54 protein-coding genes and 1 tRNA gene (1 of these 55 only partly in view) are annotated in these 55,144 nt (G+C 69.3%); 38 read left to right on the top strand and 17 right to left on the bottom strand.

What is annotated here, in order from left to right:
- The first annotated feature begins 230 nt into the window (after positions 1 to 230).
- The 12 genes from IAI58_RS08600 (at position 231) to IAI58_RS23275 (ending at position 15,228) form a co-directional block, all read left to right on the top strand.
- The gene (locus IAI58_RS08600; protein WP_207446478.1) at positions 231 to 1,610 is read left to right on the top strand and encodes an LLM class flavin-dependent oxidoreductase; all 1,380 of its coding nucleotides are present in this window, start codon (positions 231 to 233) and stop codon (positions 1,608 to 1,610) included.
- 128 nt (positions 1,611 to 1,738) lie between these two features.
- Positions 1,739 to 2,749, top strand: a complete 1,011-nt coding sequence (locus IAI58_RS08595) for a Bug family tripartite tricarboxylate transporter substrate binding protein (protein WP_207446479.1) — start codon at positions 1,739 to 1,741, stop codon at positions 2,747 to 2,749.
- A 26-nt stretch (positions 2,750 to 2,775) separates the two neighbouring features.
- The gene (locus IAI58_RS08590) at positions 2,776 to 4,122 is read left to right on the top strand and encodes an acyclic terpene utilization AtuA family protein (protein WP_207446769.1); all 1,347 of its coding nucleotides are present in this window, start codon (positions 2,776 to 2,778) and stop codon (positions 4,120 to 4,122) included.
- Between the two features lie 11 nt (positions 4,123 to 4,133).
- Positions 4,134 to 4,454 carry a DUF4387 domain-containing protein gene (locus tag IAI58_RS08585; RefSeq protein ID WP_207446480.1) on the top strand — a complete coding sequence of 107 codons (321 nt, stop codon included), beginning with the start codon at positions 4,134 to 4,136 and terminating at the stop codon, positions 4,452 to 4,454.
- 71 nt (positions 4,455 to 4,525) lie between these two features.
- Entirely contained in the window at positions 4,526 to 5,443 is a 918-nt protein-coding gene (locus IAI58_RS08580) for a dihydrodipicolinate synthase family protein (protein ID WP_207446482.1), read from the top strand.
- A gap of 116 nt (positions 5,444 to 5,559) precedes the next feature.
- Positions 5,560 to 6,360, top strand: a complete 801-nt coding sequence (locus tag IAI58_RS08575) for an OBAP family protein (protein ID WP_237182350.1) — start codon at positions 5,560 to 5,562, stop codon at positions 6,358 to 6,360.
- A 150-nt stretch (positions 6,361 to 6,510) separates the two neighbouring features.
- Positions 6,511 to 10,188, top strand: a complete 3,678-nt coding sequence (locus tag IAI58_RS08570) for a PAS domain S-box protein (protein WP_207446484.1) — start codon at positions 6,511 to 6,513, stop codon at positions 10,186 to 10,188.
- A gap of 124 nt (positions 10,189 to 10,312) precedes the next feature.
- On the top strand, positions 10,313 to 10,879 hold the full coding sequence (gene efp, locus IAI58_RS08565) for an elongation factor P (RefSeq protein ID WP_207446486.1): 567 nt from the start codon (positions 10,313 to 10,315) through the stop codon (positions 10,877 to 10,879).
- A gap of 98 nt (positions 10,880 to 10,977) precedes the next feature.
- Positions 10,978 to 11,835 (top strand): inositol monophosphatase family protein, encoded by an 858-nt coding sequence (locus IAI58_RS08560; RefSeq protein WP_207446488.1) that lies wholly within the window; start codon positions 10,978 to 10,980, stop codon positions 11,833 to 11,835.
- Positions 11,836 to 11,920: 85 nt separating this feature from the next.
- Complete coding sequence (locus IAI58_RS08555; protein ID WP_207446490.1) at positions 11,921 to 12,520, top strand: hypothetical protein; 600 nt, start codon at positions 11,921 to 11,923, stop codon at positions 12,518 to 12,520.
- Positions 12,521 to 12,534: 14 nt separating this feature from the next.
- Positions 12,535 to 13,686 carry a DNA repair protein RecN gene (locus IAI58_RS08550; protein ID WP_207446500.1) on the top strand — a complete coding sequence of 384 codons (1,152 nt, stop codon included), beginning with the start codon at positions 12,535 to 12,537 and terminating at the stop codon, positions 13,684 to 13,686.
- Between the two features lie 3 nt (positions 13,687 to 13,689).
- Positions 13,690 to 15,228 carry a peptidoglycan -binding protein gene (locus IAI58_RS23275; protein ID WP_272877173.1) on the top strand — a complete coding sequence of 513 codons (1,539 nt, stop codon included), beginning with the start codon at positions 13,690 to 13,692 and terminating at the stop codon, positions 15,226 to 15,228.
- Here IAI58_RS23275 and IAI58_RS08540 read toward each other — a convergent pair.
- Complete coding sequence (locus IAI58_RS08540) at positions 15,215 to 16,303, bottom strand: fatty acid desaturase family protein (RefSeq protein ID WP_207446502.1); 1,089 nt, start codon at positions 16,301 to 16,303, stop codon at positions 15,215 to 15,217. The two genes, IAI58_RS23275 and IAI58_RS08540, sit on opposite strands and share 14 nt — an antisense overlap.
- Positions 16,304 to 16,463: 160 nt before the next feature.
- Here IAI58_RS08540 and IAI58_RS08535 point away from each other — a divergent pair, with 160 nt between their 5' ends.
- Positions 16,464 to 17,432 (top strand): 2-hydroxyacid dehydrogenase, encoded by a 969-nt coding sequence (locus IAI58_RS08535; RefSeq protein WP_207446504.1) that lies wholly within the window; start codon positions 16,464 to 16,466, stop codon positions 17,430 to 17,432.
- Between the two features lie 12 nt (positions 17,433 to 17,444).
- Here IAI58_RS08535 and IAI58_RS08530 read toward each other — a convergent pair whose 3' ends face one another.
- Positions 17,445 to 17,780, bottom strand: coding sequence for a DUF1491 family protein (locus tag IAI58_RS08530; RefSeq protein ID WP_207446506.1), 336 nt, complete (start codon positions 17,778 to 17,780; stop codon positions 17,445 to 17,447).
- Positions 17,781 to 17,891: 111 nt separating this feature from the next.
- Here IAI58_RS08530 and IAI58_RS08525 point away from each other — a divergent pair, with 111 nt between their 5' ends.
- Positions 17,892 to 18,116 (top strand): hypothetical protein, encoded by a 225-nt coding sequence (locus IAI58_RS08525; RefSeq protein ID WP_207446508.1) that lies wholly within the window; start codon positions 17,892 to 17,894, stop codon positions 18,114 to 18,116.
- An 11-nt stretch (positions 18,117 to 18,127) separates the two neighbouring features.
- On the opposite strand, the gene IAI58_RS08520 is transcribed toward IAI58_RS08525, so the two are convergent.
- Positions 18,128 to 18,652 carry a cytochrome b gene (locus tag IAI58_RS08520; RefSeq protein WP_207446509.1) on the bottom strand — a complete coding sequence of 175 codons (525 nt, stop codon included), beginning with the start codon at positions 18,650 to 18,652 and terminating at the stop codon, positions 18,128 to 18,130.
- Between IAI58_RS08520 and IAI58_RS08515 the strand changes: the two genes are divergently transcribed.
- Complete coding sequence (locus IAI58_RS08515; protein ID WP_237182351.1) at positions 18,651 to 19,628, top strand: hypothetical protein; 978 nt, start codon at positions 18,651 to 18,653, stop codon at positions 19,626 to 19,628. The genes IAI58_RS08520 and IAI58_RS08515 overlap by 2 nt on opposite strands.
- Here IAI58_RS08515 and IAI58_RS08510 read toward each other — a convergent pair.
- Both IAI58_RS08510 and IAI58_RS08505 read right to left on the bottom strand, forming a co-directional pair.
- Positions 19,610 to 20,593 (bottom strand): ketopantoate reductase family protein, encoded by a 984-nt coding sequence (locus IAI58_RS08510; RefSeq protein ID WP_207446511.1) that lies wholly within the window; start codon positions 20,591 to 20,593, stop codon positions 19,610 to 19,612. The two genes, IAI58_RS08515 and IAI58_RS08510, sit on opposite strands and share 19 nt — an antisense overlap.
- 18 nt (positions 20,594 to 20,611) lie before the next feature.
- Complete coding sequence (locus IAI58_RS08505) at positions 20,612 to 21,802, bottom strand: M20 metallopeptidase family protein (RefSeq protein ID WP_207446512.1); 1,191 nt, start codon at positions 21,800 to 21,802, stop codon at positions 20,612 to 20,614.
- A gap of 364 nt (positions 21,803 to 22,166) precedes the next feature.
- On the opposite strand from IAI58_RS08505, the gene IAI58_RS08500 reads away from it, so the two are divergent.
- The 3 genes from IAI58_RS08500 (at position 22,167) to IAI58_RS08490 (ending at position 25,853) form a co-directional block, all read left to right on the top strand.
- Positions 22,167 to 22,760, top strand: coding sequence for a hypothetical protein (locus tag IAI58_RS08500; RefSeq protein ID WP_207446513.1), 594 nt, complete (start codon positions 22,167 to 22,169; stop codon positions 22,758 to 22,760).
- Between the two features lie 20 nt (positions 22,761 to 22,780).
- Positions 22,781 to 24,283 carry a tripartite tricarboxylate transporter permease gene (locus IAI58_RS08495; protein WP_207446514.1) on the top strand — a complete coding sequence of 501 codons (1,503 nt, stop codon included), beginning with the start codon at positions 22,781 to 22,783 and terminating at the stop codon, positions 24,281 to 24,283.
- Between the two features lie 133 nt (positions 24,284 to 24,416).
- On the top strand, positions 24,417 to 25,853 hold the full coding sequence (locus IAI58_RS08490; protein WP_207446515.1) for a mannose-1-phosphate guanylyltransferase/mannose-6-phosphate isomerase: 1,437 nt from the start codon (positions 24,417 to 24,419) through the stop codon (positions 25,851 to 25,853).
- Between the two features lie 84 nt (positions 25,854 to 25,937).
- Here the strand turns inward: IAI58_RS08490 and gluQRS are convergent, their stop codons facing one another.
- Positions 25,938 to 26,828: a tRNA glutamyl-Q(34) synthetase GluQRS gene (gene gluQRS / locus IAI58_RS08485; RefSeq protein WP_207446516.1), complete on the bottom strand. Its 891-nt coding sequence runs from the start codon at positions 26,826 to 26,828 to the stop codon at positions 25,938 to 25,940.
- Between the two features lie 54 nt (positions 26,829 to 26,882).
- Here gluQRS and IAI58_RS08480 point away from each other — a divergent pair, with 54 nt between their 5' ends.
- Positions 26,883 to 27,551 carry an alpha/beta hydrolase gene (locus tag IAI58_RS08480; protein ID WP_207446518.1) on the top strand — a complete coding sequence of 223 codons (669 nt, stop codon included), beginning with the start codon at positions 26,883 to 26,885 and terminating at the stop codon, positions 27,549 to 27,551.
- A 158-nt stretch (positions 27,552 to 27,709) separates the two neighbouring features.
- Complete coding sequence (locus tag IAI58_RS08475) at positions 27,710 to 28,285, top strand: HNH endonuclease (protein ID WP_408906196.1); 576 nt, start codon at positions 27,710 to 27,712, stop codon at positions 28,283 to 28,285.
- Here IAI58_RS08475 and IAI58_RS08470 read toward each other — a convergent pair.
- The 3 genes from IAI58_RS08470 to cysE form a co-directional block, all read right to left on the bottom strand.
- Positions 28,282 to 28,959: a hypothetical protein gene (locus IAI58_RS08470; RefSeq protein WP_208775909.1), complete on the bottom strand. Its 678-nt coding sequence runs from the start codon at positions 28,957 to 28,959 to the stop codon at positions 28,282 to 28,284. The two genes, IAI58_RS08475 and IAI58_RS08470, sit on opposite strands and share 4 nt — an antisense overlap.
- A gap of 32 nt (positions 28,960 to 28,991) precedes the next feature.
- Positions 28,992 to 29,477, bottom strand: coding sequence for a disulfide bond formation protein B (locus tag IAI58_RS08465; RefSeq protein ID WP_207446520.1), 486 nt, complete (start codon positions 29,475 to 29,477; stop codon positions 28,992 to 28,994).
- A gap of 62 nt (positions 29,478 to 29,539) precedes the next feature.
- Positions 29,540 to 30,376 carry a serine O-acetyltransferase gene (gene cysE, locus IAI58_RS08460; protein WP_207446521.1) on the bottom strand — a complete coding sequence of 279 codons (837 nt, stop codon included), beginning with the start codon at positions 30,374 to 30,376 and terminating at the stop codon, positions 29,540 to 29,542.
- A 243-nt stretch (positions 30,377 to 30,619) separates the two neighbouring features.
- Between cysE and IAI58_RS08455 the strand changes: the two genes are divergently transcribed.
- Both IAI58_RS08455 and IAI58_RS08450 read left to right on the top strand, forming a co-directional pair.
- Positions 30,620 to 30,705 (top strand) — tRNA-Leu (locus IAI58_RS08455).
- A 21-nt stretch (positions 30,706 to 30,726) separates the two neighbouring features.
- Complete coding sequence (locus IAI58_RS08450) at positions 30,727 to 31,062, top strand: DMT family transporter (RefSeq protein WP_207446522.1); 336 nt, start codon at positions 30,727 to 30,729, stop codon at positions 31,060 to 31,062.
- 30 nt (positions 31,063 to 31,092) lie between these two features.
- Here the strand turns inward: IAI58_RS08450 and IAI58_RS08445 are convergent, their stop codons facing one another.
- A complete protein-coding gene (locus tag IAI58_RS08445) occupies positions 31,093 to 32,514 on the bottom strand; it encodes a M20 family metallopeptidase (RefSeq protein WP_207446523.1) in 1,422 nt (473 codons plus the stop codon).
- Between the two features lie 178 nt (positions 32,515 to 32,692).
- Between IAI58_RS08445 and IAI58_RS08440 the strand changes: the two genes are divergently transcribed.
- Positions 32,693 to 33,178: an HAD family hydrolase gene (locus IAI58_RS08440; protein ID WP_207446524.1), complete on the top strand. Its 486-nt coding sequence runs from the start codon at positions 32,693 to 32,695 to the stop codon at positions 33,176 to 33,178.
- 7 nt (positions 33,179 to 33,185) lie between these two features.
- On the opposite strand, the gene IAI58_RS08435 is transcribed toward IAI58_RS08440, so the two are convergent.
- The 5 genes from IAI58_RS08435 to IAI58_RS08415 all read right to left on the bottom strand — a co-directional run bounded on the left by IAI58_RS08435 (position 33,186) and on the right by IAI58_RS08415 (position 39,086).
- On the bottom strand, positions 33,186 to 33,557 hold the full coding sequence (locus IAI58_RS08435) for a hypothetical protein (RefSeq protein ID WP_207446525.1): 372 nt from the start codon (positions 33,555 to 33,557) through the stop codon (positions 33,186 to 33,188).
- 4 nt (positions 33,558 to 33,561) lie between these two features.
- A complete protein-coding gene (gene mdoH / locus IAI58_RS08430; protein WP_207446526.1) occupies positions 33,562 to 35,718 on the bottom strand; it encodes a glucans biosynthesis glucosyltransferase MdoH in 2,157 nt (718 codons plus the stop codon).
- Complete coding sequence (locus IAI58_RS08425) at positions 35,706 to 37,196, bottom strand: OpgD/OpgG family glucan biosynthesis protein (RefSeq protein WP_207446779.1); 1,491 nt, start codon at positions 37,194 to 37,196, stop codon at positions 35,706 to 35,708. The genes mdoH and IAI58_RS08425 overlap by 13 nt, the downstream gene beginning before the upstream one ends.
- A gap of 144 nt (positions 37,197 to 37,340) precedes the next feature.
- Positions 37,341 to 37,967: a carbonic anhydrase gene (locus IAI58_RS08420; RefSeq protein WP_207446528.1), complete on the bottom strand. Its 627-nt coding sequence runs from the start codon at positions 37,965 to 37,967 to the stop codon at positions 37,341 to 37,343.
- A gap of 45 nt (positions 37,968 to 38,012) precedes the next feature.
- Positions 38,013 to 39,086, bottom strand: a complete 1,074-nt coding sequence (locus IAI58_RS08415) for an imelysin family protein (RefSeq protein ID WP_207446529.1) — start codon at positions 39,084 to 39,086, stop codon at positions 38,013 to 38,015.
- A gap of 262 nt (positions 39,087 to 39,348) precedes the next feature.
- On the opposite strand from IAI58_RS08415, the gene IAI58_RS08410 reads away from it, so the two are divergent.
- The 3 genes from IAI58_RS08410 to IAI58_RS08400 all read left to right on the top strand — a co-directional run bounded on the left by IAI58_RS08410 (position 39,349) and on the right by IAI58_RS08400 (position 43,955).
- Positions 39,349 to 41,556 (top strand): TonB-dependent receptor, encoded by a 2,208-nt coding sequence (locus tag IAI58_RS08410; RefSeq protein ID WP_207446530.1) that lies wholly within the window; start codon positions 39,349 to 39,351, stop codon positions 41,554 to 41,556.
- 101 nt (positions 41,557 to 41,657) lie between these two features.
- Entirely contained in the window at positions 41,658 to 42,338 is a 681-nt protein-coding gene (locus IAI58_RS08405; protein WP_207446531.1) for a Fe2+-dependent dioxygenase, read from the top strand.
- A 141-nt stretch (positions 42,339 to 42,479) separates the two neighbouring features.
- A complete protein-coding gene (locus tag IAI58_RS08400; RefSeq protein WP_237182938.1) occupies positions 42,480 to 43,955 on the top strand; it encodes an argininosuccinate lyase in 1,476 nt (491 codons plus the stop codon).
- 45 nt (positions 43,956 to 44,000) lie between these two features.
- On the opposite strand, the gene IAI58_RS08395 is transcribed toward IAI58_RS08400, so the two are convergent.
- Positions 44,001 to 45,206 carry a Zn-dependent hydrolase gene (locus IAI58_RS08395; protein ID WP_207446533.1) on the bottom strand — a complete coding sequence of 402 codons (1,206 nt, stop codon included), beginning with the start codon at positions 45,204 to 45,206 and terminating at the stop codon, positions 44,001 to 44,003.
- Between the two features lie 119 nt (positions 45,207 to 45,325).
- Here IAI58_RS08395 and IAI58_RS08390 point away from each other — a divergent pair, with 119 nt between their 5' ends.
- Entirely contained in the window at positions 45,326 to 45,706 is a 381-nt protein-coding gene (locus IAI58_RS08390; RefSeq protein ID WP_207446534.1) for a RidA family protein, read from the top strand.
- 4 nt (positions 45,707 to 45,710) lie between these two features.
- On the opposite strand, the gene IAI58_RS08385 is transcribed toward IAI58_RS08390, so the two are convergent.
- Complete coding sequence (locus IAI58_RS08385) at positions 45,711 to 46,481, bottom strand: SDR family NAD(P)-dependent oxidoreductase (protein WP_207446536.1); 771 nt, start codon at positions 46,479 to 46,481, stop codon at positions 45,711 to 45,713.
- A 138-nt stretch (positions 46,482 to 46,619) separates the two neighbouring features.
- Between IAI58_RS08385 and queA the strand changes: the two genes are divergently transcribed.
- The 11 genes from queA to IAI58_RS08330 all read left to right on the top strand — a co-directional run.
- A complete protein-coding gene (gene queA / locus IAI58_RS08380; RefSeq protein WP_207446538.1) occupies positions 46,620 to 47,702 on the top strand; it encodes a tRNA preQ1(34) S-adenosylmethionine ribosyltransferase-isomerase QueA in 1,083 nt (360 codons plus the stop codon).
- The gene (tgt, locus tag IAI58_RS08375) at positions 47,699 to 48,823 is read left to right on the top strand and encodes a tRNA guanosine(34) transglycosylase Tgt (protein ID WP_207446540.1); all 1,125 of its coding nucleotides are present in this window, start codon (positions 47,699 to 47,701) and stop codon (positions 48,821 to 48,823) included. The genes queA and tgt overlap by 4 nt, the downstream gene beginning before the upstream one ends.
- Complete coding sequence (gene queF / locus IAI58_RS08370; RefSeq protein ID WP_207446541.1) at positions 48,820 to 49,284, top strand: preQ(1) synthase; 465 nt, start codon at positions 48,820 to 48,822, stop codon at positions 49,282 to 49,284. The genes tgt and queF overlap by 4 nt, the downstream gene beginning before the upstream one ends.
- The gene (gene queG, locus IAI58_RS08365; protein ID WP_237182937.1) at positions 49,271 to 50,317 is read left to right on the top strand and encodes a tRNA epoxyqueuosine(34) reductase QueG; all 1,047 of its coding nucleotides are present in this window, start codon (positions 49,271 to 49,273) and stop codon (positions 50,315 to 50,317) included. The genes queF and queG overlap by 14 nt, the downstream gene beginning before the upstream one ends.
- The gene (gene queC, locus IAI58_RS08360; RefSeq protein WP_207446545.1) at positions 50,314 to 51,012 is read left to right on the top strand and encodes a 7-cyano-7-deazaguanine synthase QueC; all 699 of its coding nucleotides are present in this window, start codon (positions 50,314 to 50,316) and stop codon (positions 51,010 to 51,012) included. Before queG ends, queC begins: the two co-directional genes overlap by 4 nt.
- Positions 51,013 to 51,076: 64 nt before the next feature.
- Positions 51,077 to 51,634 (top strand): VUT family protein, encoded by a 558-nt coding sequence (locus IAI58_RS08355; protein WP_207446546.1) that lies wholly within the window; start codon positions 51,077 to 51,079, stop codon positions 51,632 to 51,634.
- 37 nt (positions 51,635 to 51,671) lie between these two features.
- On the top strand, positions 51,672 to 52,469 hold the full coding sequence (locus tag IAI58_RS08350; protein ID WP_207446547.1) for a RibD family protein: 798 nt from the start codon (positions 51,672 to 51,674) through the stop codon (positions 52,467 to 52,469).
- On the top strand, positions 52,469 to 53,428 hold the full coding sequence (locus IAI58_RS08345; RefSeq protein ID WP_207446548.1) for a zinc-dependent alcohol dehydrogenase: 960 nt from the start codon (positions 52,469 to 52,471) through the stop codon (positions 53,426 to 53,428). Before IAI58_RS08350 ends, IAI58_RS08345 begins: the two co-directional genes overlap by 1 nt.
- Positions 53,429 to 53,453: 25 nt before the next feature.
- Positions 53,454 to 53,852 (top strand): 6-pyruvoyl trahydropterin synthase family protein, encoded by a 399-nt coding sequence (locus IAI58_RS08340; RefSeq protein WP_207446549.1) that lies wholly within the window; start codon positions 53,454 to 53,456, stop codon positions 53,850 to 53,852.
- The gene (locus tag IAI58_RS08335; protein ID WP_207446550.1) at positions 53,852 to 54,895 is read left to right on the top strand and encodes a glycosyltransferase family 4 protein; all 1,044 of its coding nucleotides are present in this window, start codon (positions 53,852 to 53,854) and stop codon (positions 54,893 to 54,895) included. The genes IAI58_RS08340 and IAI58_RS08335 overlap by 1 nt, the downstream gene beginning before the upstream one ends.
- Positions 54,892 to 55,144, top strand: partial view of a class I SAM-dependent methyltransferase gene (locus tag IAI58_RS08330; RefSeq protein WP_207446552.1) — the 5' end (the start) only. The gene runs 641 nt beyond the window's last position; the window shows 253 of its 894 coding nt (coding positions 1-253); its start codon is at positions 54,892 to 54,894; the stop codon falls past the right edge of the window. The genes IAI58_RS08335 and IAI58_RS08330 overlap by 4 nt, the downstream gene beginning before the upstream one ends.

Raw genomic sequence — 55,144 nt, 5'->3', positions numbered from 1 at the left:
ATCCGTTTCAGCAAAGTCACTAGGTCATGAGGTGCCTCCTGTTCAGGAAAGTACGCGGAGTCATGATCATCCTTCCCGAAATTTCTGTTGACGCGCGGCTCTGCAACCTTCTTACTGCGGCACGAAAGCGCAAACGTTCGCGCACATCGGCTGACAAAGGCTGGTGTTCCAGAGGAAATTTCCCGGCCGGGCCCGACAATGCCTGCCGGCAGGAAGGAGAGGCTGAGCCGATGAGCACCCCGGAACGGCAAATGAAGATGGTGGGCTTCCTGCAGGCACAGAACTGCTCCATCGCCCCCGGCTCCTGGCGCCATCCCGCCAATCCCATGGATTTTCTGAGCGCGAAGTACTTCCAGCGCATCGGCCGCGCGCTGGAGGACGGCAAGTTCCATCTCGCCTTCTTCGACGACCGCCTGGCGATGCCGGACATCTACAACAACGACCATCGCGACGCCGTCGAGAATGGCGTGCGCGTGGTGAAGATGGACCCCGCCACCATCATCACCGCTATCGGCATGGCGACGGAGAAGCTCGGCCTCGGCGTCACCTATTCCACCACCTATTACGAGCCCTTCCACGTCGCACGCCTCTTCGCGACGCTGGACCTGATGACGGGCGGTCGCGCCGCCTGGAACGTCGTCACCTCCCTGAACAACTCGGAAGCCGCCAATTTCGGCCGCGACGGCCATCTGGCGCATGACGCCCGCTACGAGCGCGCCGACGAGTTCATGGAAGTCGTCATGGGGCTGTGGGACAGCTGGGAGGATGACGCCATCATCGGCGACAAGATCTCCGGCCGCTTCGCCGACGGCAGCAAGGTCCATAAGCTCAACCACCAGGGCCAGTATTTCAAGTCGGCCGGGCCGCTGCCGGTGCCGCGCTCGGCCCAAGGCCACCCGGTGCTGATCCAGGCGGGGCAGAGCGGCCGTGGCCGCCAGTTCGCCGGCCGCTGGGGCGAGTTGATCTTCGTGGTCTACCCGAATATCGCCATGGGCCAGAAGCAGTATGGCGAGCTGAAGGCTTCCGTCGCCGCCGCCGGCCGCGACCCGGACAGCGTGGCGGTCTGCCCGGCCTGCTATGTCTGCGTCGCCGAGACCCAGGCGATGGCCGAGGAAAAGCGCGAATACATCCGCGCCCTGGCCAAGCCGATCGACGCGCTGGTGCTGCTGTCGGAAGCGCTGAACTTCGACTTCGGCTCCAAGGATCTCGATTCCGAGTTCACGGACGAGGAACTGAAGAAGCTGTCCTGGACCGGCTTCAAGGACCGTATCGTCGCCCTGTCCGGCAAGCCGAACCCGACGGTACGCGACTTCGTGCACTTCTCCGGCCGCGGCACCATCGGCGAATTCCCGATCTTCTGCGGCACGCCCACCCAGGTGGCCGACCAGATGGAGGAATGGTTCACCGCCCGCGCCTGCGACGGCTTCGTGCTGGCGGCCACGCATATGTCCGGCGCCTTTGAGGATTTCTCCCGCTTCGTGGTGCCGGAGTTGCAGCGCCGCGGCCTCTACCACAAGGACTACGCGGGCAAGACTCTGCGCGAGAACCTCGGCCTGCCCCGTCCCGAGCTGGGCGCGTGGCGGAAGCCGGCGCTGCAGCAGGTCTCGTGAGCCTCGCCGGTGCCCTGACCAGCATAGGGCACCGGCCATCCTCCCCCGCGCCTTCTCCCTCGCCCCCCGTCGGAAACCGGGGGGCCGATGGCTACTCCGGCAAGAATAAACTGACAGGGAAGACAACGATGAAGAAAGTGATGGCCTCCCTCACGGGCGGGCACCTGACCGCGACGCGCCGTGGCCTGCTTGGCGCCGGCCTCGCAACGCTGGCCATGCCGGCCATCCGCCCGGCCTGGGCGCAGGACAACTGGCCCAACAAGACGGTGCGCGTCGTCGTGCCCTATGCCCCCGGTGGCGGCACCGACATCACCACCCGCGCCATCGCCGAGGCGTTGGGCCAGAGCCTGGGCCAGAGCTTCGTGGTGGAGAACCGCGCGGGTGCCAATGGCATCGTCGGCAGCGAGGCCGTCTCCCACAGCCAGCCGGACGGCTACACGCTGATGGTCGTCACCAGCACGCATGTGATGACGCGCTATATCACGCCGCAGCTGCCCTTCGACCCGCTGAAGGACTTCACCCCCATCGCCATGACGGCGCGTTACCCGCTGGTGCTGATGACGGCGGCGAACAGCCCCTACAAGAGCCTGGCCGACCTGGTGAAGGCCGCGAAGGACAAGCCCGGCAGCATCGCCCAGGGCACCTCGGACGCGCAGTCCTCCTTCACCGCCAACCAGTTCGCCAAGCGCGCCGGGGTCGAGATGATCGAGATCCCCTATCGCGGCAGCGGCGCCTATCTGGCCGAGCTGACTGGCGGGCACCTGCCGGTGGCCTGGGGGAGCACCGCCACCGCCATGCCGCTGCTGTCGGCCGGCACCATCAAGGTCCTGGCCATCAGCAGCACAGAGCGCTTCAGCCTGATGCCGGATGTCCCGACCGTGAACGAGGGTGGCGTGCAGGGTGCCGAGTTCGTCGGCTGGTTCGGCATGTTCGCCCCCGCCAAGCTGCCGGCGCCCATCGCCGACAAGCTCAATGCCGAGGTGCTGAAGGCCATGCAGACGCCCGTCCTGAAGGAGCGCCTGAGGCAGTTGGCGGTCGACCCTGCGGCGCTGTCGCGCAGCGAATTTACCAGCCTGCTGGTCGAGGAAGACCGTCGCTGGCAGCAGGCCGACAAGGATGGGCTTCTGCCCAAGGGCTAAGGGATTACATCGTGCAAGAGTTCAGAATGCTCTCGACGAGCGGTATCCTCGGATACGGCTACGCCGAGGAATCGCTGCGGATCGGTATGTCGTGGGAGCCGCATGTGATCGGCTGCGACGGCGGCAGCACCGATCCAGGGCCCTACTACCTGGGCGCGGGCAAGTCCTTCTGCTCGCGCCTCTCGGTCAAGCGCGACCTGCGGCTCATGCTGCTGGCCGCGACGGCTGCCAAGATCCCCTGCATCATCGGGACTTCCGGTGGTGCGGGCGGTGAGCCGCATCTGCAGGACACCGCTGCCCTGGTGCGGGAGATCGCGCGGGAGGAGGGCCTCTCCTTCAAGATGGCGCTGATCCATGCCGAGCAGAGCAAGGAATCGCTGATCGAGCGGGTGAATGCCGGCCTGAGCAAGCCGCTGGCCAAGATGAAGCCGCTGGACGAGGCGACCATCCGCCGCGCCGAGCGCATCGTCGGCATGATGGGCCCCGAGCCCTTCATGCGCGCGCTGGACAATGGCGCGCAGGTCATCCTGGCGGGCCGCAGCAGCGACCCCGCGCAATGGGCGGGCCCGGCCATCCGCGCCGGGATGAACCCGGCTCCCTCCTGGTACGCCGGCAAGATGCTGGAATGCGGCGCCGAGCCGACCGTGCCGAAGGAGCCGGACTGCATCTTCCTGCGGGTGCGCGACGACCACATCATCTGCGAGCCGCCGAACCCGATCCGCCGCTCCACCCCGCTGGCCGTGGCGAATTTCGCGCTGCATGAGAATTCCAGCCCGATCCACCATGTGGAGCCGGGCGGGCTGCTGGATACCAGCGCCGTCACCATCACCGCGGTCAGCGACCGCGCGGTGAAGGTCGATGGCATGACCTGGACGCCGGCCGAGCAGTACACGATCAAGCTCGAGGGTGTGGAGCGCGCGGGCTACCGTGCCATCAGCATCTGCGGCACGCGCGACCCCGTGCTGATCGGCCAGATCGACAGCTATCTGGAGACGCACCGGAACAAGGTCGCCGCCAAGGCCGCCGCCTTCGGCGTGCCTCCGGAAGATTACCAGCTGGTGGTCCGCACCTATGGCAAGGACGGCGTCATGGCCGCCTGGGAGCCGCAGAAGGAGATCACCTCGCACGAGCTGGGCTTCGTGATCGAGGTGCTGGGCCGCACGCAGGATATCGCCAATGCCGTCCTGGCGATGGCGCGCACCTCCATGCTGCATGCCGACTTCCCGGGCCGCCTGTGCAAGGAGGGCAACATGGCCTTCCCCTTCAGCCCTTCGGATATCGAGCTGGGGCCGATGTTCCGCTTCAGCGTCTTCCATACCGTGGCGCCGAAGGACCCGTGCGAGATGTTCCCCATCGAATACGAGATGGTGTGAGGAGACAGGCCATGCCCCGCATCCGTGAGATCGCGCAGATCTGCAAGAGCAAGAACGCCGGCCCTTTCTCCGTTACCATCGACGTGCTCTTCGAGGACCACGGCACTTACCAGAAGGTAAAGGCGACGGGCGTGCTCTGCCCCGCCCTCTTCGCCCGCCTCTATGGGGTGGACGAGAAGGACGTGCTCTTCACGCCCTATGATGCCGCCTCCGCCTTCAAGGCCACCCTGCCCCGGCTGGTGCCGGCGGGGGATATCGGGGACACCGACGTCTATGGCGCCCAGCAGCACGCGCCGCTGCTGGAGGTGGAGATCCCGCTGAACGAGGCCTGACTTGGCCGGCACCGCCCGCCATGCCAAGCTCCCCCCGAAGCCACGGAACAGAGGGGCTAAGGGAGCGAGACATGGCAGGACCCTATCAGGGCGTCTTCCCGGTGGTGCCGACCATCTTCGACGAGCGTGGCGGGCTGGACCTCGAAGGCCAGCGCCGCTGCGTCGATTTCATGATCGACGCAGGATCGCACGGGCTGTGCATCCTGGCGAATTTCTCGGAGCAGTTCGTCCTCTCCGACCATGAGCGTGAAGTGCTGCAGGACGAGATCCTGCGGCACGTCGCGGGACGGGTGCCGGTGATCGTCACCACCACCCATTTCTCCTCCCGCCTCTGCGCCGAACGCTCCCGCCGCGCGCAGGATGCCGGCGCCGCCATGGTCATGGTGATGCCGCCCTATCATGGCGCCACCATCCGCGTGGCCGAGCCGAAGATCCACGAGTTCTACCAGACGGTCTCGGATGCCATCGGCATCCCGATCATGGTGCAGGATGCGCCGGTGGCGGGCACGCCGCTCTCCGCCGCCTTCCTCGCGCGCATGGCGAAGGAGATCGAGAACCTCTCCTACTTCAAGATCGAGGTGCCCTTTGCCGCGAACAAGCTGCGCGAGATGATCGCGCTGGGCGGCGAGGCCATTGTCGGCCCCTGGGATGGCGAGGAGGCCATCACCCTGATGGCCGACCTCGAAGCCGGCGCCACCGGGTCCATGACCGGCGGCGGCTATCCCGACGGCATCCGCCAGATCATGGACCCTTGGCAGGCGGGGGAGCGGGAGGCCGCCGCGGCCGCCTATGCGCGCTGGCTGCCCCTCATCAACCATGAGAACCGGCAGTGCGGCCTCCTGGCGGCGAAGGCGCTGATGAAGGAAGGCGGCATCATCGCCTGCGACGCGGGCCGGCATCCGCTGGCGCCGCTGCACCCCGCCACCCGCGCGGGCCTGCTGGAGATCGCGCGGCGCCTCGACGTGCTGGCGCTCCGCTGGGGCCGCTGACCAGGCGCGCCTGACGCGGCGGCCCACGGGCCGCCGCCCCTTCTTATGCCTTCCGCGCAACGTCCTCGCGCATCCGCCGTTCTACGGCCCAGGACATTGTCAGGAAGGACTCCGCCATGAAGCGGCTGCACCCGTCACTGGGCCGGCGCGGTTTGGGCACTGGCCTCGTTGCCACGGCAGCGGGTGCGATGGCGGCCTGTGTCTGCGGCCGGGCGCATGCACAGCACCCCTCCCCGCAACCAGGCGGCCCGGCGGCGGCCGGCGATCCCCCCTCGCTCCGCAGCCGCGCGCTGGGTGCGGGCGCGGCGCTGTTGCAGAGCAAGGCGCCGCTGAACGCGATGGATCTCTATCTCAACGGCTTCCATTTCTATGCCGACGACATGGGACGTCCGGTGGAGGCGCATCATTTCTGCACGCATCTCACCGAGGATCTGCACCAGTGCACCATCTTCGATTCGAATGATGGCAATGCCCGGCTGATCGGCGTCGAATACATCATCTCCGAACGCCTCTTCCAGCAGTTGCCGGAGGATGAGAAGCCGCTCTGGCACAGCCATCACTACGAGACGACATCAGGCCAGCTCGTCATGCCCGGCATCCCCGAGGCGGTGGAGACGGAGGCCATGCGGATGCTGGCCGGCACCTATGGCAAGACCTGGCATACCTGGCAGGTGGATCGCGGGGATACGCTGCCTCTTGGCATCCCGCAGCTGATGATGGGCTATACGCGCGACGGCCAGCTGGATCCGCAACGCGTCGAGGAGCGCGACCGGCGGCTGGGTGTCTCGGTGGCGGAAAGCCGCCGCGCGCGCGCCGGCATCCAGGCGCCACAACCCGCCCCCGGCGCCAATGCCTGGGAAAGCGGGCAGACACCGCAACTGTCCCTACAGACGGTGCCGGTGCGAAACCGCCGATAGCATGATGCCGGTATTTGTTTCGATATCGGCTATTCCTGACTCCCTCGCGGAGGTGAAGACAGGCTCGACCATGCGTCAGGCGAGGATCCTCCAGAGGTTTCGCGCCATCACACGGGCGGCGGCGGCCCGCCGGCCTGGCCGGGCGGCAACGTGAGCGCCACAGAGATCGAGGACCTGAAACGCAGGCAACAGGAGCTGGAGGCCGAGGTGGCGCAACTCCGTGCCCGCCTGGCCCTGGCCGGGCCCGGCACGCGGGATGAAGCGGCGGAAAGCCGCCTGCGCCGGGTCGCCATCCTGGAGGATGCGATCGACTTCGCCATCATCGTCACCGACCCGCAGGGAGAGGTCACCGGCTGGAACCGGGGGGCCGAGCATATCCTCGGCTGGACGGCGGCGGAGATGCTGGGCCAGTCCCTGGTCCGCATCTTCACCCCCGAGGACCGTGCCGCCGGCCAGATGGATGCCGAGATGCGCGATGCCCTGGCCCATGGCACCGCCAGCGACGAACGCTGGCACCTCCGCAAGGACGGCACCCGGCTCTGGGCCAGCGGCACGCTGATGCCGCTGCGCGGCCCCGGCGGCGCGCATGAGGGCTTCGTCAAGATCCTGCGCGACCGGACCGCGCAGCGACAGTCCGATATGCGGCTGGCCGAGAGCGAGACCCGCTACCGGACGCTGTTCGAGGCGATCGATGCCGGATTCTGCATCATCGAGATGCGCCTCGATGCGCGGCCGGAGCGGATGGACTACCGCTTCATCGAGGTCAATCCGGCCTTCGAGAAGCTGACGGGCCTCAGCGGCGCGAAAGGCCGCTGGATGCGCGAGATCGCGCCCGCGCATGAGCAGCACTGGTTCGATACCTATGCCCGGGTCGCCCTGACCGGGGAGGCCGTGCGCTTCGAGAGCGCGGCGGATGCGCTGGGCCGCTGGTATGACGTGCACGCCTTCCGCGTCGGCGAGCCCGGCGCGCATCGTGTCGCCATCCTCTTCAACGACATCTCCGATCGGCGGCACGCCGAGATGGCGCTGCGGCAGAGCGAGACATACTGGCGTGAATTGTTCGAGCAGCTGCGCGAGGGCTTCGTCATCGGCGAGGTCATCCGCGACAGCGGCGGCCGCGTCGTCGATTTCCGCTACCTGGAGCTGAACGCCGCCTGGGAAGCCCTGCTGGGCCACCGCCGTTCCAGCACCCTTGGCCGCACCGTCCGGCAGCTGATCCCGGATCTCGACGATGCCTGGCTGGAGGATATCGCCCGGGCGGTGGATAGCGGCGCCCCCGTCGCCTTCACCCGCCCGGCCTTCGATCCCCACCGCTGGTATGCAGGCCGCATCCACCGCCTGGACGACGACCGCTTCGCGATGATCTTCAGCGAGGTCACGGAGCAGCGCCGGGCGGATGAACAGGCCCGGCGGCTCGCGGCGCTTGCGGAGCAATCGTCGGATTTCGTCGGCATCTGCGAGCCGGATGGCTGGATGGTCTTCCTCAACCGTGCTGGCTGCCAGATGGTGGGGCTGCCGGGGCCGGCGGCGGCGCCCTCCACCCGCATCATCGACTACTTCGCGCGGGAGGAGCGGGAGAAGGTCGTCTCGACGGTGCTGCCGGCGGTGCGCGGCAAGGGGGCCTGGGAAGGCATGCTGCGCTTCCGCGACCTTGGCTCCGGCGCCCTGCTGCCGGTGCTCTTCAATATCTTCGTGCTGCACGACGCCCAGGGCCGCGTCGCCGGCCATGGCATCCTGGCGCGCGACATGCAGGAGAGCCAGAAGGCCGAGGCGCGGCGCAATGCACTGCTGGAGCTCGGCGACCGCTTGCGGGACATGCGGGACCCGCTGGACATGGCCGCCACCGCCGCCGAGATCGCCGGCCGCACGATGGCGGTGGACCGTGCCGCCTATGGTCGCTTCGCCGCGAGACGGACTCTGGTGGTGGAGCGCGACTGGGCCGCCCCGGGCCTCCCCAGCATCGCGGGCGAACATGTGATGCGCGGCTACGGCAGCCTGCTCGGCGACATGCGTCAGGGACGGGCAGCGGTGGTGCCGGATGTGCGGCTGGATACCCATCTGGCCAGCCGGGCCGCGGAGCTGGAGGCACGGCAGATCCGCGCCCTCATCGTCCTGCCTGTGCTGGAGAACGGGATCCCCGTGGCCCTGTTCTGCATCGGCGCCGCCAAACCGCGCGCCTGGGAGGAGGAGGAGGTCAACTTCCTGCGCGACCTGACCGACCGCACCCTGGCGGCCATCGGCCGGCGGCAGGCTGAGATCGGGCTGCAGGCACTGGCGGACCGGCTGGAACTCCTGGTGGCCGAGCGCACGCGAGAACGAGACCGGCTCTGGGACCTGAGCGACGACCTGCTGGCCGTCGCCGATTACCAGGGCCGCGTGCTGCGCGTCAGCCCCTCCTGCTGCCGTCTGACGGGAAAGGAGGAGGCCGAGTTGCTGTCCACCCCCTACAGCCAGCTGATGCACCCCGATGAGGTCGCCGATGTCATGGCGCTATTGGCGCGGATGCGGGACGACGGGCAGACCATCCACCTGGAGAACCGGGTGAAGGGGGATGACGGCTGGCGCTGGGTGGCCTGGACCATCACCCCCGAGCCGGGTGGGGAGCGCATGCTGTGCATCGGCCGCGACTTCACCACCGAGCGCCTGAGGGCGGAGGAGCGGGACCGGCTGGAGGACCAGCTCCGGCAGAGCCAGAAGATGGAGGCGGTGGGCCAGCTGACCGGCGGGCTGGCGCATGACTTCAACAACCTGTTGACCGGCATCAGCGGCGCGCTGGAGTTGCTGCACAACCACGCGGCGCAGGGGCGCTTCCGCGACCTGGACCGCTACATCGCCATGGCGCAGAGCGCGACCAGGCGGGCCGCGGCGCTGACGCACCGGCTGCTGGCCTTCGCCCGCCGCCAGACGCTGGAGCCCCGGCCGACCGACGTGAACCAGCTGATCGCGGATATGGAGGATCTGGTGCGGCGCACCGCCGGCCCCGCCATCACGCTGGAGGTGCGGGAGGAGGATACGCAGTGGCCGGTTCTGGTGGATCCCAACCAGTTGGAGAATGCGCTGCTGAACCTCTGCATCAATGCACGCGATGCCATGCCCGGCGGCGGCAGGCTGCTGATCGAGACCGCGAACCTGGCGCTGGATGAGGCATCGGCGCGTGAGAGGGACCTGCCGCAGGGGGAGTATGTGTCTCTCTGCGTGACTGACAACGGCACGGGCATGACGCCGGAGGTCATGGCCAAGGCCTTCGACCCCTTCTTCACCACCAAGCCGCTGGGCCAGGGCACGGGGCTTGGCCTGTCCATGATCTATGGCTTCGTCCGGCAGTCCGGCGGGCAGGTCCGCATCACCTCCCGCGTCGGTGAGGGAACCAGGGTCTGCCTCTACCTGCCCCGCTACGAAGGCACGGTCGAGAAACCCAAAACGCAGGACAGCGTGGCCCGCAGCCTTCCCGTCGCACATGGCGAGACGGTGCTGGTGGTGGATGACGAGCCCAGCATCCGCGTGCTGGTGGTCGAGGTGCTGCAGGACCTCGGCTACAACACCATCGAGGCGGCCGACGCCGCCACCGGCCTGCAGGTGCTGACATCCGATGTCCGGATCGACCTGCTGCTGACCGATGTCGGGCTGCCCGGCGCCATGAACGGGCGCGAGATGGTGGATGCCGCCCGCACGGCGCGGCCGAACCTGAAGGTGGTCTTCATCACCGGCTATACCGAGAGCAGCGTGATTGGCGAAGGCCGGGCGGGGCCGGGCGTTCACGTCATGGTCAAGCCCTTTACCATGGACGCGCTGGCCGCCCGGGTCCGGGAGCTGATCGGGCGGACGTGAGGTCCGCCCCATTGCCCCGAACCCCTTCCCCGCGTTAAACCCCGGCCCCACCCGCCTTCCGTGCAACCGGAAGCGCGGCCCTTTACCGTTCCTTCAAGCGTCTTCAGAGACAGGTGTCCAGCCCATGAAGCAGCAGGCCAACCAGATGCGCCCCGGCCAGGTCATCGAGTACGAGGGCCGTCGCTGGACCGTGCTGAAGATCCAGATCATCACGCCGGGCAAGGGCGGCGCCTTCATCCAGGTTGAGATGCGCGACATCAAGACCGGCACCAAGAAGGACGACCGCTGGCGCACCGCCGACACCGTCGAGCGCCTGATGACCGAGGACAAGGAGTTCACCTACTCCTACGCCGACGGTGAGAACCTGGTGCTGATGGACCCGGAGACCTTCGAGCAGACCGTCGTCCCCGCCGCCATCCTGGGTGACCGCCTGCCCTTCCTGGAAGAGAACATGACGGTCTCGGTCAAGCTGATCGAGGGCGACCCGGTGGCCATGGAGCTGCCGCAGAACGTGACGCTGGAAGTGGCCGAGGCCGATCCGGTGGTGAAGGGGCAGACCGCCTCCTCCTCCTACAAGCCCGCGCTGCTGTCCAACGGCGTGAAGACCCTGGTGCCGCCCTTCATCACCGCCGGCGAGAAGATCGTGGTGAAGACGGAAGACGGCTCCTACGTCGAGCGCGCCAAGGGCTGAACCCTTCCGGGCGCCTGACCCGAAGCGCCCCCTTTGCCGCGGCGGAACCCTTCCGCCGCGGCCGTTTTCTTTCTACCGGCCCAACCGGAGTGCTCACCGTGGCTCAGTCCGCTCGTCTTTCCCCCGCCCTGAATGTGGTCGTGGCCGCCGTGCAGAAGGCCGGCAAGCGCCTGCTGCGCGATTTCGGCGAGGTGGAGCAGCTGCAGGTCAGCATGAAGGGGCCGGGCGATTTTGTCTCCCAGGCCGATCTGCGGGCCGAGGAGACGCTGCGCCACGAACTCTCCCGCGCCCGCCCCAACTTCGCCTTCCTGGGCGAGGAAGGCGGCCAGACCGGCGCGGATGACTGGGAATGGCGCTGGGTGATCGACCCGCTGGACGGCACCACCAACTTCCTGCACGGCATCCCGCACTGGTGCATCTCGGTCGGCATCGAGAAGCGCACGGGTGAGAACACCAGCGAGATCATGGCCGGCGTCATCTACAACCCCGCCGCCGACGAGATGTTCTGGGCCGAGAAGGGTGCCGGCGCCTTCCTGAACGACCGCCGCCTGCGCGTCTCCGGCCGCCGGGACATGCTGAGCGCGGTCTTCGCCACCGGCATTCCCTTCGCCTCCGTCGGCCGCAAGGCCGAGTTCAGCGCGACCCTGGCGCGGCTGATGCCGCAGGTGGCCGGCGTGCGCCGCATGGGCGCCGCGGCGCTCGATCTCGCCTGGACGGCGGCCGGCCGCTACGACGGCTACTGGGAACTGGGCATCAAGCCCTGGGACATGGCGGCGGGCCTGGTCATCCTGAAGGAAGCCGGCGGCTATGCCACGGCCCCGGATGGCAGCTCCCCCTACCCTGCTGGCGATATCGTCGCCGGCAATTCCTTCCTGCAGCCCAAGCTGCGGGACGTGGTTCTGGAAGGCACCGCCATGATCGCCCGCGCCCGCGCTGAAGGCCGTCAGGAAGGCTGATTCCCCTCACGCGGCGGCGATAACCGCCGCCAGCGGGAGCCCTGCATTGAGCCTGCGGGGGGAAAGGGTCTAGGGTTCGCCACATATGCGTTTCCGTTACACCTTCCCCGCCCCTCCCCTCCGACGCCGCGTCCTGCTGGCGCTGCCGCTCGGCCTGTTGCTGGCCGCGCCGGCCCTGGCGCAGGTCGGCGCCCCCACCGGGCTGCGCCGCCAGCCGGAGGCCCCGGCGCCTTCCGACCCGGCGCCCGCCGCGCCCGCGCCGCCGGACCTGAACCAGCCGCCGCGCCCCGCCGCACCCCCGCAGCAACTCTCGATGGTCAATCTGCCGCCGAGCATGCGAAGCCTGCCGGATGGCGGCTGGCGGATCGAGGGCATGGCCGCGAACGGCAAGCTGGACCCCGCCACCACCAATACCCTGGCCGAGATCGGCCGCCGCCTGGCCGCCGAGACCGTCGGCCGCGTCGTCGTGGTGGCGCAGGTGGTGGGTCCGGCCGAGGATATCTCGGTGGCCCGCCGTGCCTCGCTGGCCAGCGCCCAGGCGATTCGCCGGGCGCTGGAAGCCGGTGGCCTGCCGGGCACCCGCATCGACCTGCGCCCCCTGGGCCGCACCGCTGCCGCCGAGGACGCGATAGAATTGCTGCCTCCCGGCGCCGTCAGCCCCAGCCTCGCCGCCCAAAGCCAATAGGCCCGCCCCCGCCCATGACACGCCCCAATCGCTACCTGCTGCGGATGCTGGTCTTCCTGGTGGCGGTTGCCGTGCTGGCGGCGGTGCTGTCGGGCGAACTGTTGCAGATCTTCGCCGCCAATCCGGTGCTGAACAGCGTCATCCTGGCGGTGCTGCTGCTCGGCATCGCCTGGAACATCCGGCAGGTGGTGAGCCTGAACCCCGAGGTCGCCTGGCTGGAAGGCTTCCGCGAGCCGCGCCCCGGTGCCCCCGCCCGCCCGGCGCCCCGGCTGCTGAGCCCGATGGCCTCGATGTTCGCCACCAAGCGTGGCGACCGCCTCTCCCTCTCCGCCCCCGCCATGCGGAGCGTGCTGGATGGCATCGCCTCCCGCCTGGACGAGAGCCGGGATCTGTCGCGCTATGTCACGAACCTCTCCATCTTCCTCGGTCTGCTCGGCACCTTCTGGGGGCTGATCCTGACCATCGGCTCGGTGGCCGAGGTGATCGGCTCCATGTCCGTGGGCTCGGGCGACCTGAACCAGCTCTTCAACCAGTTGAAATCCGGCCTGACGCAGCCGCTGCGCGGCATGGGCGTGGCCTTTTCCTCCTCCATGCTGGGCCTCGCCGGCGCGCTGGTGCTGGGCTTCCTGGACCTGACGGCCGGGCAGGCGCAGACCCGCTTCTACAACGAGCTGGAGGAATGGCTGGCGGGTGTCACCCGCCTCTCCTCCGGTGTGCTGGGCGGCAGCGGCGATGGTGAGATCGGCGGCTCCGTCCCCATCTATGTGCAGGCCCTGCTGGAGCAGACGGCCGAGAATCTGGAGAACCTCCAGCGCATCATGACCCGGGGCGAGGAAGGCCGCGCCGCCTCCGCCCAGGCGCTGGTGACGCTGACGGAGCGGCTCTCCATCCTCGCCGACCAGATGCGCGCCAGCCAGGTGCTGATGCAGCGGGTGGCCGAGGGGCAGGCGGTGCTGGCCCCTACCCTGACGCGGCTGGCCGACGCGCAGTCCCAGGGCGCGCTGGACGAGGCCTCGCGCGGGCATCTGCGGAACCTTGAACTCTACCTGGCGCGCCTGCTGGAGGATGTCTCCCAGGGCCGCGCCCAGGCGACGGCGGAGATCCGGGGGGAGATCAAGATCCTCGCCCGCACCATCGCCGCCCTGGCGGATGAGGGGCCGCGCTAGGCCGTGGCACTGCGCCGGGGAAAAGGTGGCGAGGGGCCGAATGCCTGGCCCGGCTATGTGGATGCCCTATCCACCCTGCTGATGGTGCTGATCTTCGTCCTGCTGGTCTTCGTGCTGGCGCAGGGCTTTCTCTCCGTCGCCCTCTCCTCCCGCGATCAGGCGCTGGACCGGCTGAACCGGCAGGTGGCGGAGCTGGCCGACCTGCTGGCCCTGGAGCGCGGCACGGGCGAGGAACTGCGCGGCCGCCTCTCCCGCATGACGGAGGAGCTGCGCGGCGCCACGACGGCGCGCGATGCCGCCCTGGCGCAGCTCGGCAGCCTGCGGGACGAGCGGGACCGCCAGACCGCCGACCGTGACGCCCTGCGCGCCGACCGGGACCGCCTGTCCGCGCGGCTGGCCGATCTCGAAGCATCCTCCCGCGGCGCGACCGACCGCATCGCCAGCCTGGAGAGCCGGCTGGCCGAGGCCCTCTCCCGCGCCGAGACCCGCGGCGCCGATGCCGCCACCACCGCCCGCGACCTGACCGAGACCCGCCGGCAACTGGCCGAGCAGCGGGCCCAGGCCAGCAGCGCGGAGGCTGACCTCGCCAGCGCCCGCGCCGAGCTGGACCGGATACGCCAGACCATGGCGGAGCTGGACCGAACCGTGCAGGCCGACCGCGCCACCATCGAGGCCCGGCTGTCAGACATTGCCCGGCTGACCGACCAGGTGCGGGCGCTGACCGCCCTGCGCGATGAGCTGGAGCAGCGCACCCAGGCCGCGCTGGAGCGTGCCGGCGACACAGCCGCCGCCCGCAGCGCCGCCGAGGAGGCCACCCGCCGCGCCGAGGCCGCGGAGCGCAGCCTCGCCGAGGCCGGCGAGGCCCGCCGCCGGGCGGAGGAGGAGGCCACCGGCCATGCCCGGCTGGCCGAGAGCGCCCGCGCCCAGGTGGCGCTGCTGACCCGGCAGATCTCGGAGCTGCGGGCCGAGCTGTCGCGCATCGCCAGCCTGCTGGATGCCGAGGAAGCCGCCGGGCGCGACAAGGACACGCAGATCACGTCGCTGGGCCAGCGGCTGAACGCGGCGCTGGCGGCACGGGTGGAGGAGCTGCAGCGCTATCGCAGCGACTTCTTTGGCCGCCTGCGCGACGTGCTGGGCGACCGGTCGGAAGTGCGTATCGTCGGCGACCGCTTCGTCTTCCAGAGCGAGGTGCTCTTCCCGCCCGGCAGCGCCGACCTCTCCGCCGCCGGGCGGCAGCAGATCCGCGAACTGGCCAAGGTGCTGCTGGAGGTGAGCAGGCGCTTCCCGCCCGATCTGCCCTGGATCCTGCGGGTGGATGGCCATGCCGACCGCAGCCCGATCAGCAGCAGCCGCTATGCCAGCAACTGGGAGCTTTCGGCCGCCCGCGCCATTGCCGTGGCGCAGCTGCTGATCAGCGAGGGCCTGCCGGCCAACCATATCGCCGCCGCGGCCTTCGGCGATAACCAGCCGCTGGACCCCGGCGATTCCTCGGATGCGCTGGCCCGCAACCGCCGGATCGAGTTCCGGCTTACCGACCGCTGAGCCCGGGGCGGCCGATGCCGCCGAAGAGACGCATCAGCAGCCCGGCCATGCCGCCGTAATTGGCGCGGTGGAAGGCCGAGGCCTGCGGCATCTCGGCGCTCAGCCGGCGGTGCGCCTCGCCCAGGGCGTGGTAGGGCAGGCCCGGCAGCAGGTGATGCAGCGCATGGTAGCGCAGCCCGACCGGCGCCCAGAGGGCCGGCAGCAGCCCCGGCGGCGGCACGTTCACGCTGTCCAGATACTGCTCGGCGATGGTCAGCGGCTCGCCCTCATTCTCCCAGAGATGGGCCACCAGGGTGCGCAGCTGGTTCAGCACCGCCACGCCCGAGGTCACCAGCAGGAAGGTGACGAAGGCCCCGGTCGCCAGGAACCCGGCCCCGATCAGCGCCCAGGCCCAGAGGCAGGCGATGGCTTCCCAGCGGTGCCAGTCCCGCCGCGCCTTCCCTTCCGGCGGCTTGCGGCGGAAGTCAGGGTCGATGGCCAGGGCGGAATAGCGCTCCACCACCACGCGCCGCAGCGGCGGCACCAGGGCGGAGAGCGGCGCCAGCACCGCGTAGCGCAGCAGCAGCGCCACCGGCGCCAGGGCGGAGACAAGCAGGAACAACGCCACCCTCCAGGGCTTCATCAGCGCCAGCGGCAGGTATTCCGGGTCCTCGGCCGTGCCGTAGCGGGTACGGGCATGGTGCAGGTTGTGCACCCCTTCATACATGAAGGAGGGCACCAGCATCGGCACGCCCACCAGCAGGTTCCAGGCGGTTCGGAAGCCCTGCACGGCGGTGGGCTTCAGATGCGTCAGCTCATGGATGAAGCTCAGCGCGCGGTAGAGCGCCATGACCGAGACGCCGCCCGCCAGCAGCTTCACCCATAGGGGGGATGCGAGGATGGCGAGGACGAGTGCCGCATAGCCCAGCCCGGCCGACAGCAGCAGGTCGGTCCAGTAGATCGCCGGCCTTGCCGCCCCGAGGTCGCGCGTCAGCCGTGCGGCCGCCCGGACCAGATGCTCGTCATCGGCGGTTCGGGACTCCGGCTGCCGGTGTTCCGCCGTTGCGGGCGCGGCTTCGGTTATGATCTGCTGCATGGACGGAACCTCGGGCGCTCCGGGCACCCACGTCAACGACGGCTTGCGGATGGTGCCATGCCGGTTTTGCAATGCTTTGCGCGTCGCGCATGCCAAGGCGAAGGCAAAATAGCCTTAACCAGGCATTTTCGGTTGGCGATTTACGGATTATGCCTGTGACATGAACGAAAAGATCATCGTCCTCGACCCCATCACGCCCACCACCGCCGACCGGATGCGCGCGCTGCTGCCGCCCGGCCTGACGCTGGAACACGCCAAGACGCGCGAATACGCCGAGCTCAAGGAGCTTGTGGTGGACGCGGATTATATCGTCTCCGGCCAGATCCCGGTGGACGCGGAGCTGCTGGCGGCAGCCAGGAAGGCCAAGCTGCTGCATAAATGGGGCGTGGGCGTCGATAATTTCGACCTGGACGCCGCCAGGGCCCAGGGCGTCACGGTGGCCCGCACCACCGGCAGCAATGCCGTGCCGGTGGCGGAATTCGCGGTGGGCCTGATGATCGCGCTGCTGCGCAACCTCGCCTTCGGCCATGCCGCGCTGCGCGAGAACGGCGCCTGGCGCACCACGACCCTGCCGAAGGAGAGCTTGATGATCTCCGGCAAGACCGTCGGCATCATCGGCTATGGCGCGATCGGCCAGAATGTGGCGCGGATGGTGAAGGCCTTCGGCTCCACCGTGCTCTACAACAAGACCCGCCGCCTGAGCGCCGAGGAAGAGGCCGCCCAGGGCGTGCGCTTCGCGACCGTGCCGGAGATCCTGGCCGAGAGCGACATCGTCTCCCTCCACTGCCCGATGACGCCGCAGACCAAGGGCATGATCGACCGCAAGGCGCTGCAGTCCATGAAGCCCAAGGCCGTGCTGATCAACTGCGCCCGCGGCGGCGTGGTGATCGAGAGCGACCTGGTGGAGGCGCTGAGGGCCAAGGAAATCCTGGGCGCCGCCACCGATGTCTATGAGACCGAGCCGGTGCCGGCCGACCACCCGCTGCTGAAGCTGGATAACGCCGTGGTCACGCCGCATATCGCGGCCATGGCGGCGGACAACTTCGCCAGCACCATCAACCAGATGTGGGGCAATATCCACCGCGTCGCCCAGGGCGGGCAGGTGGCCGAGGCCGACTTCGTCTGCTGAGCCGGACAGGCGTCAGGGCAGGATTCGCGCCTCGAAAGGCGGGATCAGGTCCGGCGCCTCGAACTCGATGACCCAGAGATCAGGGTCGCGCGCGGTCTGGCGGGCCACATAGGCATCCGCATCCGGCTCCGGCACTGGGGTTTTCCCGGTGCCGCGCACCCAGGCGGGGCGCCCCTCCCCGTCCCGGGCCTGGCTGAGCACGACGCAGCCTTCCCTCCCCCGCAGCACGCAGAGGACGCCGCCAGCGTCCTCATCCCCCTTGCGGAGCACCATGGCAGGGCGCCCGGCCCGGTCCGCCATGCGGATGGCCATGCTGGCCCAGAGGCCAGTCTTCAGTCTCGGTTCCATGCCCGCAGGGAAAGGCCTGGCGGCCACGCCGCGCAAGCCCCTTGATGCGAGAGGCCGCAGCGGGCATCTGGCGGGGGCAGCCGCCCACCGGCCGCACAGGGACGAGTATCGATGGCGAAGACGAGCGACACCACCGCCCCGCGCATGAGCGAAGGGCAGCGTGCCTATGAGGCCAAGCGCGCCGCCAAGGCCGGCAAGACGCTGGAGCAATGGCTGAAGCTGAAGGCGAAGGAGCGCGAGGCCCTGCTGGCCGCCGCCGCCAAGGCCACTGCGGAGCCCGCGAAGAAGCAGGGCTTCTTCGCCCGGCTGATGGAAAAGGCGACCAAGCCACTCTGAGCGGCAGCCGGTCACCAGAGCATCCGCCGCAACAGCCCGTCGCGGCGGATCATCCCGTGCCATACCAGCGCCGCGCCCGCATGCACGGCCACCAGCAGTCCGAGCGCCAGGGCCATCCAGCCATGCAGGCTGGTCAGCGCCGGCGCCAGCGCCTCATGCCGGCCGAGTGGGCTGGGCAGGGGCAGCACATTGTAGATACGCAGCGGGAAGCCCCAGGCATTCGTCGCCAGGAAGCCCACCACCGGCATGGTCAGCAGCAGAGCATAGAGCGCGGCGTGATTGAGCCACGCCGCCCGTTCCAGCACTACCGGTTGCGCCGGCCCTGGCGGGGGCGGGTGGCGCCAGCGCCAGGCGAGTCGGAACAGCGTCACCAGCAGCAGCAGGATGCCGGTGCTTTCATGGATGTTATAGAGACGCAGCTTGAAGGCTTCGTCTTTCGGCGCCGCCCAGCCGAGCCAGAGGCCCAGCGTGCCCACCAGCAGCAAGGCTGCCACCGTCAGCCAGTGCAGCACTCGGGCCGTATGGGTGTAGCGCATGACTGAGCCCTCCCTGATCGCGGCGCATGCCGACTGGAGTGTGGACCCGCGCAAGCGCCAGGTCAGCATCGCTCGATGCCATGCCGGAATCTGGCACGCGGAAGCCCCGGTGCCCGTGGGTGACCCCGCCACGCTGGTGCGCCGCCTGCTGGCGGAGGGCGCGCCGCTGGCGCTGGGTCTCGACCTGCCGATGGGCCTGCCGCGCAGCTATGCCGCGGCGCGCCCGGAATCGGGATTCCTGCCCTTCCTGCGCGGGATGGCCGGGATGGCCGGGATGGCCGGCTTCTTCGATGTCGCCGCCGGGCTGGAGGATGTCTCGCCCGCGCGTCCCTTCTATCCGGCGCGCGGCGTGAAGGGCATGACCCGCGCGGCCCATGCGGCGGCGCTGGGCATGGCCGGTGCGGGCGGGCTCTCGCGCCTCTGCGACCTCGCGACTACGGAGCGCCCGGCAGGGGCGCCGCTGTTCTGGACGCTGGGCGCCAACCAGACCGGCAAGGCCGCCATCAGCGCCTGGCGCGACTGGCTCTCCCCCGCGCTGGCGGCTGGCGCGCCCTATCGGATCTGGCCGTTCGAGGGCGGGCTGCGCGAGCTGCTCGTCCTCGGGGTGGCCGTGCTGGCGGAGACCTATCCCGCGGAGGCCATGCGCCACCTGGGCATCCGCCTGTCCGGCAGCAAGCGGGCGCGCGCGGCGCGACAGGAAGCCGCCCCTTCCCTGCACCTGGCCATGCAGCGCCTGGGCGTATGCCCGGCGCCGGCGCTGGGGCGGGCACTGGAAGACGGCTTCGGCACCGATGCGGTGGGGGAAGACCGATTCGACAGCCTGCTCGGCCTGCTCTGCGTGGTCGGGGTCCTGGCGGGGGCGAGGCCGGATTTCGTGCCGGACGATCCCTGGCTGCGAAGCTGGGAAGGCTGGGTGCTGGGGCAGACCGCGGTTCCGGTCCACCCCGCGCCCATCCCTTACGCCGGCGGGTTGTAGAGCCCGGCCGCCCTGGCCTGCATCGTGGCCAGGGCCACCGACAGGTCCAGGGTCGGCGTCTCCACCTCCACGAGGCGGGCCAGTTCCAGCGGCACACGGAACATGGCGGCGATTTCCATGGGCCGCCCCAGTTCCAGATCCTGCAGGATGGAAGCCTTGTGGTTGGAGCTGGAGATGGCGGCGACGCGCTTCTCCGGGTCCAGGTCCGCCCGCTGGCCCAGGGCCTCGGCGATGGTCAGCACCTCCTTCATCGCCCGCACCATGGCGGCGCGCACCACCGGGTCCCGGGTGCAGGTGCCGGCCCCGGCGCGGGAGAGGATGGCGAAAGGCCCGAAGGCCAGGTTGGCGGCCAGCTTCGCCCAGAGTTCCTTGCGGATCTCCCGCGTCACCACGCCACCCATGCCACCCTTTTCCAGGGCGGCGGCGATGGCCTCGGCACGCGGGCTGACGCTGCCATCCAGCTCACCCAGGATGATGCGGTTGCTGGCGGTCTCCACATGGATATGGCCGGGCTCGGTGACGGTGCAGGCGGAATAGACCACGCCGCCCAGGGTGCGCTCGATGCCCACCGCCTTCCGCACGGCCTCGCCTGGGTCGATCTCCGGCAGGCGGCGGCCATCGAGCGGCCCGCCATGGCGGTCGAAATACCACCACTGGACGCCGTTCATGACAAAGACGACCGTGGTATCCGGCCCCAGCAGCGGGCCGATCGCCTCCGCCACGCCCGGCAGCGCCGGCGCCTTCACGGTGACGATCACCGCATCCTGCACGCCCAGCTCGGCGGGCGAGCCGACGCGCGGGGTGACATGATAGGTGCCACCATTGCCGCTGATGGTCAGCCCCTTGGCGGCGATCGCGTCACGATACGCGCCACGCGCCACGACGGAGACATCCGCCCCGCCCAACGCCAGACGCGCCGCCACATGGCCGCCGATGGCCCCGGCGCCGAATACGCAGATTTTCATTGAATTCCTGTCCCGTTCTCAACCCAGCAGCTGCAACGCGATGCGTGACAGCGCCTCCACCCCCGCCGGAATGCAGCCCTCATCCGGCTGATACCGGGAATTGTGCAGCGCATCCTGCCGCCCCGGCGCCGAAGAGCCAATACGCAGTTGCAAAGCCGGCACACGGGTCGCGAAGGCGGAGAAATCCTCGGAGCCCATGCTGGGCTCGCCCTCCTCCACCCGATCCATGCCGAACTGCTCGGCCAGCGCGGCCAGCGCGGGGTCCAGCACGCGGTCGCTGTTCACCAGTGGCGGCACCATGCGCTGGTAGTCCATGCTGGCCTCGACCCGCATGCCCAGCGCGATGCCCTCGGCCAGCCGGCGCAGGGCGGCCTCGGCGGTGTCGCGCGCCTCGTCGTGCAGGGTGCGGACGGAGCCCTTCAGATGCACCCGCTCCGGGATGATGTTGTAGGTGGTGCCGCCGCTCGACTGGCCGATGGTGACGACCACCGGATGCAGCGGCTTCACCTCGCGCGAGACCACGGTCTGCGCCTGGGTGACGAAATGCGCCGCCGCCACGATCGGGTCCACCGCCGCATAAGGGTGCGCGGCATGGCCGGATTTGCCACGGATGATCAGGTCGAACTTGTCGGCCGCCGCCAGGCAGGCGCCGCGCACGTAGCCGAACCGGCCGACCGGCATGTCCGGGTGGTTGTGGAAGCCCAGCGCCATGTCGACGCCGTCCAGCGCGCCATCGGCGATCATGGCATCGGCGCCTTGCAGCGTCTCCTCGGCCGGCTGGAAGACCAGCACGACCCGGCCGGCGAAGCCAGGCGCCAGCCGCTTCAGCACGCCGGCGACGCCCAGCAGCGTGACGGTATGGATGTCGTGCCCGCAGGCATGCATCTTGCCGTCTATCTGGCTGGCGAAGGGCAGGCCGGTTTCCTCATGGATCGGCAGCGCATCCATGTCGGCGCGGATGGCGAGCGTCGGGCCGGGCCGTCCGCCGTCGATGAAGCCCAGCACGCCGGTCCTGCCGACCCCGATGCGGTACTCGACCCCCAGCCGGGCCAGTTCCGCCGCCACGATGCCGCTGGTCCGCACTTCCTCGAAGGCTAGTTCGGGATGCGTGTGGATGTCGCGGCGTATCGCAACCAGGGCGGGTGCAAGCTCGGCGGAGGTCTCGCGGATCAGGCGGGTGGGGTCGTTGATACGGGCGGAATCGGGCATTGTCGGAACTCTCTATATCGATCGGTCAGGAACGCGGTGCAAAACGCAATTTCGTTGCGCAAGCGCGGATCATGAAGTTCTCTTCATCGTGAGCCAGGTTATTGCCGTCACGGAGGGATGATGACATAGGTTTGCCGGATTATTCGGGCTGGAGGGAGAACGAAGACGGCGAGCCGCCAGTGCCGGCTTATGCTGCTGTGCAAAATCCGCATAACGGGATTGTCAGCGGCGCCGAAGCAGGGCACTCCTCGCCCCCGCCCGATCAGGGGATTCGGGTCGGCGCTCTCATTTCACCCCAATTTTTTCACTTCGAGACGATGTCGAGGCGTGCCTGCCGCACGCGGAGGTTCAAGAAAGGATCGGCATGAAGATCAACGCGAAAGACCTGGCCTCTGGCATCTTCCTACTGGTGCTGGCGGCTGTCGGCCTTTGGCTGAATACGGACCATACGCTCGGCAGCGCCCGGCGCATGGGCCCTGGCTACATGCCGATGCTGGTGTTTGGGCTGGAATTCATTCTGGGCGCCATCGTGCTGGTCGTGGCCTTCTTCGGCGGCACCGATCCGCTGGAAAAGTGGACCAAGCTCGATTTCGTCACCCTGTTCATCGCCATCGGCGTGGGCCTGGTGGCACAACCGCTGCTCCAGGGCGTGCCCGCCCTGGCGAATAACTGGTACAGCCTGGGCCTCGCCCTGTTCATCAGCATGATGATCCTGGCCATCAGCCCGGGCTGGCGCGTGCTCGCCGTGGTCCTGGCAGGCTTGTCCATCTTCGGCGTGCTGCTGGATGCGGGCGGATTCTTCCTGGCCATTACCGTGATGGTGATCGTCGCGGCCTTCGCGGATAAGACCCACCGCCCGCTCGGCGTCGCAGGCTGCGTCGTTTTCCTGCTCGCGCTCTGCTGGTGGGTCTTCATCCACGAACTCGACATCCGCGTAAACGTCTGGCCGACCTTCTGAGCCGCTAGGTAGGGACGACCATGGAACTACTCCTCTCAAACCTCGCGCACGGCTTCGGCGTCGCGATGAGTTTCGACAACCTGCTCTTCGCCCTGCTGGGCGCGCTGATCGGCACCGCCATCGGCGTGCTGCCGGGCATCGGGCCGGTTGCCACCATTTCGCTGCTGCTGCCCATCACCTTCGGCCAGCCCGCCACCACCGCCATCATCATGCTCGCCGGCATCTACTACGGCGCGCAGTACGGCGGCTCCACCACGGCCATCCTGCTGAACCTTCCAGGCGAGGTCTCCGCCGTCGTCACGACGCTGGAAGGCTACAAGATGGCGCGCAACGGCCGTGCGGGCGCGGCGCTGACCATCGCGGCGGTCGGCTCCTTCATCGCCGGCTCCGTCGCCACCCTGCTCGTCGCGGCCTCCGGCCCGCTGCTGACGGAGGTGGCACTCAGCTTCGGTCCAGCGGACTACTTCTCCCTGATGTTGCTAGGCCTGATCATCTCGGCCGTGCTCGCGCAGGGCTCGGTGGTGAAGTCGATCGGGATGGTGGTGCTCGGCGTGGCGCTGGGTCTGGTCGGCACCGACGTGCAGACGGGCCAGCAGCGCTTCACCTTCGGCGTGCCGGAACTGTCCGACGGCTTGGACTTCGCCGCCATGGCGATGGGCGTCTTCGGCATCGCCGAGATCATCCTGAACCTGGAGCGCCCCGAGGTCCGCAGCGTGCTGACCGCCAAGGTCGGCAGCCTCTTCCTGACCAGGGAAGAGATCAGGCGCTCCATCCCCGCGGTGGCCCGCGGCACCGTCCTGGGCTCCGTGCTGGGCATCCTGCCGGGCGGCGGCGCCTCCCTCGCCTCCTTCGGCTCCTACATGATGGAGCGGAAGGTCTCGAAGGGTAGGGCCGAGTTCGGCAACGGCGCCATCGAGGGCGTGGCCGGTCCTGAATCCGCCAACAACGCGGCGGCGCAGACCAGCTTCATCCCGCTGCTGACGCTGGGCATCCCGTCCAACGCCGTGATGGCGCTGATGGTCGGCGCCCTGATCATCCAGGGCATCCAGCCTGGCCCGCGCATGGTCGAGGCGCAGCCGGACCTGTTCTGGGGCCTGATCTGCTCCATGTGGATCGGCAATGTGATGCTGCTCGTCATCAACCTGCCGATGATCGGCATGTGGGTGAAGCTGCTGCAGGTGCCGTACAAGTATATGTACCCGGCGATCCTGACCTTCTGCGCGATCGGCGTTTACTCGATCAACAACAATGTGTTCGACGTCTACGCCACCGTGTTCTTCGGCATCCTCGGCTACATCTTCAACAAGCTGAAGATGGAACCGGCGCCCCTGCTGGTGGGCTTCGTGCTCGGCCCGATGATGGAAGAGCATCTGCGCCGCGCCATGCTGCTCTCCCGCGGCAGCGTGTCGGTCTTCATCGAGCGTCCAATCAGCGCTGTGCTGCTCGTCATCTGCGCCCTGGCGCTGGGACTGATGGCACTGCCTGGCCTGCGCAAGAAAAAGGAACAGGCAATGGCGGCCTAAACTCCGCCATTCCTGCCTGGAACCCGGCGAGAGCCGGCTGGCCGCCTCGGACTTCCAGTCCGGGGCGGCTTTCCTTTATGGCGCCGGCTCCTTATGCTCCCGCTCCCTGTTGCATTAGGGTCAGACGAATAAGATGGTCGAAGCCAACTCCCAGCGGATCGTGCCGGTCGTTCTTTCTGGCGGCACCGGCAGCCGACTGTGGCCACTGTCCCGGGAAGGTTATCCGAAGCAATTCTGGCCACTGGTCTCGGCCGAAACGACGATGCTGCAGGACACCGTGGCGCGGGCCGTGGGCGATGGCTTCACCTCCCCGATCATCGTCTGCAATCAGGCGCACCGCTTCATGGTGGCGGAGCAGCTCCAGGCTGCCGGCATCGCCAAGCCGACCATCGTGCTGGAGCCGGTCGCGCGCAACAGCGCCCCCGCCATCGCCGCCGCCGCCTTGCTGGCGCATGAGCAGGATCCTTCCGCCGTGCTCTGGCTGATGGCCGCCGACGCCGCCATCACCGACCGCGAGGCCCTCTCGGTCGCGCTGCAACGTGCCGCCGCGGCTGCCCGGGCCGGCCGGATCGTCGCCTTCGGCATGAAGCCGACCTCGGCCGAGACCGGCTATGGTTATATCGAGACGGGTGAGCCGCTGGAGGGACTGGAGGGTGTCTCCTCCGTCGTCCGCTTCGTCGAGAAGCCGGATGCCGCCACCGCCCAGGCTTTCCTGGAGGGGGGACGGCATCTCTGGAACTCCGGCATGTTCGTGGCGACCGCCGCCACCCTGCTGGCCGAGTTGGAGCGCCTCACCCCCGCCCTGCTGGTCGCGGTCCGCGCCGCCGTGACAGAGGCCACCCGTGACCTCGATTTCGTGCGGCTGGCGCCGGAGGCTTTCGAGCGCGCGCCGGACATCTCCATCGACTATGCGGTGATGGAGAAGACCGAGCATGCCGCCGTGGTCCCCGCTTCCATCGGCTGGTCCGATGTCGGTTCCTGGAGCGCTCTCTGGGAGATTTCCGATCGGGACGCGCAGGGCAACGCCACCATCGGGCCGGTGGAGCTGCTGGATGCCAAGAACTGCTACGTGCGGAGCGAGGGCATTCTGACCACCGTGGTCGGGCTGGAGGATGTGGTGACCGTGGTCACCGACGACGCCGTGCTGGTGATGCATCGCGACCGGGCGCAGGACGTGAAGACCCTGCTGAGCCAGTTGAAGAAGGCTGGCCGCAAGGAAGCGACCGAGCATCGCCGCTCCTTCCGCCCCTGGGGCCACTACGAGGGACTGATTCAGGGCGACCGCTTCCAGGTGAAGAAGATCTCCGTGAAGCCGGGCGCCAAGCTCTCGCTGCAGAAGCATTTCCACCGCGCCGAGCACTGGGTGGTGGTGAATGGCACCGCCATCGTCGAGCGCGATGCCGAGCGTATCCTGCTGCGGGAGAATGAGTCGGTCTATCTGCCGCTGGGCTGCGTCCACCGGATGGAGAATCCCGGCATGATCCCCCTGACGCTGATCGAGGTGCAGTCGGGCGCCTATCTCGGCGAGGACGACATCGTCCGCTTCGAGGATAATTACGGCCGCACCTGAGGCCGTGCCGGGTGGGGCGTGCCGGCGACGGCGGCCCCACAGCCTGTCCTGCTCCCGCCCCGGGCAATGCCGGGGCGGCGGGGATCATGAAGAGCTTCGGTCTGCCGCAGCCCCGGACGACGAAGTCGCGCCGCCCAGGGCCATGGCCCGCACCTCCTCCGGGCTGCGGCCCGCCGCGCGCAGGGCTTCCAGGGTCGGCGCCCGGTCGCGCTTGGAAAGCCGCTTGCCATCTGCGCCCAGCAGCAGCGGGTGGTGGCGGTAGCGCGGCGCCGGCCAGCCCATCAGCGCCTGCAACAGCCGGTGCAGGTCGGTGGCCGGCAGCAGATCCTCCGCCCGCGTCACCAGCGTCACGCCCTGCAACGCATCGTCATGCGTGACGCAGAGGTGGTAGGAGGCCGGGATATCCTTCCGCGCCAGCACCACATCGCCGAAGCGGGCAGGGTCGCAGCGCAGCCGTCCCCTTCCCTCCTCCTCGAACCACAATGGCCCGTCCAGCCGCGCCAGCGCCGCGCCCATGTCCAGCCGCAGCGCGTAGGGCTCGCCAGCGGCGATTCGCGCCGCCCGCATGGCGACCGGAAGTTGGCGGCAGGTGCCGGGATAGAGCAGCCCATCCGGCCCGTGCGGCGCATGGCCGATGGCCGCGACCTCCCGCGCGATATCGGCACGGGTGCAGAAACAGGGGTAGAGCAGCCCCATGCCTTCCAGCCGGTCCAGCGCCGCGCGGTATTCCGGCAGATGGCGGGACTGGATGCGTGGCGGGCCGTCCCAGTCCAGGCCCAGCCAGGCCAGGTCTTCCAGGATGCCGGCGGTATATTCCGGGCGGCAGCGGACGGGGTCGATATCCTCGATCCGCAGCAGGAAGCGCCCGCCGGCCTGGCGTGCGGCCCGCCAGCCCAGCAGGGCGGAACAGGCGTGGCCCAGATGCAGCCGCCCGGTGGGGCTGGGGGCAAAGCGCGTGACGATGGTTGCGGCCATGCGTCAGCGCGCGTAGCGGAAGGACCCACATCACAGCAAGAGAGGATGCCGCCGATGGCGACGATGGATGGGCCGCGCTGGGGCCCGAAGAGCGGCAATGCGCCCAAGATGATCGTCTTCCTGCTGCACGGGCTGGGCGCCGATGGCAACGACCTGATCGACCTCGCCCCCTACTGGGCCAATGCGGTGCCGGATGCGCTGTTCATCTCTCCCCACGCGCCCGAGCCGCATGACGGCGCGCCCTTCGGCCGCCAGTGGTTCAGCCTCAGCAACCGCGCCCCTGCTGCCCTGCTGGCGGGAGTGCAGACGGCGCGGCCGGTGCTGGACGCCATCATCGACCAGGAATGCGCCGCCGCCGGGCTGCCGCCCTCGGCCGTGGTGCTGATGGGCTTCAGCCAGGGAGCCATGACGGCGCTCTATACCGGCCTGCGCCGCCAGGTGGCCCCGGCCGGGATCATGGCCTATTCCGGCATGCTCATCGGTGCCTCTGCCCTTGCCGGCGAGATCGCCTGCCGCCCGCCGGTGCTGCTGGTGCATGGGGAGGTGGACCAGGTCGTGCCCGCCGCCGCCAGTCAGCAGGCCGAGACGGTGCTGCGCGCGGCGGGCGTGCCCGTCGAGGCCACCTTCTCCCCGGCCCTGGGGCATGGAATCGACGATGCCGGACTTTCGGCCGGAGCGCTGTTCCTGCAACGCGCGGCAGCGCGGATCGAGGCTGAGGCCTGACAGGTGACAGCGGCGTGAAACCAGCGAGGCCCGATATTGCACGGGCCCCGTCAAGGTGGCATGAATTCCGGGCACACCGACGGCGCCACGACATCTGGGGCTTGTCCGTCCGGTTCAGCCCCAGAGCTTGAGGCGCGCGGCCTGAAAAGGAGCGGCGCTTGCCTGACGGGATGATGTCCGTGGGGAGCCAAGGGTTCCCTGCCCTCGTGCTGAACGCGGATTTTCGTCCGCTATCCTATTACCCATTGTCGCTCTGGGCATGGCAGGATGCGGTGAAGGCGGTCTACCTGGACCGCGTCTCCGTCCTGTCGGAATATGATGCCGAGGTGCATTCCCCCAGCCAGGTCATCCGGCTGCCCAGCGTCATCGCGCTGAAGGAATACATCCCCTCCGCCCGCCGCCCGGCCTTCACGCGCTTCAATGTCTTCCTGCGCGACAGCTTCTCCTGCGTCTATTGCGGCCAGGAGATGCCGACGCACGACCTCACCTTCGACCATGTCATCCCCCGCTCCCGTGGCGGGCGGACCAGCTGGGACAATGTCGTCACCGCCTGCGGGCCCTGTAACCTGCGGAAAGGGAACAAGCTGCCACGCGAGATCAAGATGTTCCCGCGCCAGGCGCCGCGCCAGCCGACCAGCTGGGAATTGCAGGAGAATGGCCGCGCCTTCCCGCCCAACTACCTGCACAAGAGCTGGCGCGACTATCTCTACTGGGACAGCGAGCTGGAAGGCTAGACGCGGAAGACGCGGCCGGCCGGCTCCTCGCCAGCCGGGGGCTGGGCGCTGCCGCCCTGCCGCAGTTCCGACACCAGCCGCAAGGCGAAGCTGGTCAGGAAGCGGCGCGCGGTGTCCATGTCGGATTCCCCATGCCGTGCAGAGAGCATGACCGTGACCACGGTGCCGTCCAGCCCGCTGGCGCAGATCAATTCCCGCCGCACCATGGCCTCCGGCTGGCCGAAGCGGAGGTCTGCACAGCGTATGACCGGTGGCGTGCCGCCCCCCCGACCGGCGGCATAATCGGGCACGCGCGTCATCGTGCCGCTGCCTCCCAGCAGGGCCTGCACCGCCAGAGCATGAGCCATGACCTCCATCTGCACCGCAGGCGACGAGGGGCCGTCCGGCATGGGCGTGATGCGGGGCCTGCGCAGGAAAACCGCCGCCGTGGAGCCCGAATCGGGATGGCGGTAACGCAGCATCCAGCCAGGCTCCGGGCCGGTGGCTGGCCCCGCCTCCTGCCGCTCGAAACCGTGCAGGAGCATCGGTGCGCGGTCCGCCAGGGGCTGGAGAGCGCCCGCGGCAGATGGATCGGCGCTGCCCGAGGGCGGCGACGGCGCTTCCACCGGGGTGCCGGCGCAGGCCGCAAGCAGCAGGGCGGACAGGCAGGCGGCGAGGCGGCGCGGGACGGGCATGGCCAGCACTCTGCCAGCCGCGGCCCGGCGCGTCAGCCTCGACGATTCGCGATGGGCGGCGTGGAAGGCCGCGATGCCTGCCAGAAGGTGAAACCGCCCAGCGCCAGCGCGTAGGCCAGGTTCATCCAGGCCATGGAGACGGGCAGGCCGGGGATCAGATAGGCGGGTTCATCGCATGGCTTGGCCGGGCGGGCCGCCAGGCCGGCCATCATCTCCTCGATGCTCTGGCCAGCAACCGCGCTCGGCGCCGCGCAGCCCGGCAGGGGCGAGGGCCACCATTTCGCCTCCACACCCCCATGCACCACGGCGACGGCGCCGGAGGCCAGCACGGCCAGGCCCGCCAGGACCAGCATCGGCCGGCGCGGCAGCAGATAGGCCAGCAGCGCCAGCGCCGCCGCCACCCAGTAGGGCCAGCGCTGCCAGAGGCAGAGCAGGCAAGGATTGAGCCCGCCCCAGCGCTCCGTCGCCATGGCGAAGAGAGGCGCGGCGGCGGCGAGGATGGCGATCAGCAGGGGCATGGCGTTTCCTTGTCGCTCCAGGTTTCCAGGGCGGCAAGTGACGAAGGGTTAAGCGGCTGGCCTCACACCCCGTCCAGCGTCTGGTTCATGGCGCGGGAGGGTTCGGCGCAGCCCGCCTTCCCCACCACCCGCGCCGGCACCCCGGCCACCGTGCAGCCAGAGGGCACGGGCTTCAGCACCACCGAGCCGGCGGCGATGCGCGCGCAGGCGCCGACCTCGATATTGCCCAGCACCTTGGCGCCGGCACCGATCAGCACGCCGTGGCGGATCTTGGGATGGCGGTCCCCGCCTTCCTTGCCGGTGCCGCCGAGAGTGACGCCTTGCAGGATGGAGACGTCATCCTCCACCACCGCCGTCTCCCCCACCACCAGGCCGGTGGCGTGGTCGAGGAAGATGCCCTTGCCGATCTTCACCGCCGGATGGATGTCGGTCTGGAAGACGACGGAGGAGCGGGATTGCAGCCAGAGCGCGAAGTCCCGCCGCCCCTCCTGCCAGAGGTGATGCGCCAGGCGATGCGTCGTCAGGGCATGGAACCCCTTGTAGTACAGCAATGGCTCCAGTGCCCGGTGGGTGGCGGGGTCGCGGTCCACCACGGCCATGATATCGGCGCGCACCGCCAGGGCCAGCTCGGGCCGCTCGGTCAGCACGCGCTCCAGGCTGCGGCGCAGCAGGGTAGTGGGCAGGTCGGCATGGTCCAGCCGGTCAGCCACACGGCTGGCCAGGGCGCTTTCCAGCGTATCATGCTGCAACAGGGCGGAGTGCATGAAGCCCGCCAGCTCCGTTTCCCGCCGTGCCGCATCCTCCGCCTCACGCCGCATCCGGGTCCAGACGGGGTCCAGCCCTGTCAGTCCGGAAGCCGTGATCTCGGGGTCGGGGCGGTGTGGCGCGTGCTGGGTCATGGCGGCAGCCTCTCGGGCGGGCGGCTTTCGCGGCCGGCGTCGGGTGATGCGGCCCGGTCGCGCCGGAGCCGCCCTTTCTATACCATGCCGCCCACGGGCTGGCACATCACGCGCGTCAGGCCGGACCGGCGGAAGACGCGGGGCTGCCCCGGCGGAACTACCCCTGACCGCCCAGCCCAAGGAGGGTCTGGAGTTTCCGCCGGAGGTACCATATAGGGGTGGCGGGCGCCCTGCGTCCCCATCGCGGGTGTGGTGGAATGGTAGACGCGGCGGACTCAAAATCCGCTTCTGGTGACAGAGTGTCGGTTCGAGTCCGACCACCCGCACCAAACATCCGGGACAGATGACCTGTGTCGCGGAGCTATCTGCCGCTGCTGGCGGCGATCGTGCTGGAGGTCATCGCCACCTCCGCCCTGCAGGCCTCGCAGCAGTTCACCCGGCCATGGCCGACGGCGGTGATGGCGCTGGGCTATCTGGCGGCCTTCTTCTTCCTCTCCCTCGCGCTGCGCGGCATTCCCGTTGGCATCGCCTATGCGATCTGGAGCGGCCTCGGCATCGTGCTGATCTCGGCCGTGGGCTGGGTGGTCTTCGGGCAGAAGCTGGACATGCCCGCCATCATCGGCCTCGGCCTCATCCTGGCCGGGGTGCTGGTGGTGAACCTCTTCTCCGGCACCGCCCGCCATTGAAAAGGGGGGCCGAAGCCCCCCCTTCCCCGTTCAGGCCTTGCCCATGTGGATGGGCGGCGACAGGTCGTCCGGCAGCGGGCAGACATAGGGGTCGGCTGCAGTGCGCTCGGCCAGGTCGGCCTTGGCGGCCTCGATCAGCTTCGGGTCGCGCAGCGCATCCACCGCGACGCCGGCCATGATCTTGGCCACATGCACCATGCCCTTATGCGCCAGCGGGGACTTGCCCTGCGCCGTGAGCTGCCAGGAATGGCCCGGCGTGCCGATGGCATAGGTCGCGCCCCGCGCCTGCACCGTCGGCACCACCCAGGAGACGTCGCCCACGTCGGTGGAGCCCACCATGGCGGCACCCTTGGCTTCCAGCGGGATGATCTGGTCCGCCAGCGGCACGCCGCGCCGCACCGGCACGCCCATGCGCTTGAAGGCGGAGGCGATGTCTTCCGGCGTCAGGGTCTTCTGGATCTCAGCGGCGAAGGCACGGTCCTCGTCGTCGAAGGGCGGCGGGCCCAGGCGCTCGATGTTGTTCTGCATCGCGCGCTCCAGCGGGCTGTTGCCCAGCAGGTTGGAGACGGCGGAGACGACCTTGGTCGAAACGGTGGTCTCGGTCATCAGCGCGGCGCCATCGGCGATCTTGCGCACGCGCTCCACCAGCCCGCGCAGGCCGGGCAGGTCGGTGGCGCGGATCAGGTAGCGCACCGTGGCCTTGCCCTGCACCACGTTGGGCGCGATGCCGCCGGCATCCAGATAGGCATAGTGGATGCGCGCGTCGCTCGGCATATGCTCGCGCATGTAGTTGACGCCGACATTCATCAGCTCGACGGCATCGAGGGCGGAGCGGCCCAGATGCGGCGCGACGGCGGCATGGCTGCTGCGGCCGACGAAGGTGAAGTCGATGCGGGTATTGGCGAGCGAATTCGCCTCGTTCACCGCGGCGAAGGGCGCGGGGTGCCAGGAGATGGCGATGTCCACATCCTTGAAGGCGCCTTCGCGCACCATGAAGGCCTTGGCGGCGCCGCCTTCCTCGGCCGGGCAGCCGTAGTAGCGCACGCGGCCCTTGATGCCGTTCTTCGCGAGGTAGTCTTTCACCGCCGTGGCGGCCAGCAGCGCGCCGGCACCCAGCAGGTTGTGGCCGCAGCCATGGCCATGGCCATCGCCGGGAATCGGCCGGTGCTCGGCCACGCCGGCTTCCTGGGACAGGCCGGGCAGCGCGTCGTATTCGCCGAGGATGGCGATGACGGGACCATCCTCGCCCGCCTCGCCCATGATGGCGGTGGGGATGCCGGCGACATTCTCGGTGATGCGGAAGTCGTGGGCTTCCAGCACCTTCTTGTGCTCGGCGACGGAGCGGTGCTCGTTATAGGCCAGTTCAGGCATGCCCCAGACGGTATCGCTGAGTTCGATGAACGGCTGCTGGCGGTCATCGACCAGACGCCAGATCTCTTCGGTATTCTGCATGGGGCACTCCTCGATGCGGCGGCGGGCGGAGGGGCCGCCGGCAGGCCGTTCAGGTTGCGGCCGTCGGCGCCGCTTGTCGAGGCACCCGTCGTCATCTTCCATCCCCGTCCCCAGAAACTCCCCCCGCCGCCATGCTCTGTGCAGACCAGGGGGGCCGGGCTGAAAGGCAGGCAAGGGCATGATGAAGCTGTTCCTCGATCTCGATGGCGTATTGGCCGATTTCGACCATGGCGTTCGGCAGGTGACAGGAAAGCGGCCGGAGGACCTGCCGCTGAAGACCATGTGGAGCGCCCTGGCCCGCGCGCCACGCTTCTTCGAGACCCTGGAATTCATGGAAGATGCAGAGCTGCTCTGGCAGTTCTGCGCCCCGCACCACCCGACCATCCTGACCGGGCTGCCCCTGGGAAGCTGGGCACCCCAGCAGAAGAAGCGCTGGGTGGCGCGGATGCTGGGGGCGCATGTGCCCATCATCACCTGCATGAGCCGGGAGAAGCCGCGCTGGTCCGCCCCCGGCCATGTCCTGGTGGATGACCGCGCCTCGGCGCGGGAGGGATGGGAGAAGAAGGGCGGCATCTTCATCCACCATGTCTCGGCGGAACGTTCGATCGCCGCGCTGCGCCGCCTGGGCCTGACCGGGGAGAACCCTGCAGCCGCCGCCGGCTGAGCCCGCCTCAGCCGATCCGGCCAGGCTCCAGCCGGACGGGCCGGCGCGCCACCGGACGCCAGCCATGGCGGCGGATGACGTCGTTGCTCTCCACCGCCTTGCGCCTGCCCGCCAGTGACCAGGTAATGTGATAGGTGGAGCCATCCGGCCGGTCGGTGGTGCCGCCGATCTCCACCACCAGCGCCTGCACCCTCGCCCCGTCATCGGCGATGCCGACGACACAGCCATCCGTCTCCACCGGCAGCGGCGTGCCGGCGGGCAGGCCGGATTGCAGCGTCACATGGTCGGCCACGACGCGCGGATAGGCTGGCGGGAAGTGCCGCAGCAGCGTTGCCCGGTCCTGCCGGTCCAGCAGCCAGCCCAGGATCAACCCGGGCATGGCCTCACCCCGCCGAAGACAGGGCGCTGAGTCGGGAAAGGCCGCGCGCGTCCCCCAGCACCGCCGCCAGTTCGGCCCGGTTCAGGCCGCGCAGCGCTTCCTCCAGGCTCTCCGCCTCCTCCGCCTTGGCGAGGCCGACCAGCAGCGCGGGGTCGAAGGGATCCTGGCGAGGGCGGCGCGGGGCCGGCAGCATCCGCCGGTGCGCTTCCAACAGCGCGGGTTCCCGGAACAACGCGGCCGGGCCGGGCAGCGCCGGTGCATCCGCCCGCTGGCGACGGAAGGCCAGGGCATCGGTCAGCACGCGCGGCGTCTCCGTCTCCTCCGGCACCAGCAGCAGGCCGATGCGGCGCAGGCCCATCCCGATATCCCGCCGGGCGGTGAGCGCCGCCAGCGGAATGGCCAGGGCGAGGCCCAGCACGACCGGCGACATCCAGAGCGCCAGATAGGGGGAGACCATCCAGGCGATGACGCCGAAGCCCAGGCCGAAGACCGTGTGCCGCCAGTAGAGCTTCACGATCTCGCCGAACGGCATGCTGCCATCGTCGCGCCGCTGGGCCGACCAGCCGGAATCCCGCCCCATCAGGATGGAGAGCACGTCGTTGGACTGCGTCAGCATGGTCACCGGCGCCATCAATCCGGCGATCACCGTCTCCAGCAGCATCGAGATCAGCGTGCGGAAGGCGCCGCCGCAGCCGCGCCGGTCACGCGGATGGAACAGCAGCGCGATCCAGGACATCAGCTTGGGCGCCAGCAGCAGCGACATGGTGCCGATGAACAGCCACATGGCGCGCACCGGATCGACCGTCGGCCATTCCGGGAAGAGACTTGGCCCAGCAGGGAAATATTCCGGCCGGATGAAGCGGGACTGCAGGGAGAGCAGCACGCCTGCGATCAGGAAGAGCAGCCAGATCGGCGCGGTGATATAGCTGCCGATGCCGGTCATCAGATGCAGGCGGCTGACCCAGTGCAGCCCACGCGTCGGCAGCACGGCCATGTGCTGCAGGTTGCCCTGGCACCAGCGGCGGTCGCGCACTGCCAGGTCCATCAGGGAGGGCGGGCTTTCCTCGTAGCTGCCGCGCAGCCAGGGCACCATGTGGATGGCCCATCCGGCGCGGCGCATCAGCGCGGCCTCGACGAAGTCGTGGCTCATGATATGGCCGCCCCAGGGCTTGCGGCCCCGCAGTTCCGGCAGCCCCGCCGCGCTGGCGAAGGCCTCGGTGCGGATGATGGCGTTATGGCCCCAGTAGTTGCCCTCCGCCCCGTGCCACCAGGCGATGCCCTCGGCGATCAGCGGGCCATAGACCCGCCCGGCGAATTGCTGCATCCGGGCAAAGAGCGTGCTGCCGCCGGTGATGATCGGCAGGGTCTGGATCAGCCCGACATCCTCGTGCCGCTCCATCGCATCCGCCAGGCGCAGGATGGTGTCGGCCTCCATCACGCTGTCGGCGTCCAGGATCAGCATCTGCGGATAGGCCGCGCCCCAGCGGCGCACCCATTCGGCGATATTGCCCGCCTTGCGCTCCGTGTTCTTGGGGCGGCGGCGGTAGAAGATGTGCTCCTCGTCGCCCGTGCGGCGGCGCAGGTCCAGGAAGGCGGCTTCCTCGGCGATCCAGGCGGCGGGGTCGGTGCTGTCGCTGAGGATGAAGATATGGAAGCGGTCCATCGCCCCCGCCGTCGTCAGCGAGGCATGGATCGCCTGAAGCCCCGCCATCACGCGGCTGGGGTCTTCATTGTAGGTGGGCATCAGCAGGGCCGTGATGCCGCTCGGCATGGGGGGCGGCCCATCCGGCGCGATGCCCAGCCTGCGGTCCGGCCCCAGCAGCAATCGCACGAAGCCGCAGAGCGCGCTGACGAAGGACAGCGCGATCCAGGCGAACAGCACGACGAAGAGGACGAGCACGACGCCCTCCAGCACCGTCGGCTTGCCGCTGTTCAGCACCAGCGACATCTCCCGCGCCGCGAAGAGCGTCAGCAGAATGGCGCCGCCGATCACCAGCAGCCGCCGCAGCCAACTGGCCATGGGGCGGGATGGCAGCCCTCCCGCGCGCCGCGCCGGGCGCGCGCGCAGGGACTGCACGGGCATCTCCAGCGGTGCCTCAGGCGGCAGGGCCCGCCAGGCCGTGCGTGGCCGCGCCTGCTCGGTGGTGCTCACGCCGTCCATCGATAGAGCCAGGTCTCGGCCAGGGGCTGCTCACCCTGCCGGAGCTGGGCGCGCAACTCGATGCTGCGCGCATCTCCCGGTGCCAGCTCGAAGGCGATGCGCCATCCGCCGGTCTCGGGGTTGCGATAGACCACTGGATTGAGGATCTCGCCCCGGCTGGCGCTGACATCCAGCTGCGGCTTGGCATCCGCCGGCAGGTCGCGCAGCGCGCCGCCCACCGCGTCCAGCACGAAGTAGCGCAGGCCCGGCCGTGTCCCGGCACCGGAATGGACGGCGGTGATGCGCGCCAGGCCCGGGTCCACCGGCGCCTCGTCGCACCAGTGCATGCGGAAGGTGTAGCGATATTCGCCCTTGGCCTTCAGCGGGTCCTTGGGGCGCCAGAAGACGACGACATTGTCGTGGATCTCCGTGCTGGTGGGGATCTCCACCAGGTGCACCGCGCCCTCTCCCCAGTCACCGATCGGCTCGATCCACAGGCTCGGCCGCTTCTCGTAGCGGGCTTCCAGGTCCTCATAGCTCGCGAAGTCGCGGCGGCGCTGCATCAGCCCGTAGCCGCGCGGATTCACGTCGCTGAAGATCGATATTTCGAGGTTGCGCGGATTGTTCAGCGGGCGCCAGATGCGCTCCCCCCGCCCGGTCAGGATCAGCAGCCCGTCGCTGTCATGCACCGCCGGCCGCCAGTCGTCCCGCCCGGTGCGGTTCAGCGGCGAGAACCAGAACATGCTGGTCAGCGGCGCGATCCCGGCGGTGGTGAGGTCCGTGCGCGGGAAGATGGTGCATTCCACATCGAAGATCGTGGTCGGCCCGGGGCGGACGGCAAAGCGGAAGGCCGCGGCGCAGGAGGGGCTGTCTAGCAGTGCATGCACGGTGATGGCATTCACGCCCTCCCGCGGGCGCTCCACCCAGAAGCTGCGGAAGACCGGGAATTCCTCGCCCTTCGGGTCGGCCGTGTTCAGCGCCAGCCCGCGCGCGGAAAGGCCATAGATATGCCCCTTGCCCAGCGCGCGGAAATAGCTGGCGCCGAGGAAGGCGCAGATCTCGTCATAGTAGTCCGCCCGGTTGATCGGCCCGTGCAGGCGGAAGCCGGCGAAGCCGAGATCCTGATCCGGCGGCGGCGGCTGCATGTTCTGATAGCTGAAGAGATCGCGGTTGAATCGGATCGGCCGCGCCACCCCGTTGGCGACCTCGAACATATCGACCCGCGGCTTGTAGAGGAAACCGCGGTGGAACAGCTGCATCTGGAAAGGCAGATTCTCCGGCGCCCAGAGCGCGCGGTCGGGACGGTAGCGGATGTCCCGGTACTGGTCGTAGCCCAGATCGTTGAAGGGGGCGGGCAGGTCCTCGCTCGGTGCCTTATAGGGTTCGGCCGCCAGCTTCCGCGCCATCTCCCGCACGGTATTGGAGTCGAAAGGCATCTCGCCCGGCGCTGCCTGCGCCTGCGCCTCGGACAGGTGCGCCGTTTCCTCCGCCACGAACATGGTGGACAGAGCGATGGCTCCCAGCAAGGCATCACGGCGGTTCACAGTAATTATTCCCCTCGTTCAAGCTGCCAGCCAACACCTAAGCCACGGCAGAGTTGCGGCAATCCCATGCCGCAAAGAGGGCAAGCGAACCCGCAATCCTCAGGCGGGGTGAAAGTTTCCGTCATCTTTCAGGATCGTCAGCAAACCGGTCCGAATATCGAAACTGCCACCGTGAAGCTTCAGCTTCTGCTGTTCCACCCGCTCAGCGACCCAGGGGAAGGTCATGATGTTCCGGAGCGAGAGCTTCACGGTTTCTTGTTCGCAGGCGGTTTGCGCATCGGCGGGCTCGCAGGCCAGGGCGCGGCTGCGCGCCTCATTGGCGATGCGCATCCAGGGCGCCACGAAGTCCCGCGCACTCTCGGGGAAGCCGTTCAACAGGGCATGCACGCCGCCGCACATGGCATGGCCCAGCACGATGATGCGCGGCACTTCCAGCACCCGCACCGCGAATTCCAGCCCGGCCGAGGTGCCGTGATGGTCGCCGTCCGGGGAGTAGGGCGGTACCAGATTGGCGACGTTGCGGATGATAAAGAGTTCCCCCGGCCCGGCGCCGAAGACCATGGCGGGGTCCACCCGGCTGTCGGAGCAGCTGATCACGAGGGCCTGCGGGCTCTGCCCATTGCGCGCCAGATCCTCGAACACCTTCCGCCGCTCCGGCCAGACGGTCTGGCGGAACTGCCGGTAACCACTGAACAGGGCCTCAAGCCCCTTATCCTCATGTGACATGGCGCGCCTCCTGCGCCCCAGGCGCGGCGCTGTCCAGAGGTGGCTTTAATTGGCTTCCAGACTTGTGACCGGGGAAGGCAGGCCGAGTGCCGGCGGCAGGCGCTCGGCCAGGAGGTCGCGCAGCGCCACGGCCTGCCGTTGCAGGCTCTGCAGCCCGGCCCTGCCGGCCGGCTCCCCCAGTGCCTGCTCGATCGGCATGGACAGGGCGGTGGCGGTGGCGATGACCTGGTCGAAGCCCTCGGATATCCGGGCCGCCAGCTCCCCCTGCCCGTCCTTCTCCAGCGTGGCCGCGAAGCCGCTGCGGAACATCAGCCGCGCCGCCGCCAGGGTGGCCAGCAGGCAGCGCCCCGACAGTTCCGAGCGCCAGGCCTCCAGCCGCTGCGGCTGACCGGTGGTCAGGGCCTCGGTCAGTTTCCGCGACGCCACCGCGTCCAGCGCGCCATACAGCGCGCGGAGCAGCTCCATCGTCGCGTCCTTCGGCTCATTATAAGGAGGGCGCGGCTCGATCATCACGGCGGCATAGGGGTTGGGGCCGGCGGTCCAGCCCTCCAGCATGTCCCGGCCGATGGCCGCCTGGGTGGCGCCGATGGCCCCCAGCAGGGCCGCGCGATAGGCCGCCTCGGCATCCCCTGCCGCCAGCCGTGCCGCCGCGGCATCGCCGAAGAGCAACCGCTCGGCGGCCGGAAGGCCGAGCACCGCGACGTTGGAGAGGGATTCCGGCCGCACATCCAGCAGCGCCGCGTCCCGCCGGGCAATGGCCTCGCTCAGGTCACGGCCAACGGCGTCGCGCGGGTCGGGCCAGACCTGCACGCGCTGGTGGCGGCTGAACAGTTCGGCGGGGCCGAAGCGCAGGTATCGCACGCCCTGCCAGGCCAGCATCGCCTCCATCCAACCCTGCCGTGCCGCCTGTAGGGCGGCGGGGTCGGCCGGCGCCTTGGCCAGGGCCGCCAAGGTCGCGGCGAAGGCGGTGGCGGCGGCGGCGAAGGCGCGGTAGCCCGGCAGCACCGCCCCTTCCACCACCGCCCTGTTCAGGGCGCGGTAGCCGGCCTCATCGGGCGCGGCCATCGCGGGCATGGCCAGCAGCGAGGCGGATGCGGCGAGCAGCAGGCGGCGATGCATGGAGCGCTCCGGACATAGGGCGGCCGCGCGGCGCAGGCGTGGCGGAGGTGCCGGTGGCCGGCATCCCCGCTTTAGCATGCCACAGCCTCCGGCCAAGGCCGAGCGGTTGAGAGGTCAAGCCTCTGGATTCGCAGGCCTGCCGGCACGGCTGGAGGCCCTGGCGTGGCCTGGCCGCCACAGTGCAGCCGATCCGCCGCCTTCAGGTTGACGTTCCGACGTGAAAATCATAATGAAAATCATTCTTAATTGAGTCGAGGTTCCCATGAGCAGGCGGCAGAGTCTGACCGGCACGGTTTCCCAGGCGGCGCTGATGGCAGGCGTCGCGATGGCGCTTCCCGGCACGGCCGAAGCACAGGGCGCGGCCGCCGAGGGGCCGGTCATGCTGCCGACCGTCGAGGTGCAGGGCAGCGCGCCCGCCAATACGCTGCAGCGCGCCGTGCCGGTGAACCGCCTGTCCGGCACGGTGCAGGACACGCCGCAGGTCATCAACGTTGTCCCACGCGAGGTGCTGGAGCAGCAGAACGTCACCACGCTGGAAGAGGCGCTGCGTAACGTCCCCGGCATCACCATGAGCGCCGGCGAGGGCAATGGCGGCGTCTCCGGCGACCAGTTCCGCATCCGCGGCTTCAGCGCCCAGAACGACATCTATGTCGATGGCCTGCGGGACTTCGGCGCCTATCAGCGCGATGCCTTCACCTATGAAGATGTCGCGGTGATGATGGGCCCCTCGGGCTATGCGCTGGGCACCGGCTCGGTCGGCGGCGGCGTGGCCATCAACACCCGCCTGCCGCGCCTCGGCAACAGCCTCGGCGCCGTGGCCACGGGCGGCATGGGTCCCTTCGCCCGCTTCACCGCCGATGGGAACTACCAGTTCAGCGACACCGGCGCCGTCCGGCTGAACCTGATGGGCCAGTCCAACAGCGCCGTGGACCGCGACACGCCGAGCGGCCACCGCTGGGGCTTCGCGCCCTCCATCGCCTTCGGCCTGGGCACCGACACCACCTTCTCGCTCGACTACCTGCACTACGAATACGACCAGCCGACCGATGCGGGCATTCCCGTCATCTCGCGTCCCGGCTTCCTTTCGGTGCCGGCGACCGAGCTGGGCCTGCCGCGCGGCACCTGGTACGGCACCGGCAACGACCGCGACAAGGTCACGGTGGACCGGCTGACCGCCCGCCTCTCCCATCAGGTCAGTGACTGGCTGACGCTCTCGAACGACTTCCGCGTCGGCTGGTATGACCGCGACTTCGCCTTCTCGCCGGTCGCCTGCGACGCCACCTGCTCCGCCGCCTTCCTCCGCGGCGGAAACCCGGCTGTTTCCTTCGGCGGCGGCGTCAGCCCCTACAAGCAGAAGAACTGGTCGATCCAGAACATCTCCACCGCCACCGCCCGCTTCACCACAGGGCCGCTGCGGCATGAGCTGACCGCCGGCTTCGACCTGTGGCACGAGGATTTCGAGCGGCGCGGCTTCTCCTACACCTCTCCCCGCCCGGCGATCAGCATCCGCGATGGCGGCGGCACGGACATCCTCCAGAGCGTCAGCACCGACGCGACCAATTTCCGCGACACCAAGACCACGGGCTACGGCCTCTTCGCCAATGAGCGGGTGTGGCTGCTGCCGGAACTCTCCGTGATCGGCGGCCTGCGCTGGAGCCGTTACGAGATCGACTACGCCGCCGGTACCCCCGGCGCGGCGGCCAGCACCAACATCAAGTCCGACGTGGATGTCTGGGACCCGCGCGTCGCCGTGGTCTTCGAGCCGACGGGCGACCAGACCTACTACGCCAGCTACTCCACCTCCTCGACCCCGCCGGGTTCCTACTTCACCACCTTCCCAGCGGCGGTGACGCAGTTCCGCCAGGGCTTCAAGCCCGAGCGCAACACCATCTATGAACTGGGCGCCAAGTTCGGGCTGCTCGATGATGGCCGGCTCGGCGCCTATGGCGCGCTCTACCGCATCGAGAAGGACAATTCGCTGCAGACCGACCCGGCCACGGGCGACGCGACGCAGACCAGCGACAAGCAGCGCAACCAGGGCTTCGAGCTGGGCCTGACCGGCCGGGTGACGCCGGACTGGAACGTGCTGGCCAACTACACCTGGATGGACAGCGAGACGACGGAATCCACCACCGCCGCCAATGTCGGCAAGCGCGTGCAGTACGTGCCCAAGCACGCGGCGGCGCTCTGGACGACCTATGACTTCAACCGCGACACGCCCATGAACGTGACCGTGGGCGGCGGCATCACCTGGCGCAGCAAGGTGTTCCTGGATGCGGCGAATACGGCCCAGGCGCCTTCGAACTTCAGCCTGGATGCCGTGATCTCCCACCGGATCAACGACAGCCTCCGCGTTCAGGTGAACGGCTACAACCTGACGAATGAGGTCAACTACAGCGCCCTCTTCGGCGGGCGCGTGGTGCCCAGCCCGGGCCGCACCGTGCTGGTCTCGGTCGCCGCCGAGTTCTGATCGTCCGCCATATCCCCGCGCCACGGCGCGGGGCAGCCGGAGGGGGGCCGCCACGCGCTGCCCCCCTTCCCTGTTTCCGCCCCCCAGCCGAGTGAACCGCCATGCTCATCACCATCCCGCAGTTGCTGACCCCCGCCGAGGTGGCGCATTGCCGCGCCGTGCTGGAAGCCGCCGCCTGGATCGATGGGCGCGTGACGGCGGGGGAGCAGGCCAGCGCGGCCAAGCTGAACCTGCAGGTGCCGGAGGGCTCGCGCGAGGCGCGGGAACTGGGCGAGCTGGTGCTGCGCGCACTGGGGCGCAACCCGACCTTCAACGCCGCCGCGCTGCCGCTGCGGGTCTATCCGCCGATGTTCAACCGCTATGACACCGGCATGACCTTCCGTGCCCATGTGGACAATGCCATCCGCCACGTGCCCGGCGGCGGCCGGCTGCGGACCGATGTCTCCTCCACCCTCTTCCTCACCCCGCCCGAGGACTACGACGGCGGCGAGCTGGTGATCGAGGACACCTACGGCACCCAGCGGGTGAAGCTGGCGGCCGGGGACATCGTGCTCTATCCCGCCACCAGCCTGCACAGCGTCACCCCCGTGACGCGCGGCAGCCGCTGGGCCAGCTTCTTCTGGACGCAGTCCATGGTGAAGGACGATGGGCAGCGGCGCCTGCTCTATGAACTGGACAACGGCATCCGTCAGGCGCGGGCCGACCTGCCGGACGACCATCCCGGCGTCCTCTCCCTGACCGCCGCCTACCACAACCTGCTGCGGCAATGGGTGGAGATGTAGCGGCGCGGCGGGCTGTTGCCTCCAGAGCCAGGCTCACGTCATGACTTGGTGGTCGCAGCCGGGCACGCCATGCCCGGCCCAACCAACCACGTCATGGATGGAGGAAGCATGTCCCGGTTCAGAACCTGCCTAGGTGCCCTCGTGCTATCCGCATACGCATTGCCCGCCCTGTCGCAGCAGCCGGCGGCGCGGGACGAGTTCTTCTGGCTGGGCCAGATCAACAAGGCCACCGCCGTCATCAATACCGATGAGGGATTGCTGGACCGGTCCCTGGCGCCGCGCATCGCCGCCGGCCTCGCCGATGTCCTGAAGGCGGGCGCGCAGCCGGGCGGCAAGCGTCCTTCCAGCGTCATCACCTTCGAGCCGCTGCTGATCGAGGCGGCGGGCGTCGAGGCGACGCTTCTGCATGCCGGACGCTCCAGCCAGGACATGCACGCCACCTACCGCGCCGCCATCATCCGCGACGACCTGCTGAAGCTGGCCGCGCAGCTTCACAAGACCACGGCTTCCATGGTGCGGCTGGCGGAGCAGCATGCCGGGACCATCGTGCCGAACTACACCAATGGCGTGGCAGCGCAGCCCAACAGCTTCGGCCACTACCTGCTCGGCCATGTGGCCGGGCTGGAGCGGGACGCGCAGCGGCTGCGGGAAGCCTATGCGCGGGTGGACCGCTCCGCCATGGGCACGACGGTGCTGAACGGCACCAGCTGGCCGCTGAACCGGGAGCGCATGGCGCGCTACCTCGGCTTCCCGGCGGTGGTGGAGAATGCCTATGACGCCGCGCAGATCTCCTCCTCCGAGCATCCGGTCGAGGTCGGCGCGGTGGTCACCAGCATCGCCCTGCATGCCGGTGCCTTCATCGAAGACATCATGACGCAATACGCGCAGTCCCGGCCCTGGATCCTGCTGCAGGAGGGAGGCGGCAATACCTATGTCTCCAGCGCCATGCCGCAGAAGCGCAATCCGGGCCTGCTCAACGACACGCGCAGCCAGGCCTCCACGGTGGTGTCGCTGGCCATGGGCCGGGTGCTGCAGGCCCATAACATTCCCCCTGGCATGGCCGACCCGAAGAGCGTGAGGGAGAATTCCGCCATGGCCGCCGCCACGCTGCGGATGCTGCAGGGCTGGGACCGCGTCCTGAACGCCCTGGTCATCAGCCCGGAGCGGGCGCTGGAGGAGCTGAACAGCGACTGGACCGCATCGCAGGAACTGGCGGATGTGCTGATGCGGAAGTACCGCCTGCCCTTCCGCGTCGGCCACCACTTCGCCTCCGAGGTCGTGGACCATGCCAAGCAGCACAACATCCGGCCCACCGACTTCCCTTATGAAGAGGCGAAGCGCATCTATGCCGCGACTCTGGCCGAGATGAAGGTGGAGGGCGGCGACCTGCCGATGAGCGAGGCGGAGTTCCGCGCGACGCTCGACCCCGTGGCCATCATCCGTAACCGCGCCACCAGCGGCGGCCCGCAGCCCGCCGAGATGACGCGCATGCTCGCCGGCGCGCGGCAGGCGCTGGAACATCAGGATGGTTGGGTGCGCGAGCAGCGGGGCCGGATCGACGCCGCCCTGGCCGCGCTGGACGCCGACTTCGCGAAGCTGCTGGGCGAAGCCCGCTGAGGTGACAGCGCGCCGGGCCGCCAGCCCGGCGCGCCGAAGCCGGCCTCACCCCCGGCCGAGGAACCGCGCGGCGCCGTCCACAAGCACCTGGGCGCCCAGCATCAGGTCCTCGTCGCTGGTATTCTCGGCCCAGTGATGGCTGATGCCGCCGATCGAAGGCACGAAGAGCATCACCGCTGGCATCGTCTTGGCGATATACTGGGCATCGTGCCCGGCGCCGCTGGGCATGCGGCGCCACTTCCCGGGGGCATGTGCCTCGGCCGCCTCGTCCAGTGCCGTCATCATCGCCGGGTCGCTCAGCGCGGGCGTCGCACGGCTGACGACATGCAGGGTGGTGGTGCAGCGCTCCCGCCGGTTGCTCTCCTGCACCAGGGCGCGCAGCGTCGCCTCCATCCGCTGTAGAACCTCCATTGAGACGTCGCGGAACTGGAAGAGGATATCGGCCCGCCCCGGGATGATGCTCGGCGCGCCCGGCTCCAGCGTGATGCGGCCGGTGGTCCAGGTGCTGCGCTCGCCGCAGACGCGCGGGAATTCGCGGTCGATCGCCGCCAGCAGGCGCACGGCGGTCAGGCCCGCATCCCGGCGCTCGGCCATGCTGGTGCCGCCCGCATGGTCCTGCTGCCCCTCGATGACCAGCCGGAACTGCCAGATGGCGACGATGCCCGTGACGACGCCAATCCGCAGGCCCGCCTTCTCCAGCTGCGTGCCCTGCTCGATATGCATCTCGAAGAAGCCCTTGTAGCGGCCTGGGTCGATCCGCATGCGCGGCAGCCCTTCCAGCCCCGCCGCCTTCAGCGCATCGCGCAGCGGCGTGCCGTCGGTGCGGTTGCGGCTGCGGTCGATCTCCTCATCCGGCAATTCGCCGATGATCGACCTGCTGCCGAGGAAGCCACCCTCGAAATGCCCCTCCTCATCCGCGAAGGCGCAGACATCCACGGGCAGCCCCGCCCGCGCCATGGCCAGCGCGCCGACCACGCCCAGCGCGCCATCCAGCCATCCCGCCTCGTTCTGGCTCTCGATATGGCTGCCGGCCAGCAGGTGCGGCCCTGGGCCGGGGTGGCGGCCGAAGACATTGCCGATGCCGTCGATCGAGGGCTCCAGCCCCACCTCCCGCATCTTCTCCATCAGCCAGCGGCGGGATTCCATGTCCTGCGGGCTGTAGGTCGGCCGGTGCACGCCGGTCCTGAAAGCGCCGATCCTCCGCAGTTCGTAGAGGTCCTGAAGGAAGCGGGCGGTATCGGCTTGCGGCATGGAGACGCTCCAGCTGGTGGTGATATCGCAGTCCAATGCAATTTCCACACCGGGGGAAGCATCTTCCGCCTCTGGCGCGGCAGTGCCAGCATCGCCGCCGGACCAAAGGGAGCACCGAGATGCCGACTCACTTTCCGCCGCAGGAACCCGCGCGTTTTCCGCCGCTTTCGCTCGCGGTGCGCACGGGCAACCTGCTCTTCGTCTCGGGCATGGGGCCTTTCGACGAGAGCTGGACGATCCCGAAGGGCGACTTCCCCGCGCAGATGCGGGCCGTGCTGGCCTGGCTCGACAAGGTGCTGGCCGAGGCGGGCACCGACCGCCGCCGCATCGTCAAGACCAATGTCCTGCTGACGCGGGAGCAGGACATCGCCGAGATGAACCGCCTCTATGCCGAATGGCTGGGTGGCCCGCCCTGGCCCGCGCGCACGACAGCGGTGGTGAAGGCCCTGCCGCTGGCCGATTTCCTGCTGGAGATCGAATGCGTGGCGGAGGTGGACTGAGGCGCTACCGCGCCTCCAGCGTCAGTCCGCCATCCACCACCAGGGTCTGGCCGGTCACCATGCGGGCGCCGGCCAGCAGGAAGAGGATGACCTCGGCCAGATCCTCCGGCTGGCAGCGGCGCTTCAGCAAGGCCTTGCTGGCGCTGGCCTGGCGCCGCTCCTCGGTCCATTCGACCATCCAGGGGCTGTCCACCGCGCCGGGCGCGATGGCATTGACCCGCACATCCGGCGCCAGGCCGCGTGCCAGGTTCTTGGTCAGGCTGATGACGCCCGCCTTGGTGGCGCCATAGGCCATCGAGCTGCCGGGGCTGTCGATGCCTGCGATGGAGGCCACGTTCACCACCGCGCCGCCGGCTTCCTTCAGGGCCGGCGCCGCCGCCTTGGCGCAGCGGAAGACGCCCAGCAGGTTCACCTGCAGCACCGCCTGCCACAGCTCCTCCGTCAGCAACTCCAGCGCCGTCGGCGGAATCAGGCTGGTAGTGCCGGGGGTGCCGGCATTGTTGACCAGGAAATCCAGCCCGCCGAGGCCGGCCAATGCCTGCTCCACCATGCGCGGCCCGGCCACGGCATCGCCGACATTGCCTGGGGCCGCCAGCACGTCATGACCGGCGGCCCGCAGCTCAACCAGGGCCGTTTCGGCGCGGGCATCACCGGGCAGATGATTCACCGCCACGCGGGCACCGGCCTCGGCCAGCATCCGCACCGTCGCCAGCCCGATGCCCGATGCGCCGCCGGTCACCAGCGCGCGCCTGCCCCGCAGATCGTAGCGGATCATGTTTCTCTCCCTTCCCGAAACTGCCGCGCAGGCTGCACGGGGCGATGATTCGCGGCAAGCCCGGGCCGACGGGCAGGGCTGCCTTGCCCAGGCACTGCTTGCCTTCCGCGCGCCCCTCCGCTACCGCGGCCGAATCCCATGACCCAGACCGATGCCCCTGCCCTGCCCGCCCTGCGGGCTGAGGATTTCGATTTCGCCCTGCCCGAGGCCCTGATCGCGCAGGAACCGGCGCGTCCGCGCGATTCCGCGCGGCTGCTGGTGGTGGGCGGCGAGGGACCGGAGGACCGGATCGTGCGGGAGCTGCCCTCCCTGCTGCGGCCCGGCGACCTGATGGTGGTGAACGACACCCGCGTCATCCCGGCCCGGCTGCGCGCCCGGCGGGGCAAGGCGCGGATCGAGATCATGCTGAACCGCGCCGAGGCCGGCGGCACCTGGCATGCCCTGGTGCGCGGTGCCAAGAAGCTGCGCCCGGGCGATATCCTCTCCATCGAAGGCGCCCCCGAGCTCGCGCCACGCGTGCTGGAGAAGCAGGAAGGCGGCGGTGTGCTGCTGGATTTCGGCCCGGACCAAGCGCTGCTGGCCGCCGCGCTGGAGAAGGCCGGCGAGATCCCGCTGCCACCCTATATCGCCCGGCCGGACGGCCCCCGGCCTGAGGACAGGGAAGACTACCAGCCCATCTTCGCGCGCCAGCCCGGCGCCGTGGCGGCGCCCACCGCCAGCCTGCATTTCACGCCGGAGCTGCTGGCGGGGCTGGAAGCGCGCGGGGTGTCGCAGGTCGAGGTCACGCTGCATGTCGGCGCCGGCACCTTCCTGCCCATCCGTGGCGACAACCCGCGCGAGCACAAGCTGCACGCTGAATGGGGCGAGGTCACGGAAGAGGCCGCCGCCGCCATCAATGCCGCCCGCGCGCGCGGCGGGCGCATCGTCGCCATCGGCACCACGGCATTGCGGCTGCTGGAAAGCGCGGTGGACGATCAGGGCGTCATCCATCCCTTCCGCGGGCTGACGGATATCTTCCTGCTGCCCGGCCACCGCTTCCATTCGGCGGATGTGCTGCTGACCAATTTCCACCTGCCGAAATCGAGCCTCTTCATGCTCGTCTCGGCCTTCTCCGGCACCGCGCGGATGCGCGATGCCTATGCCCATGCCGTCGCGGCCGGCTATCGCTTCTATTCCTATGGCGATGCCAGCCTGCTCTTCCGGGAGGATTCCGCCCAGTGACGCTCTCCTGGAACTGCCAGTGCCATGACGGCAAGGCCCGCGCCGGCATGCTGCATACCGCGCATGGCGATGTGCCCACCCCTGTCTTCATGCCTGTCGGCACCGCCGGCACCGTGAAGGGCATGACGGCCGATGCCGTGCGCTCCACTGGCGCCCGGATCGTGCTGGGCAATACCTATCATCTGATGCTGCGCCCGGGTGCGGAGCGTGTCGGCCGGCTGGGCGGGCTGCACCGGATGATGGACTGGCATGGCCCGATCCTGACGGATTCCGGCGGCTTCCAGGTGATGTCCCTCTCCAAGCTGCGGAAGCTGGACAAGGACGGCGTCACCTTCCAGAGCCACATCAATGGCGAGCGCTTCCGCGTGACGCCGGAGCGCAGCATCGAGATCCAGCACCTGCTGGATTCCGACATCACCATGTGCTTCGACGAATGCATCGAATACCCGGCGGTGCATACGGAAGCGGCGCGCGCCATGCGGCTCTCCATGGACTGGGCCGCCCGCTCCCGCGCTGCCTTCACGCCGCGCGAGGGTTATGGTCTTTTCGGCATTCAGCAGGGCAGCACCTTCGAGGATCTGCGCGCGGAAAGCAGCAAGGCGCTGACGCAGATCGGCTTCGAGGGCTATGCCATCGGTGGCCTGGCGGTTGGCGAGGGGCAGGAGGAAATGTTCCGCACCCTCGATTTCTGCGCGGACATGCTGCCGGAGACGCATCCCCGCTACCTGATGGGCGTCGGCACGCCATCCGACCTGATCGGCGCCGTGGCGCGTGGTGTGGACATGTTCGATTGCGTCATCCCCACGCGCTCCGGCCGCACAGGCCGCGCCTATACCAGCCGGGGCGTGCTGAACATCCGCAACGCCAGGCATGCCGAGGATACCGGCCCGCTGGACCCGGAATGCGACTGCCCCGCTTGCACCCGGCATTCGCGCGGCTATCTGCTGCACCTGTTCAAGGCGGGCGAGATGCTCGGGCCGATGCTGCTGACCTGGCACAATATCCGCTACTACCAGACCCTGATGGCGCGGCTGCGCAGCGCCATCGTCGCCGGCCGCTTCGCCCAGGAGGCGGAGATCATCCAGGCCGGCTGGACCACCGCACAGGAGACCGCCGCATGAGCAGCCATGATGTCTCTGGCCTGACCATGCTGGGCCAGAACACGCAGCAGCCCAACAGCCCCGAGGAAGCGGTGCTGGAGCGCGTGCCCAACCCGCATCCCAGCAGCCGCTACTGCGTGCGCTTCACGGCGCCCGAGTTCACCTCGCTCTGCCCCATCACCGGCCAGCCCGACTTCGCGCATCTGATGATCGACTACGTGCCGGGCGATTGGCTGGTGGAGAGCAAGAGCCTCAAGCTCTACCTGACCTCCTTCCGCAACCACGGCGCCTTCCATGAGGCCTGCACGGTGGGCATCGGCCAGCGGCTGGCGGAAACGCTCTCTCCGGTCTGGCTGCGGATCGGCGGCTACTGGTATCCGCGCGGCGGCATCCCGATCGATGTCTTCTGGCAGACGGGCGAGGCACCGGCCGGCGTATGGATTCCGCCGCAGGACGTGCCCAACTACCGTGGCCGCGGCTGACACAACTGCTCTGATCCGCGCGAAAGCGCTGGAGATCGGCTTCGATGCCGTGGGCTTCGCGCCCGCGCATCTGGGGCCGGAAGTGCGGGCGCGGCTGGATGAATTCCTGGCCGCCGGCATGCAGGGCGAGATGGGATGGCTGGCCGACCGTGCCGAACAGCGCGCGCATCCGCAGGCGCTGTGGCCCGAGGCGGTGTCCGTCGTCGTGCTCGGCATGAATTACGGGCCGGAGGAAGACCCGCTTTCCATCCTGGCCCAGCCTGACCGTGGCGGCATCAGCGTCTATGCCCGCCACAAGGACTACCACGACATCGTCAAGAAGCGGCTGAAGGTGCTGGGCCGCTGGATGATGGATCAGTGGCGCGAGCAACAGATAAAGGTCTTCGTCGATACCGCGCCGGTGGCCGAGAAGCCTCTGGCGCAGCAGGCCGGGCTGGGCTGGCAGGGCAAGCACAGCAACCTCGTCTCCCGCGAATTCGGCTCCTGGCTCTTCCTGGGCGAGATCTACACCACACTCGACCTCTCGCCCGATGGGGCGGAGGTGGACCATTGCGGCAAATGCACGCGCTGCCTGCGCGCCTGCCCGACCGATGCCTTCGTCGGCCCCTACCGGCTCGATGCCCGGCGCTGCATCAGCTACCTGACCATCGAGCACAAAGGCCCGATCCCCGAGGAATTCCGGGCGAAGATGGGCAACCGCATCTATGGCTGCGACGACTGCCTCTCCGTCTGCCCCTGGAACAAGTTCGCGCAGGCTGGCCGCGAACCTGGGCTGATCGCGCGGGAGGACCTGACCGCGCCGCGCCTGGCGGAGCTGGCGGTGCTGGATGACGCAGCCTTCCGCGCGCTGTTCAGCGGCTCTCCGGTCAAGCGCATCGGGCGGGACCGCTTCGTGCGAAACGTGCTGATCGCCATCGGCAATTCCGGCATCCCCGCCCTGCGGGAGTTGGCGGCCGGATTGTGCGAAGACCCTGCCGAAGTGGTGGCCGATGCCGCGCGCTGGGCCGTGGCGAGACTGGAGACAAGAGAATGAGTGACGGCGCGCTGGTGCTGTTCAGCGGCGGACAGGATTCCGCCACCTGCCTGGCCTGGGCGTTGGAGCAGTTTTCCCATGTCGAAACCATGGGCTTCGACTACGGCCAGCGCCACAAGGTGGAGCTGGAATGCCGCGCTGCCTTCCGCGAGGACGTCGCCTCGCGCTTTCCGCACTGGGCACCGAAGCTGGGCGAGGACCATACGCTCAAGCTCGATGCGCTGGCCGCCGTTTCCGATACCGCCCTGACGCGGCAGACGGAGATCGCCATGCAGGAAAACGGGCTGCCCAATACTTTCGTGCCCGGCCGCAACCTGATCTTCCTGACCTTCGCGGCCGCCCTGGCCTATCGGCGCGGGCTGCGCCACATCGTCACCGGCGTCTGCGAGACGGATTTCTCCGGCTATCCCGATTGCCGGGACGACGCCATCAAGGCGCTTCAGGTGGCGCTGAACCTCGGCATGGAGCAGCGTTTCGTCCTCCACACGCCGCTGATGTGGATCGACAAGGCGGAAACCTGGCGGCTGGCGGAGCGGCTGGGCGGCACCGCGCTGGTCGACTCCATCATCGAGGATACCCATACCTGCTACCTGGGCGACCGTACGCAGAGGCACCCCTGGGGCTATGGATGCGGTACCTGCCCCGCCTGCGAGTTGCGCGCGAAGGGCTATCGGGAGTATCGAGCCTGCACCTGACGCGCGGGGGTTCGCCGCGCGGCAACACGCGGATGCACCCGCCCCGTTCTGGGAAAACTCGCAGATGACCGATACCCGCCGCCTGGAGGGCTTCGCCGCCCTCATCGCCTTCGGGCTCACCATTCCAGCGGCGAACTGGCTGATCGGCCATGCCGGCACGGTCTGCACCCCGGAGGGTCCCTGCCTGATCCCGGTGGCGCCGGGTGTCATGGCGCCCTCCGGCGTGCTGATGATCGGCCTCGCGCTGGTGCTGCGGGACCTGGTGCAGCGGCGGCTGGGCCTGGGCTTCGCCTGGATCGCCATCCTCGGCGGCACCATCCTCTCCGCCTTCCTGGCGCCGCCTTCCCTGGTGCTGGCCTCCGCCGCCGCCTTCCTGATCAGCGAAACCGTGGACCTCGCCGTCTATACCCCGCTGCAAAGGCGCAACCTGGTGCTGGCGGTGCTGGCCTCAGGCTTGGCGGGGCTGGTGGTGGACAGCATCGCCTTCCTGTTCATCGCTTTCGGGGACCTCTCCTTCCTGTCCGGCCAGGTACTGGGCAAGCTCTGGATGGTGCTGCTGGCCCTGCCGCTGGTCTCCTGGCTCCGCCGCGCGGACGAACGCCGGGGCATCCTGCCGGCTTGATTTCCAAGGGGGCCGGCCAGGCGCTAGGCTCCCGCTGATGGACGCTCCGGAAGACGCCTATTCCTCCTGGCCCGCGCTGCTCGCCCTGCGGGACAATCCTGGCCTGACTGCCCCGAGTGACGCGCTGGGCAATCTTTTCGCGCCGGTCCTCGCCGGCTCCGGGGCGGCGGATGGCTGCGTGGTGCTGGGCCGCCTGGCCCAGACGCTGGATGGCCGCATCGCCACCGCCTCCGGCTCCAGCCAGTGGATCGGCGGCAAGGGCGATATCCTGCATACCCATCGGCTGCGCGCCCTCAGCCACGCCGTGGTGGTGGGCGCCGGCACCGTCCGGCACGACAATCCCCGCCTGACGACGCGCGAATGCCCGGGGCCCAGCCCGGTGCGGGTGGTGCTGGATACCGACCGCCGCCTCGGCACCGATTACGGCATCTTCGCCCCCGGCGGCCCGCCCACCATCCTGGCCTGCGCTGAGGATGCCGGCGGCGGCGAGGCCCATGGCGCGGCCGAGGTGCTGCGCCTGCCCCGCGCGCCCATCGGCGGCCCGCACCTGCCCAGCCTGCTGCGGGCCCTGGCGGCGCGCGGGCTGACCCGCATCTTCGTGGAGGGCGGCGGCCTCACCGTCTCCCGCTTCCTGGCGGCGGGGTGCCTGGACCGGCTGCATGTGACGGTGGCGCCGGTGCTGCTGGGCTCCGGCATCCCCGCCTTCACCCTGCCGGAGGCCGCGCGCATCGCCGACGGGCTGCGCTTCACCTGGGGCGTCCACAGCCTGGGCGATGACGTGCTCTTCGACATCGCCCTGCACCGTGCCCGCCCCGCCGTCTGCGAGGGCGGCTGATGCGGGCCCGCGCCTTCTGGATCACCGCCCCCGGTCAGGGCGAGATCCGCGAGGAGATCCTGCCCCCTCCCGCCGAAGGGCAGGCGCTGGTGCGCGCCGAGGCCAGCGGCATCTCGCGCGGGACGGAACGGCTGGTGCTGCACGGCCATGTGCCGGAAAGCCAGTGGCCCGTCATGCGCGCGCCCCTGCAGGCCGGGGATTTCCCCTTCCCCGTGAAATACGGCTACGCGGCGGCAGGCCGGCTGGAGGACGGGCAGCGTGTCTTCTGCCTGCATCCACACCAGGATCTCTTCCTGGCGCCGAAGTCGATGTGCATCCCCATCCCCGATGCGGTGCCCAGCCGGCGCGCCGTCCTCGCCGCCAATATGGAGACGGCGCTGAACATCAACTGGGATGCGCGCCCCCTGGCCGGGGAACGCGCGCTGGTGATCGGCGCGGGGGTGGTGGGGCTGCTGGCGGCCTGGCTGCTTTCCCGCGTCCCCGGCATGGCCGTGACGCTGGTGGACAGCGACCCGGCGCGGGTGGCGGTGGCACGGCAACTCGGCCTGCGCTTCGCCTCGCCGGAGGATGCGCCAGGCGAGCAGGAACTGATCATCCACGCTTCCGCCAATCCCGCCGGGCTGCGGCAGGCGCTGGCCCTGGCGGCATTCGAGGCGCGCATCGTCGAAGCCTCCTGGTACGGCGACAAGGAGGTCTGCCTGCCGCTGGGTGAGGCCTTCCACGCGAAGCGGCTGCGGCTGATCTCCAGCCAGGTCGGCGCCGTCGCACCCGCCATGCGCGTCCGCCGCAGCTATGCGGAGCGGATGGCCCTTGCCCTCTCCCTGCTGGCGGAGCCGGAGCTGGATGCGCTCTGCGGCCCGGCCATCCGCTTCGAGGAGCTGCCGGCGCGCTACGCGGATCTCCTCGGCCCCGCCGCGGCGGGAGAGGTTGCGCCGCTCTGCCCCGTCATCACCTACTGAATCCCGGAACTGAAAGAGAGGCCGCATGTACAGCCTGACCGTCGCCGACCACATCATGGTCGCGCATAGCTTCAAGGGCGAGGAATTCGGCCCGGCCCAGCGCGTGCACGGCGCGACCTTCGTGGTGGAGGCCGAGTTCCGCGCGCCGAGGCTGGACCGGCTCAACCTGCTGATCGACATCGCCGCCGCCCGCGTGGAGTTGCGGAAGATCCTCGACGCGATCGACTACAACAACCTCGACACATTGCCTGAATTCGCCGGACAGAATACCAGCACCGAATTCCTCTGCAGCTACATCCACGGCAAGCTGGCGGAGGCCATCCGCGAGGGTCGGTTCGGAGAGGGCGCGAAGTCGGTGCAGATGATCAAGGTGCTGCTGCGGGAAAGCCCGCTGGCCTGGGCGGCCTATGAGGCCGCGCCCTGATGAAGGTCGCGCTGCTGGTCCCCGGACCGTTCAGCATCGTCTCCGGCGGCTACGGCTATGACCGCCGGCTGGTGGAAGGCTTCCGCGCTGCCGGCCATGAGGTGGAGGTAGTGGAGCTGGATGGCCGCCATCCGCTGCCGGACGACGCCGCCAAAACCTCGGCCCGCGCGGCGCTGGACCGCGTTTCCGCCGATACCCGCATCATCATCGACGGCCTCGGCCTGCCTGCCTTCGCGCCCTTCCTGGCGGAACTGGAGCAGCGCCGCGCCATCGGGCTGATCCATCACCCCACCGCCATCGAGCCCGGTCTGCCCGATGCCGACCGCACGCGGCTGAAGGAGCTGGAGAGCCTGCTCTTCCCGCGCATGGCGCGGCTGGTCGCGACCTCCCGCCTCACCGCCGAGCGGCTGCCGCTGGAATTCCCTGTCGATGCCGCCAGGATCGGCGTGGTCGAGCCCGGCACCGATCCGGCGCCGCGCGCAAAAGGGTCCGGCGGGCCCGGCTGCGCCATCCTGTCAGTCGGCGTGATCGTGCCACGCAAGGGGCATGACGTGCTGCTGCGCGCGCTGGCGAGGCTCACGGATCTCGACTGGCACCTGACCATCGCGGGTGGCCCGCGCGACCCCGTGCATGCCCAGACGCTGGTGGCGCTGGCGGAGGAATTGCAGATCGCCAGCCGCGTCACCTTCGCGGGCGAGGTCGTGGATGGGGAGCTGGAGAAGCTCTATGCCTCCGCCGACCTCTTCGCCCTCGCCACCTATTGGGAAGGCTATGGCATGGCGGCGGCCGAGGCGCTGGCGCGCGGCCTGCCGGTGGCCATCACCGCCGGCGGCGCCATCGCCGATGTGGTGCCGAGGACGGCTGGCGTGATCGCGCCGCCGGGGGACGTTACCTCCCTCTCCCGCGCCATGCGGCGGCCGATCTTCGACAAGGCCCTGCGCGCCGAGATGGCCGAGGAAGCCTGGAAGGCCGGCCAGGCCCTGCCCCGCTGGCCCGACCGGGCGCAGGCCTTCCTGGCGGAGATCGGGGCGGCCAGCGCATGAGCGAGGGCTTCGACGCCGACTGGCTGCAACTGCGCGAGCCCTATGACGCCCGCGCGCGTTCCGTCCCCCTGGCGCTGCTGCTGGCCGACGCGCTGCCGGTGCGGCCGCGCATCATCGACCTGGGCGCCGGCACGGGTTCGCTGTTCCGCTGGCTCGCGCCCTATATCGGCCGCACGCAGATCTGGACGCTGGTGGATTCCGATGCCGCGCTGCTGGACCGCGCCTTCGACGAGATCGCCGAGGCCGCCG

This window comes from Roseomonas marmotae (genome assembly GCF_017654485.1).
GTDB classification, from domain to species: domain Bacteria; phylum Pseudomonadota; class Alphaproteobacteria; order Acetobacterales; family Acetobacteraceae; genus Pseudoroseomonas; species Pseudoroseomonas marmotae.
This window is presented reverse-complemented; position numbering and strand designations above follow the sequence as displayed.

Bases quoted from the DNA above. Each gene is read 5' to 3' on its own strand.
- IAI58_RS08600 (WP_207446478.1), top strand. From the start codon at position 231: ATGAGCACCCCGGAACGGCAAATGAAGATGGTGGGCTTCCTGCAGGCA.
- IAI58_RS08595 (WP_207446479.1), top strand. From the start codon at position 1,739: ATGAAGAAAGTGATGGCCTCCCTCACGGGCGGGCACCTGACCGCGACG.
- IAI58_RS08590 (WP_207446769.1), top strand. From the start codon at position 2,776: ATGCTCTCGACGAGCGGTATCCTCGGATACGGCTACGCCGAGGAATCG.
- IAI58_RS08585 (WP_207446480.1), top strand. From the start codon at position 4,134: ATGCCCCGCATCCGTGAGATCGCGCAGATCTGCAAGAGCAAGAACGCC.
- IAI58_RS08580 (WP_207446482.1), top strand. From the start codon at position 4,526: ATGGCAGGACCCTATCAGGGCGTCTTCCCGGTGGTGCCGACCATCTTC.
- IAI58_RS08575 (WP_237182350.1), top strand. From the start codon at position 5,560: ATGAAGCGGCTGCACCCGTCACTGGGCCGGCGCGGTTTGGGCACTGGC.
- efp (WP_207446486.1), top strand. From the start codon at position 10,313: ATGAAGCAGCAGGCCAACCAGATGCGCCCCGGCCAGGTCATCGAGTAC.
- IAI58_RS08555 (WP_207446490.1), top strand. From the start codon at position 11,921: ATGCGTTTCCGTTACACCTTCCCCGCCCCTCCCCTCCGACGCCGCGTC.
- IAI58_RS08550 (WP_207446500.1), top strand. From the start codon at position 12,535: ATGACACGCCCCAATCGCTACCTGCTGCGGATGCTGGTCTTCCTGGTG.
- IAI58_RS08540 (WP_207446502.1), bottom strand. From the start codon at position 16,303: ATGCAGCAGATCATAACCGAAGCCGCGCCCGCAACGGCGGAACACCGG.
- IAI58_RS08535 (WP_207446504.1), top strand. From the start codon at position 16,464: ATGAACGAAAAGATCATCGTCCTCGACCCCATCACGCCCACCACCGCC.
- IAI58_RS08530 (WP_207446506.1), bottom strand. From the start codon at position 17,780: ATGGAACCGAGACTGAAGACTGGCCTCTGGGCCAGCATGGCCATCCGC.
- IAI58_RS08525 (WP_207446508.1), top strand. From the start codon at position 17,892: ATGGCGAAGACGAGCGACACCACCGCCCCGCGCATGAGCGAAGGGCAG.
- IAI58_RS08515 (WP_237182351.1), top strand. From the start codon at position 18,651: ATGACTGAGCCCTCCCTGATCGCGGCGCATGCCGACTGGAGTGTGGAC.
- IAI58_RS08520 (WP_207446509.1), bottom strand. From the start codon at position 18,652: ATGCGCTACACCCATACGGCCCGAGTGCTGCACTGGCTGACGGTGGCA.
- IAI58_RS08510 (WP_207446511.1), bottom strand. From the start codon at position 20,593: ATGAAAATCTGCGTATTCGGCGCCGGGGCCATCGGCGGCCATGTGGCG.
- IAI58_RS08505 (WP_207446512.1), bottom strand. From the start codon at position 21,802: ATGCCCGATTCCGCCCGTATCAACGACCCCACCCGCCTGATCCGCGAG.
- IAI58_RS08500 (WP_207446513.1), top strand. From the start codon at position 22,167: ATGAAGATCAACGCGAAAGACCTGGCCTCTGGCATCTTCCTACTGGTG.
- IAI58_RS08495 (WP_207446514.1), top strand. From the start codon at position 22,781: ATGGAACTACTCCTCTCAAACCTCGCGCACGGCTTCGGCGTCGCGATG.
- IAI58_RS08490 (WP_207446515.1), top strand. From the start codon at position 24,417: ATGGTCGAAGCCAACTCCCAGCGGATCGTGCCGGTCGTTCTTTCTGGC.
- gluQRS (WP_207446516.1), bottom strand. From the start codon at position 26,828: ATGGCCGCAACCATCGTCACGCGCTTTGCCCCCAGCCCCACCGGGCGG.
- IAI58_RS08480 (WP_207446518.1), top strand. From the start codon at position 26,883: ATGGCGACGATGGATGGGCCGCGCTGGGGCCCGAAGAGCGGCAATGCG.
- IAI58_RS08470 (WP_208775909.1), bottom strand. From the start codon at position 28,959: ATGCCCGTCCCGCGCCGCCTCGCCGCCTGCCTGTCCGCCCTGCTGCTT.
- IAI58_RS08465 (WP_207446520.1), bottom strand. From the start codon at position 29,477: ATGCCCCTGCTGATCGCCATCCTCGCCGCCGCCGCGCCTCTCTTCGCC.
- cysE (WP_207446521.1), bottom strand. From the start codon at position 30,376: ATGACCCAGCACGCGCCACACCGCCCCGACCCCGAGATCACGGCTTCC.
- IAI58_RS08445 (WP_207446523.1), bottom strand. From the start codon at position 32,514: ATGCAGAATACCGAAGAGATCTGGCGTCTGGTCGATGACCGCCAGCAG.
- IAI58_RS08440 (WP_207446524.1), top strand. From the start codon at position 32,693: ATGATGAAGCTGTTCCTCGATCTCGATGGCGTATTGGCCGATTTCGAC.
- IAI58_RS08435 (WP_207446525.1), bottom strand. From the start codon at position 33,557: ATGCCCGGGTTGATCCTGGGCTGGCTGCTGGACCGGCAGGACCGGGCA.
- mdoH (WP_207446526.1), bottom strand. From the start codon at position 35,718: ATGGACGGCGTGAGCACCACCGAGCAGGCGCGGCCACGCACGGCCTGG.
- IAI58_RS08425 (WP_207446779.1), bottom strand. From the start codon at position 37,196: ATGTTCGTGGCGGAGGAAACGGCGCACCTGTCCGAGGCGCAGGCGCAG.
- IAI58_RS08420 (WP_207446528.1), bottom strand. From the start codon at position 37,967: ATGTCACATGAGGATAAGGGGCTTGAGGCCCTGTTCAGTGGTTACCGG.
- IAI58_RS08415 (WP_207446529.1), bottom strand. From the start codon at position 39,086: ATGCATCGCCGCCTGCTGCTCGCCGCATCCGCCTCGCTGCTGGCCATG.
- IAI58_RS08410 (WP_207446530.1), top strand. From the start codon at position 39,349: ATGAGCAGGCGGCAGAGTCTGACCGGCACGGTTTCCCAGGCGGCGCTG.
- IAI58_RS08405 (WP_207446531.1), top strand. From the start codon at position 41,658: ATGCTCATCACCATCCCGCAGTTGCTGACCCCCGCCGAGGTGGCGCAT.
- IAI58_RS08395 (WP_207446533.1), bottom strand. From the start codon at position 45,206: ATGCCGCAAGCCGATACCGCCCGCTTCCTTCAGGACCTCTACGAACTG.
- IAI58_RS08390 (WP_207446534.1), top strand. From the start codon at position 45,326: ATGCCGACTCACTTTCCGCCGCAGGAACCCGCGCGTTTTCCGCCGCTT.
- IAI58_RS08385 (WP_207446536.1), bottom strand. From the start codon at position 46,481: ATGATCCGCTACGATCTGCGGGGCAGGCGCGCGCTGGTGACCGGCGGC.
- queA (WP_207446538.1), top strand. From the start codon at position 46,620: ATGACCCAGACCGATGCCCCTGCCCTGCCCGCCCTGCGGGCTGAGGAT.
- queF (WP_207446541.1), top strand. From the start codon at position 48,820: ATGAGCAGCCATGATGTCTCTGGCCTGACCATGCTGGGCCAGAACACG.
- queC (WP_207446545.1), top strand. From the start codon at position 50,314: ATGAGTGACGGCGCGCTGGTGCTGTTCAGCGGCGGACAGGATTCCGCC.
- IAI58_RS08355 (WP_207446546.1), top strand. From the start codon at position 51,077: ATGACCGATACCCGCCGCCTGGAGGGCTTCGCCGCCCTCATCGCCTTC.
- IAI58_RS08350 (WP_207446547.1), top strand. From the start codon at position 51,672: ATGGACGCTCCGGAAGACGCCTATTCCTCCTGGCCCGCGCTGCTCGCC.
- IAI58_RS08345 (WP_207446548.1), top strand. From the start codon at position 52,469: ATGCGGGCCCGCGCCTTCTGGATCACCGCCCCCGGTCAGGGCGAGATC.
- IAI58_RS08340 (WP_207446549.1), top strand. From the start codon at position 53,454: ATGTACAGCCTGACCGTCGCCGACCACATCATGGTCGCGCATAGCTTC.
- IAI58_RS08335 (WP_207446550.1), top strand. From the start codon at position 53,852: ATGAAGGTCGCGCTGCTGGTCCCCGGACCGTTCAGCATCGTCTCCGGC.